Source organism: Streptomyces sp. NPDC002773, from assembly GCF_040295605.1.
GTDB lineage: Bacteria > Actinomycetota > Actinomycetes > Streptomycetales > Streptomycetaceae > Streptomyces.
Genome location: NZ_JBEOVO010000002.1, coordinates 167,288 through 224,539 on the forward strand (window position 1 = coordinate 167,288; position 57,252 = coordinate 224,539).

The following is a 57,252-nucleotide window of genomic DNA, read 5'->3' on the forward strand; positions in this document are numbered from 1 at the left end:
CGGTCTCCGCGATCGGCCTCCAGATCGCGTTCTACTACGGCCTCGCGGGCATCGCCGCGGTCGTCGCGTACAAGTCGGTCCTCTTCCGCTCCGTACGGAACCTGGTCCTCGGCGGCCTCTGGCCGCTGCTCGGCTCCGCGTTCATGCTCTGGGCCTTCGTCGAATCGCTCGGCGAACTCTCCACGACGGCCCTCACCATCGGCCTCGGCGGCCTGCTCGTCGGTGTCGTACCCCTGCTCGTGTACTGGCGGAAGGGCAGCGACTACTACCGCCCGGCCCGCCTGGACGCGGCCCGCGCGATGGCCGCGGCGGAGGACTGGGGCCCGGCCACGCACGCGCGTACCGGAACCAGGGACAAGAGCTACGCGACGGACTTCTGAGCGACCCGGAAGTCCTCAGTGCACGCACCCCCGTCCCCGGAGACCGAAGGAGGCCCCCCGATGGCCGTACGCCGTCGTTCCACGCGCTCGGCGCGTGCGGAGCGTTTCGTGCCCGACTTCGACCCGGACTTCGGGGACCGCGCGCTGACCGAGGCGCGCCACGACATCGTCATCGGCCGCTGGCAGGGCGTACGGGACCTGCTCGCCGCCACGGGCGACCACTGGGCCCGCCGCACCCACCGGCTGCGGCTCCTCTCGCACGCCGCCGCCGGCAGCTCCACCGTGGAGACCTGGCGGGCCGCCGAACCGGGCAACCCCGACGCGGCCGTCCTCCGTGCGGCGACCGAGGTGGTACGGGTATTCGACGCGGCCATCGCGGCCGGCCGGGGCGCCGCCGTGGAACGGGGCCGGATCGACGCCGCCGTCGACGCCTGCCGGAGCGCGGCGGACGCGGCGCCCGCCGACCCCATGCCGTGGGTGGCGCTGCTCTCGGTGGCGAGGCTGTACGAGGGCGGGGTGCCGCGCCGGGAACTGCGGCACTGGTTCGACGAGCTGCGGCGCCGGGACCCGTACAACACGGAGGGGCACATCCAGGTGCTCCGCTACTGGTCGGCGCGGTGGCACGGCACGCACGGCAGCATGTACGACTTCGCCCGCGACGCGGCGGGCGTGGCGCCGCCCGGCTCGCCGCTGCCGGTCCTGGTGCAGGTGGCGCGGGTCGAGGAGTACCGGTACATCGCGGACGGCGCGCTCGGCCGCGGCCCGGTGCGGGGCTTCGACCAGCACTGGAAGCACGAGCTCGCGGTCACGGAACTGCGGCGCACGCACGCGCGGTGGATCGGCGGCCGGGACCCGGGGACGCCGGTGGCACCGGAGGAGGTCGGGGACCTCAACTTCCTCGCGCACGCCGCCTGCTACGCGGGCCAGGTGGAGATCGCGCGGGAACTGCTCGGGATGCTGGGCAGGCGGGCGGCGTGGGTGCCGTGGGCGTACACGGGGGAGCCGGAGGAGCAGTTCGTACGGTTCAGGGAGGGCCTGGGGGTGGAGTGAGGGCCTGGGGGTGGAGTGAGGCGCTCCCCACCCCCGGCCCTCACGGTGCTCACACGCCGATGTCGCGGCCGTCCGTGCGCCAGACGGAGACGACCGACGGGCGGACGAGCTTGCCGGGTCCGTCGGGCCACTCCGACTTCGGGTTCTCGACGGAGGCGCCGTCGAGCTCGCCCGGGTGCTGCACGGCCACCAGGACGCGGCGGTCCTGGATGATCGGGCCGCAGGTCTCGGCGCCCTTCGGCACGGTCAGGAACTGCTTCAGCTCACCGCGCCGCTCGCCGCGCGTGGCGACGCCGAACAGGCCGTCGTGCGAGCCGAGCTGGTTGCCGTCGGTGGAGATCCACAGGTTGCCGTGCGGGTCGAAGGCCACGTTGTCGGGGCAGGAGATCGGGGAGACCTTCTCCTTCGGGTAGCCGGCGAAGTAGGTGGCCGGGTCGTTCGGGTCGCCCGCGACGAGGAAGAGACGCCAGGCGAAGCCGTCGGCGGCGGGGTCGTCCCAGTGCTCGGCCAGTTCGAGGATCTGGCCGTGCTTGTTGAGGTTGCGCGGGTTGGCCTCGTCGGCGCCCGGGTTGGTGCCCTTGCCGCGGTTGGTGTTGTTGGTGAGGGCGACGTAGACGCGGCCGCTGCGCGGGGACGGCTCGACGTCCTCGGGGCGGTCCATCTTCGTCGCGCCGACCTTGTCGCCGGCGAGGCGGGTGAAGACGTACACCTCGTCGGCGGTCATGCCGGGGACGTGCGAGACGTCGCCGGTGGCGAGCGGGATCCACTGGCCGGAACCGTCGAACTCGCCGTCGTTCGGCAACTTGCCCGTGCCGTCGATCTCGGCGGCCGGCGAGTCGCCGGTGAGCTTGGCGACGTACAGGGTGCCCTCGTCGAGGAGGGTGAGGTTGTGCTCGCGGGCGGCCCGCGAGTTCCCCTTCTTCATCCGCTTCGACGAGACGAACTTGTAGAAGTAGTCGAACCGCTCGTCGTCACCCATGTAGACGACGGGACGGCCGTCCTCGGTGAGGCGGGGCTGCGCGGCCTCGTGCTTGAAGCGGCCGAGGGCGGTGCGCTTGCGGGGCGTGGAGTCGGGGTCGTACGGGTCGAGCTCGACGACCCAGCCCTGGCGGTGGACCTCGTTGGGCTCCTGGCGCAGGTCGAAGCGCTTGTCGAACCGCTCCCACTTGCGCTCGGAGGCGCCGGTGCCGACGCCGTACCGCTTGTCGGTGGTGCTCGACCCGTACGCGAAGTACTGGTTGAAGTTCTCCTCGCCGTGGAGGGTGGTGCCCCACGGGGTGGTGCCGCCGGCGCAGTTGTTGAGGGTGCCGAGGACGGTACGGCCCTCGGGGTCGGCGGACGTCTTCAGCAGGTCGCTGCCGGCGGCGGGGCCGGTCAGCTCGAACTCGCTGGTGGTGTGGAGCCGCCGGTTGAGGTGGTGGCGGGTGACCGGGGTGAGCTTGCCGGTGCGGTGCTCCTCCTGGACGACGACGACCGAGAGGCCGTGCGCGGCCCAGGCGATCTCGACCTGCTCGCGGGTCGGGTTCTCGGAGTCGTACCCACGGAACATCAACACCTCGTCGGTGTACTCGTGGTTGGCGACGAGTACCTGACGGTGGTGCTCCCCGCGCAGCGGCAGCAGGGAGAGGAAGTCGTTGTTGTAGCCGAACTGGCCGGCCTGGGCCTTCGCCGACTGCTTCTCGCCGTCGAAGGCGGGGGCGCCGCGGAGGATGGGCTCGCCCCAGCGGATGACGATGTTCTGCGCGTAGCCGGCGGGGACGGTGACCTTGTCGGCGGTGTTGGGCGCGACGGGGGCGAAGCGGAGGCCGCGGGCGCCGTCGGTGGGGGCGGGCTTGCCGGGGTGGCCGGGGTGGCCGGGGTGGCCGGGCTTGGCGACGGCCTCGGGGGCGTTGCCGAGGACGACGGCGCCGCCGGCGGCGGAGGCGACGGTCACGACGGCGGCGGCGCGGAGAGCGGAACGGCGCGAGAGCGCACCGGCTATGACGTCACCGACGTACTCGTTGTCGCTGGTGTTGGGCACCTCGTGGAAACAGGCGTCGCCGCAGCGGAAGCGGCAGGTGAGAGCGGAACGGCCGCCTCCGTGGGGGTTGGTGCTCAGCAGCGGCAGCAGTTTGCGCACTTCGTCCTCCTACGGCGCAACGCTGCGCCGACATGGTGTCGGGATTCCTTCGGCGGCGACGCTATGTGCGTAGATCTGCACAGGCGCGGCGACGGAGTGAACGCCGAATGAATGCACGGCAACCGGGGGCGACCGGGTCGCGGAGGAGGGAGGGGGTGGCCGCTAACCTTACGTGTCCGCCCTGGCCAGGGATGAAAGTCCCGAAACGCCCAGTACGGACATTCACACGCACCCCACTCATGCGAAAGGGTTCGCCCATGGGTATTCGGAGCATGCTGCGCAAGGTGTTCGGCCGGGACCGCGAGGAATCCCCGGCAACCTCCGTCCCGCCCCAGACGCGTGAGACCCCGACCCCCGACACCCCGGACGCCTCGGGCACCCCGGATGCCTCGGGCGCCTCGGACGACGCGGCCCGCCGAGCGGCGGACGATCTGGTGGCGGCGTCCTTCGACAACCCGCGGGTCCCCAGGGCCCGGGCGAAGACGCCTGCGGCGGGGGCGGCGAGCAGCGGGGATCGGGATTCGGACGTGGCCGCGGAGGCGGAGGCGGAGGCGGCGCCTGAGGCCAAGTTGACGGCTGACGCCGAGGTGGCGGCGGACACGGCGGCGGAGAAGTCGGCTGACGCCGAGGTGACGGCTGACGCAACGGAAGCCGAGGGGTCGGCTGATGCCGACACGGCGGCGGCGGAGACGGCTGAGCCCGTGGCTGACGAGTCGGTGGAGCCGACCGAGCCGGTCACCGAAGAGCCGGCCGCCGCGACGGCGGAGGCAGAGCCCGAGTCCGGCCCGGCGGTTACGGATTCCGAGCCCGAGCCCGTCACGGCGGACGTGGAGCCGGAGACCGAGCCCGAGCCCGCCCAGGCGGAGGCGGAGACCGAACCCGCCCCGGCAGACGCGGATGCCGATGCGACTGCCGACGCGGCGGAGGCCGAGACGGAGGCCACCGCTGACGCGGTGGAGGCCGAGACGGAGGCGACCGCCGACGCCGATGGGCCTGAACTCGCTCCCGCGCAGGCGGAGGAGTCGACGGCGGAGCAGGCCGAGGCGACCGCCCCTGCGGAGCCGGTGGCAGCTGCCGACGCGGACGCCGACGCCGAGCAGCAGGCGGAGACGGAGGCCGACACGGCATCCGACGAGCCGCAGGCCGAAGCCACCGCCCCGGCGGAGCCGGAGCCGGCCGCCGACGCGGACGACGACGCGGACGACCTCGCGGCGGAGCCCGCCGCCACAGCCGCCGAACCGGCGGAGGAGGACACGGCCGTCGCCGACGACGAGCCGCAGGCCGAGGCCACCCACCCGGCGGAGCCGGAGGCGCAGGCCGCCGACGCCGCCACCGCCACCGCTCCCGAGCCGCAGGAGGCCCCGGCCGCCGACGCCGAAGCCGCCCGCGCCCCGCAGGGCCCCGCCCTCGCCCTCGCCGAGGTCAAGGCCGCCGCCCCGCACCTCGCGGACGCGTACAAGGCCGCCGGGGCCCAGCTCAAGAAGCAGGGGCTCACGACCGCCCGCGCCGCCGTGTACCTCGTGGTGGACCGGTCCGGTTCGATGCGCGGGTACTTCAAGGACGGTTCCGTGCAGCGGCTCGCCGAACAGGTCACCGCGCTCGCGGCGCACCTCGACGAGACCGCCACCGTCACGACCGTGTTCTTCTCCACGGACATCGACGGCACCGTCGCCCTCACCCCCGCCGACCTCACCCCCACCCGCGTGGAGGAGATCAACGGCACCCTCGGCCGCCTGGGCCGTACCAACTACCACCGCGCCGTGGAGGAGGTCCTCGCCCACCACGGCAAGGCGGACCCGACCCGCCCGGCCCTGGTGGTCTTCCAGACCGACGGCGCCCCGGAGTCGAAGACGGCTGCCACCCAGGCGCTCGCCGAAGCGGCCGACCGCCCGCTGCACTGGCGGTTCGTGGCCTGGGGCGAGGAGGACAACAAGGCCTTCGACTTCCTCCGGAAGCTCGACGGGCCGGACGGCGCTCCCCGTACCGCCGTGTACTTCCCGGGCGCGACCCCGGTCGAGACCGCGCACCCCGCCTTCTACCGCGGGCTGCTCGAAGGCCTGGAGCTCTAGGAAGCAAAAACAGGGCTCGTGGTGACGGTGACCGGCAAGGTCACCGTCACCACGAGCCCGCCGCCCTCCTCCGCGCCCCGCGCGACCGCCCGGGCGCTCCCCCCGTGCGCCGTCGCGATCGACCGCACGATGGACAGTCCGAGCCCCGCGCCCGGCCCCATCCGGTCCCGCCCCGCGCCGCGCCGGAAGGGCTCGAAGAGCCCGTCGACCTCGCCGACGGGGACGACCGGCCCGGTGTTGGTGACGGTCAGGACCCCGCCCTCGACCCGTACGTCCACCACGCCGCCACCCCCCGGCACGTTGTAGGCGACCGCGTTCGCGACAAGGTTCCGTACGAGCTGCCCGAGCAGCACCCGGCTCCCCCGTACGACACCGCCCCCGCCGGCCGCCACGCACGCGCCCGCGTACTCCTCCTCGACGACCTCGCCGAGGACCACGTCCTCGCGTTCCGCGAGCCCCCGCTCGCTGCGGGCGAGGAGCAGCAGCCCGTCGATGAGCCGTTCGCTGCGCCGGTTGGCGTCGAGCAGCACCTGCCGTACGTCGCAGTCGTCGTCGAGCCCGACCTGGATGGCGGCGCGCTGGGTGGCGAGCGGGGTGCGCAGTTCGTGGGAGGCGTTGGCGATGAACCGCCGCTGGCTGTCGAAGGCGGTCTCCAGGCGTCCGAGCAGCGCGTCGATCGTGTCGCCGAGTTCCTTGAGCTCGTCGTCGGGCCCGCTGACCGCGATCCGGTCGTGCAGGTTGCGTTCGGAGAGCCGCCGCGCGCGGGCGGTCATCTCGTGCACGGGCCGCAGGACGCGCCCGGCGGTCCACCATCCGACCACGACGGCACAGCAGGCGATCACGACCAGGGCCATGCCGGACCACATGAGCATCTGCTCGCCGGCGGCCCGGCTGATGTCGTCGCCGAGCCGGTACGCCTCGACGACGGCGACATCGCCGGCGAGGTCGCCGGTACGCGCCACGATGGCATCGGCTTCCTCATCCGTACCGGCTCTGACCAGCAGGTTCACCACGAGCAGCAGCACCGCCCCGAGGACGAGGAAGACACCTCCGTAGACGATCGCGATCCGGGCGCGGATGGTGGACCCGGCGCCCAGGTATCCGTCGGGGGACGGGCTCACAGCACGTACCCCACGCCCTGCACGGTCCGGATGAGCCCCGGTTCGCCGAGCTTGGCGCGCAGCTTGCTCATGCAGACCCGTACGGCTCCGGTGAAGGGGTCGGCGTGGGCGTCCCAGGCGCGTTCGAGGAGCTCCTCGGCGGAGACGGCGGCGCCGTCGGCCTCCAGGAGGATCTGGAGGACGGAGAACTCCTTGGGGGAGAGGTCGAGGTCCCGCCCGTCGCGGTCGGCGGTCCGCCGGACGGTGTCCACGCGGAGCCCGTACCGCTCCAGGAGAGGCGGGAGCGCGGGCCGGGCGGACCGCCGCCGCAGCGCCCGGACGCGGGAGACCAGCTCGGGGAACTCGAAGGGCTTGCCGAGGTAGTCGTCGGCGCCGAGGTCGAGGCCTTCGACGCGGTCGTCGAGGGTGGTGGCGGCGGTCAGCATGAGGACGCGGGTGGGAGAGCCGGCGGCGAGGAGCCGCCGGGCCACGTCGTCGCCGTGGACGCGGGGCAGGTCGCGATCGAGGACGAGGACGTCGTACGGGCAGGGGCCGAGCGACTGGCTCTGGACGGGGGCGCCTCCGTACGGTCCGAGCGGGGGCTCCGGGGACTCCAGGGCCTCGTCGCCGCCCCCGTACAGTCCGAGCCGCTCCAAGGCCTCGCCCCCGTCGTGGACCGTGTCGACGGCGAAACCGGCCCGCCGCAGGCCGGTGGCGACGAGTGCGGCGAGGTCCCGCTCGTCCTCGGCAACGAGTACACGCATGCGTCCCATCTTCCTCACGGCGCACGCGCCGCCCGCCCCGGGGTTTATCGATGTGAGTGGATCTTCGTCCGACCGTTAGGATTTCGACCATGGCGGCCACTGGATCCGAGAAGCAGGGGGCGAAGGCGTTCTACGTCACGACCCCCATTTACTACGTCAACGACGCTCCTCACCTGGGCCACGCCTACACGACCGTCGCAGGCGACGTGCTCACGCGCTGGCACCGTCAGCGCGGCGAGAAGGTGTGGTACCTCACCGGCACGGACGAGCACGGTCAGAAGATCATGCGCACGGCCGAGGCGAACGACGTCACGCCCCAGGCCTGGTGCGACAAGCTCGTGGAGGAGGCGTGGAAGCCGCTCTGGGAGCACCTGAACATCGCGAACGACGACTTCATCCGCACCACGCAGAAGCGTCACACCGACCGCGTGCAGGAGTTCGTGCAGGACCTGTACGACAAGGGCGAGATCTACAAGGGCGGGTACGAAGGCCCGTACTGCGTGGGCTGTGAGGAGTACAAGCTCCCGGGCGATCTCATCGAGGCGGAGGACGGCACGAAGCTGTGCGCCGTCCACAAGAAGCCGGTGGAGATCCTCAAGGAGGAGAACTACTTCTTCAAGCTGAGCGAGTACGGCCCGAAGCTCCTGGAGTTCTACGAGTCGAACCCGGGCTTCGTGCAGCCGGAGTCGGCCCGCAACGAGGTCCTGAACTTCGTCAAGCAGGGCCTGGAGGACCTCTCCATCTCGCGTTCGACGTTCGACTGGGGCATCCCGGTCCCGTGGGACGAGAAGCACGTCATCTACGTGTGGATCGACGCGCTCCTGAACTACGCGACGGCCGTGGGCTACGGCGCCGACCAGGAGAAGTTCGACGAGACCTTCCCGGCGAACGTGCACCTCATCGGCAAGGACATCCTCCGCTTCCACGCGATCATCTGGCCCGCGATGCTGATGGCGCAGGGCCTGCCGGTGCCGGGGCGCGTGGCCGCGAACGGCTGGCTGATGGTCGGCGGCGAGAAGATGTCGAAGTCGAACCTGACCGGCATCAAGCCGCAGGACCTGACCTCGCACTTCGGCGTGGACGCGTACCGCTGGTACTTCCTGCGGGCGATCGCGTTCGGGCAGGACGGCTCGTTCTCGTGGGAGGACTTCTCCGCCCGCTACACGAGCGAGCTGGCGAACGACTACGGCAACCTCGCCTCGCGCGTGGCGGCGATGGTCGGCAAGTACTTCGGCGGCGCGCTGCCGGCCTCGGCGGCCGACGGCGAGGCGGAGAAGGCGATCCAGGACGGCCTGGCGAAGGCGGTTGCGACGGCCGACCAGAAGATCGGCGAGGAGCTGGACTTCCAGGCCGGCATCCTGGCGATCTTCGACTTCGTGAAGCAGGTCAACGGCTACATCACGGAGCAGGAGCCGTGGAAGGTCGCGAAGGACGAGTCGGAGGAGGGCCGGGCCCGCCTGGCGACGATCCTCTACACGGCCGCCGAGTCGCTCCGCGCCGTCGCGGTCCTGCTGAACCCGATCATGCCGGAGACCTCGCAGGCGCTGTGGGACTCGCTGGGCGCCGAGGCGTCCCTGGGCGCGCTGGCCTCGCAGCCGGTGCAGTCCTCCGCCACGTGGGGGCAGCTCCCGGCGGGTGCGACGGTGACGAAGGGCGCGGTGCTGTTCCCGCGCCTGGAGGAGAAGAAGGACTGACGTCCCGGCGTACGTACGCCGAAGGCCGCCGCCCCCTGACCGAAGGGGACGGCGGCCTTCGCCGTGTCCGGCCTAGACGAGCGCGAGGACGGCGACGGCGGGCGCCATGTAGACCAGCGGAAAGGCCACGTGCCCGTACGAGCGGGCGCGGAGGACGGTGACGACGGCCCCGGTGAAGTACAGGACGAGCCCGACGGCGGCGAGGGTCCCGATCACGGGCACGAAGAACCCGACGAGAAGCCCGAGGGCACCGGCGACCTTGGCGGCGCCGAGCCAGTTCCACCACGTCCGGGGGACCCCGTACTGGGCGAGCGGCTCGACGACGAACGCGGCCCTGACGAAGATCGCGCCCCCGGAGAACCCGGCCATGAACGCGGCGACGGCGGTGACGACGACGGCGGTGGTGGACATCTCGGCGAACATGTCGGCTCCTTGGGCCTCTCCCGTATCCGCCTCGACCGAGCCGGACACTGCACTGACGGAGCCCGGAGCGGATGTGTGACAGCCGACGCGAAAAAGTTCAGTGGACCCAGTTCTTCAACGGTGTCGTGTCCAGCTCCATCCCCACCGGCTCGGGCAGCGTCACGCTCTTCCCGAAGGGCACCGTCACGACCATCTCGTACCGCTCTCCATCGGGCTGGGAGTGAACCTTGACCTCCCCGGCGGTCCTGTCGATCAGCAGGTAGACGGGGATCCCGGTCTCGGCATAGGCGTGCGGCTTCTCCACCCGATCCCGCCGCCCGGTGTCCGAGTCGCCGGATGTGACCTCGACGGTCATGAGGACCCCGTCGGGACTGGCCCACTCCCCCTGCCCCACGAAGGCATCGAGCGGCACGAGGCAACCATCGGGGCGGGCGTTGCCCTTGCGGTCCTTCTCGACTCTGAGCCCTTGGTCGGGGTAGAGCCACCATCCGGCGTCGGCCTGAAGGCACAGGCGCGTGAGCCACTCGATGATCCGCCCGTGGCTCCCGTCGGACGGCGTCTTCTCCTCGATCTTCCCCTTGAGGAATTCAAGGCGCAGGGACTCGTCCACGTGTGCGCCGAGACGGGCGAGTTCCTCGAACCCGTCCTGAGTCAGAACGCTCATGGTCAGCTCCTGCGGGCTCGGTGGTGCCGACACCATGGCATATGCCAAGAGCCCGGGATCGAGGGATCCGGGCTCTTCACACGTGTGGGTTACGGAGGCGGGTGGCGGGGTCAGCCGGTCGTCGCGTACGAGACGAAGCCCGCCCACGCGCCGGGCCCGACCGCCAGTCGGGGACCGTCGAGGACCTTGGAGTCACGGATGTGGACGGTGCCGGGGGTGGTGGCGACCTCGATGCAGGAGTCGCCTTCAGTGCCGCTGCTGTAGCTGCTCTTGAACCACATCAGGTCAGAGACATCCCCGGTGGAGGTGTGATGCGTCATGTCTCTCCTAGCAGTCCACGGATGGCGTTGGTGGTCTCACTGGGCGTGAGCGCCTGAGTCCGGAGGATGCCATAGCGCAGTTCCAGGATGCGGAGCCGGCGCAGGTCGGTCACCGGCCTTCCGCCGACCACGGCAGGCGACCGTCCGACCGCCGAGCCGTCCTCGAACTTCAGCACTTCGATGGCGCCCGACAAACCCACGTGCTCCACCTGCGCCATCGGCATCATCTGGAGTTCCACCTGGCGCACTCAGCCACGTGCAGCAGGTGTTCCAGTTGGCGCCGCAGCACATCCCTCCCACCCAGCGGGCGGCGGAGCGTCCATTCCTCCAGGACGAAACTAAGCTCGGGCGCAGGGCTGCGCTCGAACACCGCTTTACGAGCCACGCGCGCCGCCATGTACCGCTCCACCTCGTCCTGCGTGTACACAGGGCGCCGCATCAGGAACAGCCCGCTCGCGTACTCGGGTGTCTGAAGCAGACCATGGATGTTGAGCGGCTCGTAGAGCTGCATTTCGACCGCCCGGGCTTCCAACTTCGCCAAGGCCCGCTCCTTCTTCGGGTACCGGACCTTCGCCACGTCGTCCTTCATCGCCGACAGCAGTCCACCCGCGCCGAGAACCTCGTCCGACTTGTCCAGGTACTCCGGGCGCGGGATCCGCTTCCCACCCTCGATCTTGTAGATCAAATCCTCGCCGTAACCGACGGCGACCGCGAACTCGGCGACCCGGATGCCCGCTGCCTCACGACGCAGTCTCAACTGCCGTCCCACGGTGGCGATGACGGCGACACCCCAGTCGTCGTCCGGGTCGACCTCCCAGCTGGGTTCCTCCACCGACATGCCTCGCACCCCTCCGTCTGTCCTGTTCGACCTCGACGCCCCTACCCGTCACGGGGATTCGGACAGACCGGACAGCGGTGGACAAGCTCCGGACAGTCACCCTACGTACCGGTGGAGTCACTGTGCACGGTAGCCAGCGGCGGCCACGCTCGGTGACATGAACCAGAAGAACGCCGCCCAAGTACCCACCCGCACCAGCGACTTCCGCCTCCTGCTGTCGTCCACTCCGCGTGGCGCCCGGCTCGCCCGGATGCTCGCTGTCGAGTGGCTGCGGGAGGGCGAACTGCCGTACGCCACGGCCGAGGCTGCCGCTCAGGTCGTCGCCGAGCTCGCGGCGAACGCGGTGACCCACGGCAGGGTCGGCGGCCGGGACTTCCGCCTCGTGCTGCGCCGTTCGGCGACCGTGCTCAGGATCGAGGTGACGGACACCCGGGCCGACGCCCTTCCCCGCCTCCGGCCGGCGTCACCGGACGGCGGCGGGGGCGGCGGGCGCGGGTTGGTTCTGGTGGAGGCGCTCGCCGACCGGTGGGGCGTCGGGCTGGGACCCGTACCGCAGAAGACCGTATGGGCCGAACTCGCTCTACCGCACCCCTGACCTGGGCAAACGACTCAGCCACCGAAATCCAGAAACGTGGTTTTCGGTGAGGCGGACGATCTCCCAAGACAACAACCAGAGAGAAAGAAACCCACCAAGCCCCACCCCTCCCCCCGCTCAGGCAGGCACTCACTCACTCGGGTGAAAAACACCAACACAGCTGGCTTTGGGGTGGGTTGCCTGTCTTACGCTCTGCCCCACTGGCATATGACCGCCAACCTCAGACATGCGTCGGCCCTCGCCGGGACTAGCGATCCGCGGCGAGGGCCTGACCACCAAGGAAGTAAGAGGCTTCCCGATGGGTACCCAGCACACTAGCGCGCAGCCCCACTCCCAGTCTCGTAACGACGGGAAGAATCCCTCTCCGCGCACCCGTACGGCCACGCGTCGCGGCGGCGTCACGCACGACAACGCCCGTCACACCACCCACTTCACGGTGATCGGCAACCACCTCGCCCAGCACGCCGAGCTGTCGCTGACGGCCATCGGCCTGGCCGCGCACATCCAGTCGCTGCCCAGCGGCGCGGCCATCGACATCAGGAGCCTCGCCGCCCGCTTCCCGGAGGGGACGACGCGGATCGCCGGGGCCCTGCGCGAGCTGGAGGCCCACGGGTACCTGCGCCGTACCCGCGAGCGTACGAAGGACGGATTCATCGTCACCCGGACGGTGTCCTGCAACCAGCCGGGCCGGACCGGCACCACGGAGGAGCCGAAGCCCAAGCGCCCCGCGCAGCGGGAGAAGAAGCCCAAGCGCCGGGCTCTGCCCGCCGTGCCGCAGCCCGCGTACCCCGCCCCCGACCTGCTCGCGACCGCCCTCGGGGTCCTCTCAGGGCTCCGCCGTACCGACCCCCGGCTCCTGATCTCCGTGACGGACGCCGAACACCTCGTCCCGGGCGTCGCCGCCTGGCTGGAGCGGGACCTCACTCCCGAGGCCGTGCACAACGCCCTGACCGCCGACCTCCCGGCGGAACCCCTGTACCGCCCGGCCGCCCTCCTGGCCCACCGCCTGACGGACCGGCTCCCGCCCCTGCCGCCGTACCGCGCACCCGAGAACCCGGCCGCCCGCCACCCCCTCCAGAACTGCGACACCTGCGACCGCGCCTACCGCGCCCCCGAACCCGGCACCTGCGGCGCCTGCCGCACCTGACCGCCCTCCGGCCCACACCCCTAGGGAACCCCGTGGTCAACCCATCGCACGAAGCAATGCACCACCCCTTCCGGCACGACCTCCACCTGTTCAACCGCCTGAAGGACGTCCTTGAACTCCCCCTCCCGGAGGCCGTCGACGTGGTCGTCCTGCCCAACGACCTCACCGAGACGCGGCCGGTCGAGCGCCGCGTCGACGGCCTCCCGCGGCTCGGCAGCGCCCAGGGCGGCTCTCTCCTCCTCGCGATCGAGGCCCAGGGCAAGAAGGACGAATAGGACCGGCGGGAGTACGGAAGGGGCCCGGGGACGACGGCCGTCCCCGGGCCCCTCTGGTCGCGGGCCGGACCCGTGAATCGCAGCGCGAGGCGAATGCGTGCCAGCCGGGAAACACTGGGGGAGCCTATGAACGTGCCAGAGGCCGACGAGCTCCAGATCTACCGCGTGGTCGAACACGGCCCCGACGGCGGTATCTGTGTCGTCCGCTGCGTCGGGGGTGTCCTCCGGCCCGGGCAGGTCTACACCGCGAGGGGTCTGACGGGGACGGTGAGGCTGGACCGGGTCGAGAAGTACGGACGTCCCGTGGAGTTCATCGACCCACCCCACAGCGCACTGATCCACCTCTCCGGCGGCGTTCTCGACCAACTCCGCTACGGGGACGTCCTCGTGGCCCTGCCGGACGGCGCCGCTCCCGCCCGGGGCCCTGAGGTCGGAGGTCGACCGGCCTGACGAAGGCTTCCCGGCCGACATGACGAGATCGAGCCCTTGTTCGTTGCTCGTGTGAACGGACGCATGGCAGCATGCCTGGGTGCATGACAACGGGGATGGCATACCGGAGCCTCGACGGGTTTCGAGGCTGGCGGACTTGGCGGGGGAATCGGTTCCGGAGGCACCGCCGGAACCGGAAGCGGCCCCGGTGACCGCTGCCGCGCGGGCCGTGTCGGAGCCCGGACCCGAGCCTGGGGCCGGGGACGAAGTGGCAGTGGCTCGGCGTGAGTTTGCGCGTTTGCTGGGGGAGTTCCGGCGTACCGCCGTGCTCGTGCCCTTCGACGACCACGAGAGCCTCTGGACCGCCGACTTCAACGGCGTCCGGTGGATCTGCGCGTTCTCGGACGAGGCGGCGCTGGCGCGGTTCGCGGGCGCGCGGGGAGAGGCCGGGCGCGAGTGGTCGTACCGGACGATTCTGGGCGCACGGCTGCTTGATGTGATGGTGCCGATGCTGCCCGGTCCCGGCGGGGTCGCGCTGGACGCGGGCAGTGCGGACGGGACTCTGTTTCCGCCGGTGGCGGGGATCGTCCCGGACGAGGTGGCGGTGGATCTCGGGGACACGGGGACCGGGGCCGGGAGTCCGATGGGTACGGGGGCGGGGACGCGATGAGTGGGAACGATCCTGACCTCGCGGCGCCAGCGGCGGCGCTCGCGGAGATAGCGAAGGGCATCGACCTGGCCCATGCCGAGCTGAAGGAGCTCGGCATGATCGGCGAGGCGTCGACAGGTCGCGGGTTCTCCGACCTCGCCCTGTCGGGGATTGAGTTGGGGCATGGCGGGCTGACGTCGGAGTTCGAGACGTTCTGCGAGCGGTGGGAGTGGGGCGTACGCACCCTGACCCTGCGGGGGAACGGGTTCGCGCAGGCGGTCGGCCTGTCGGCGGGGTCGTTCGCAGAGCAGGAGCAGTACATCAAGGACTCGATCAAGATCGGCGTGAATTCCCTCAACGGCAACCCGCACCTGTCCGAGGACGACGTCAAGAAGATGAGCTGGGAGACCGTCCGCGACCAGCGCACCTTCGACAACGCCGACTACAGCCTGAAGTCGTTCACCGACGCGCACCAAGAGGTGAAGCAGACCTGGCAGAACACCGGCTACGACGTCATGGACGCGAAGCTGGACTCGATGGAGCGTTCCGGACTGATCGACCCGGCGGTGCGCGACCGCATGGACGAGCAGATCAAGGACGGCCTCGACCCCGACCGGGCCACCGTCGAACAGGCCGAACAGCCGCGGTGGGGGGAGAGCCGCTGATGGTGGACTGGAGCGGCCTCGCCGACAAGGTCGGTGACGGCATCGACAAAGGCATCGACAAGATCGGTGACGGCATCGACAAGGGCAAGGAAATCGTCGGGCAAGGCATCGACCACGCCACCGACAAGGTCGGTCAGGGCCTGGACAAGGTCGGCGCGCACGACTGGGCGGACTCGGTCGAGGACTGGGGCGACGAGACCGCCTCGTCCCTCGGCGCGCAGGTCGGGGAGCAGCAGCTCGGGCAGACCGAGGAGGCCGACGAGCTGATCCACGGCAAGCCGGAGAAGATCGCCGCGACCGTGAAGAACCTGCGGGACTTCCAGCGTGCGTTCGACCTGGTCGGCGGCGGGATGAAGAAGCTGGACTCCGGCCACTGGAAGGGCGAGGCGGCCGACGCGTTCCGGGAGAAGTTCCAGGCCCTGCCGACGGACTGGCTGCGCGCGGCGGACGCGATGGAGAGCGCGGCCAAAGCCCTGGAGTCGTACTCCAAGGCGATCGTGAGCGCGCAGGGCAAGGCGCGTGAGGCGATCGCCCTGTACAAGGAGGGCGACAGCGACTCCAAGGCGGCCGTCGACACGTACAACAAGAAGGTCGACGCCTACAACGCGGCGCGCACCGGGGACAGTCCGCTGCCGGACCCCGGGGCGTTCACCGACCCGGGCAAGGCCAAGCGGCAGCGCGCCCAGGAGATCCTGAACGACGCGCGGAAGGCGCGCAACGAAGCCGGGGAGACGGCGCGGACGGCGGTCCGCGCGGCGCTCGCGCACGCGCCCGCCGAGCCGACGGGCCGCGATCGGGTCCAGCTGGAGCTGATGGACTACAGCCTGGGCCAGAGCTTCGAGCTGGCTCACTTCGGCGGTGGCATCGTCAAGGGATCGGCCGGCCTGGTCAACTTCGTCCGTTCGGTCACCCCGTTGGACCCGTACAACATCACCCACCCGGCGGAGTACTACAAGGGCGTCAACATGACGCTCGCCGGCCTGGTGTCCTCGGCGGCGAACCCCGACAGGGCGCTGAAGAACGCCTGGGACGCGGCGAAGGGCGACCCGGCGGAGTTCCTGGGAAGGCTGGTGCCCGAACTGATCGGGACGAAGGGCGCGGGGCTCGCGCGCACTGGCCTGAGGGTCGGGCTGAACGGCACCAAGGGCCTGCCGGACGGGACGAAGCCGGACGGCACGACGCCGGACGGGAAGAAGCCGGACAGCAGCCGCGCGGACCAGGAGAAGGACCCGGCCACCACCTGCAAGAAGGAGAGCGAGACGGCGTGCAAGCAGGACCCCGTCGACATCGCCGCAGGCCGGGTGCTGCTGCCGCAGACCGACATATCCCTGCCCGGCTCGCTCCCCCTCGTCTTCCGGCGCACCTTCGACTCCTCGCGCCGTTCGGGACGCTGGTTCGGCCCGACGTGGTCGAGCACGGTGGACCAGAGGCTGGAGATCGACTCGGAAGGCGTCGTCTTCAGCTGCGACGAGGGCAGCCTCCTCGCCTACCCGCATCCGGCCCCCGGCGTCCCCGTCATGCCCACCCACGGCCGGCAGTGGCCGCTCGACCGGATCGAGGACGGCTACACCCTCACCGATCCCGCCACCGGCACGGTCCGTCACTTCGTCGACCACGGCGACGGCCTCGCGCTCCTGGCGCAGATCGACGACCGCAACGGCCGCTGGATCACCTTCGAACACGACGAGACGGGAGCCCCGACGGCGCTCGTCCACCACGGCGGCTACCACCTGAAGCTCACGACGAGCGAAGGGCGCATAACCGCCCTCCATCTGGCGGGAGCGGCCGCGGACGGATCCGACCAGGAGATCCTGCGCTACGGCTACACGGACGGCCACCTGACCGAGGTCGTCAACTCCTCCGGCCGCCCCCTGCGCTTCGGCTGCGACGAACACGGCCGGATCACCTCGTGGACCGACACGAACGACAGCCGCTTCGACTACGTCTACGACGACCAGGACCGCTGCACCTACCAGTCGGGCACGAACGGCCACCTCGAAACGACCTTCACGTGGGACGGCGTCGACCTGGCGACGGGCCTGCGCGTGACCACCCTCACCGACGGTCAGGGGCACATCCAGCGTCATCTGATCAACGACCGGGCGCAGGTCGTCGCCGAGATCGACGCCCTGGGAGCGGTCACCCGCTTCGAGTACGACCGCCACAACCGGCTCCTGTCCCGGACGGATCCGCTGGGCCACGTCAGCCGCTCCACGTACGACGACCAGGGCCGCGTGACGGCGGTGGAACGCCCGGACGGACGGCAGGCGAGGGCCGAGTACGACGAGGCCGGTTTCCCGATCCGGATCGTCGGCACCGACGGCAACGTCACCCATCAGACCTTCGACGAACGCGGCAACCGCACGTCGGTGACGGACCCGTCCGGCGCCCGAACGGAGTTCGCGTACGACGAGGCAGGCCGCCTCACGTCGGTGACAGACCCGCTCGGTGCCACCACCCGGCTGGCCCTGGACGCCCGGGGCCTCCCGCTCGCGATCACGAACCCGCTGGGCGCCACGACCCGGTACGCGTACGACGCCTTCGGCCGTACGGTCCGGGTCACCGACCCCCTCGGGGCAGTCACCCGGCTGGAGTGGACGGTCGAGGGCCGTCCGTCCCGGCGCACCGCGCCCGACGGGACGGTAGAGACCTGGACGTACGACGGCGAGGGCAACTGCCTCAGCCACACGGACGCGATGGGCGCCACGACCCGCTTCACGTACACCGACTTCGACCTGCTGACGTCCCGCACGGGCCCGGACGGTGTCCGCTACGAGTTCAACCACGACACGAACCTGCGACTGACGCGGGTGACGAACCCGCAGGGTCTGACCTGGAACTACGCCTACGACCCGGCGGGCCGACTGGCCACGGAGACGGACTTCGACGACCGGACGCTGAGCTACGACCACGATGCGGCGGGCCGTCTGGCCTCCCGCGCGAACGGCCTCGGCCAGACGATCCGCTTCGACCGCGACAGCCTCGGCCGGATCGTCCGCAAGGACGCCGAGGGGGCGGTCAGCGCCTACGAGTACGACGTCTTCGACCAGCTGTCGGCGGCGACCGGCCCCGACGCGACGCTGCAACGCCTCAGGGACCGGTACGGCCGTCTGGTCTCCGAGACGGTGAACGGCCGAACGCTCTCGTTCACGCACGACGCCGTGGGGCGGCGGACGGGCCGGACGACCCCGGGCGGTTCGACGAGCACGTGGTCGTACGACGCGGCGGGCCGCCGTACGGAACTGACGTCCTCGGGCCGGACGCTGACCTTCACCCACGACGCGGTGGGCCGCGAGACGACCCGCCACATCGCCGACTTCGCCACCCTGGCCTCGTCGTACGACCCGATGGGCCGCCTGGAGACGCAGCAGGTGACGGGTGGCTCGGGCCACCAGCTCCAGCACCGGGCGTACACGTATCGCGCGGATGGAGGCCTCGTCGGCGTCACGGACGGACTCGGGGGCACCCGCAGCTTCGACCTGGACACGGCGGGCCGCGTCACGGCGGTCCACGCCCGTGACTGGACAGAACGGTACGCATACGACGAGGCGGGCAACCAGACGGAGGCGTCCTGGCCGTCCACGCACCCGTCCCAGGCCGCGACGGGCAGGCGCGCCTACGAGGGCACCCGTATCACCGGCGCGGGCGCTGTCCGCTACGAACACGACGCCCAGGGCCGGATCGTTCTGCGCCAGAAGACCCGTCTCTCCCGCAAGCCGGACACCTGGCGGTACGAGTGGGACGCGGAGGACCGCCTGACGTCGGTGACGACACCGGACGGGACGGTCTGGCGGTACGCGTACGACCCCCTGGGCCGCCGCATATCGAAGCAATCACTGCTGGAAACGGTCCACTTCACCTGGGACGGGGCCACACTCTGCGAGCAGACGACGTCCGGCGTGACCCTCACCTGGGACCATGCGGGCCTACGCCCCCTGGCCCAGACGGAACGCCGCACGGACCAGGACTCCACCGACGACCGCTTCTTCGCAATAGTCACCGACCTGATCGGCACGCCGACGGAGTTGGTCGACGAATCAGGCGAACTGGCCTGGCGCACCCGAACCACCCTCTGGGGCACGACGACCTGGAACAGATCGGCCTCCGCGTACATCCCCCTCCGTTTCCCGGGCCAGTACTTCGACCCCGAATCGGGCCTCCACTACAACCACTTCCGCTACTACGACCCGGAATCGGCCCGCTACCTCAGCCAGGATCCTCTCGGTCTCGCCCCGGCGGACAACCCAACGGTCTACGTCCACAACCCGCACACGTGGGCTGACCCGCTCGGGCTGGCACCCGATGGTTGTCCGGACGAGGAGAAGACCCAGCCGCCTGGCGGCAACGTACCGAACGACCCACGCGGATACAGCAAACCGTCCATCGGCCGCTACGACTACTCCTGGTCCAACTACGACGAGGCCGTGAATGCGGCTCGCGAGCATGCCGGCGGACCCATGGGGCCGGATTCGATCAAGATGTACGACCGGAACCCACACCTGAACGAAGGCACCGGAACCCTCATCGGCGAACAGACGCCCGATCGCATCCGGGGGTGGCGCATCGACGGCGCGGACGGCCACGTGAACTTCTGGGACTGGTCGAACGGCAAGAAGGGCAAGGGCGGAGTGTACGGTCACGACTGGTTTCCCGCAGACCCCACCACCCCAGGATCCCGATACATCGGCTGGGCCCCGTGGCAGGACAACGATGGAAACATCCTGGAAGGCAACTGAGGGGACACACGCACATGCCACCTGGGCTCACCTCCACGCTCGCGGCCATCGGCGTGGGTACGGATTCCACGCTTCTCGACGAAGTCGTCAGGGCCGTCGGCGGCTCGTGGTCGGAGTTGAACCACCTGCGACGGACAGCCGACTCCACGGTCGATGTCTCGGAGATGACTGACGACGAGGTTCGCGCTGCTCTCGCGACACAGCTGCAAGACCCCCAAACGGACGTGACGGTCGCATGGCCCGCAGATCGAGTCGCGGCAAAGATGACTGTGTCGCAGCTGCTCACAGCGATCGACGACCTCTGGTATCCCGCCATGGACGATGTGGTCATCGTGCAGGCAGAGAGCGCTGGCACCACGGTGGTGGTCCTCGACCACGAGGAACAGTTGACCGCCACACGGCTCACCGCATGACGGAAGGACCGTGGTTGACCGAGGCATGCAATGTCCTGGAAGACGGTGCCGCGCTGGAGCGGGTCAGCCGATTTCTCGATCTCGGCGGTGATCTGGCGTATCTCTGAACACGGGCGGTCACTACCGCGCCGTGGAATTCAGTCGACTCCCACTCTTTTCAGCACTGTCGACATATCGGAGAACTGGCCGTGACCGGCGTTGAATTCCTCGCCTCTTTCGTCACCACCGGAGAGCTGCATGGCCTCCGCATCGGCGCGACACTCGACGAGATCGACCGGGCGTTTCGTCATCCCTTCGTCGCTGTCGTCGGCGACGAAGGGCAGTGGTTGCGGCGGGACTACGGGCTCGTCGAGTTCGCCTTCAACCCGGGGCCGGAGTGGGTCATGGCCACCGCGTCGGTCCAGTTGCACCGCCTCGCGTCGGGCGACGGCCTGGCTCGGGCCTGGGCGCGGAGCATGGGCGTCGGGTTTCCCCGGTACACCTCCTGGAAGGAGGCGGGCGACGCGCTCTCTCGTACAGGAGGCGTCCCGGAGCTGAAGGTCACCGACCAGGGCGGATTCCTCCAGTACCGGGCCGCGTCGTCGAACGTATCGGTCCTCGTCGTGGACGGTGAGGGCGAGGAGCGCGGTTACCGCGTCGGCAACGGCGACGTGTGGAGTCTCGAGCTGTGGGCGCCGTTCCGGAACGCATGAGTTCCGCCGGATCGGTGCGGCGTAGGCGAAGGGCCCGGGATCCGAGTGGATTCCGGCCCCTTCGCGTGAGCGGCCGCTGCGCAGGCGCCGCCCGTCATGGACGGGTTCGGCATCGACATCCACATCATGGGCTACCTATTATAAAGAAATGGCGCTGGCCATGGACACGCTCCAATTGAGACAACTCGTCGAAGCGGCCGTTCAGTCGGGAGTCTGCTCACCAGCAGTGCAGGAATCGCTGCGAGGTCAGTTCTCCCTCGACGACGGCGAGGTCTCACGCAGCAGCATGCTGCGCATTTACGAGCGCCGCCTCTCCAGGGTCCCGGAAGGAAGCGAACTGCACGGGGACACCAGGCGCCTCGTCGAATTCCTGAGGAATTCTCCGCTCGATTCATTGAGGATGATCGGCGTCAGGTCCGAAAAGGGCGGGTTTCAGCTTCTCCTGGCGGATCCCGAGGGGACAGCCGTCCTCTTCTGGATGAAGATGTTCTCGCGGCCCTGAAGAGCCTGTGACACACGCTGAAGGGGCCAGAACCGTCCCCGGTTCCGGCCCCTTCTGCGCAGTCGGCGGGTTTACCGCGCCGCGTCCGGGTGGACCGCTTCCGTCACCGAGCGGTCCGCGGCAGCCGGATTCTCCACCGGCTTCCGCAGCTGGATGCTCAGCTCGCGCAGGCGGGCCCTCGCCGGCACGCCGACGGAACTCGTCGACGAGTCGGGCGAACTGGCCTGGCGCACCCGCACGACGCTCTGGGGCACGACAACCTGGAACAAGTCGGCCACCGCCTACACCCCCCTCCGCTTCGCGGGCCAGTACCTCGACCCCGAATCGGGCCTCCACTACAACCACTTCCGCTAATACGACCCGGAATCGGCCCGCTACCTCTCCCCGGACCCCTTGGTTCTCGCCCCGGCCCCGAACCCGGCGACCTATATTTTCAACCCGCTTACCTGGGCCGACCCACTGGGGCTGGGGCCGTGCCCGATCGGCGGGCCCGAGAAACACCTTCGCCTGGATGCCGATCGAGGCGATGTCCACTTCCCCGACCACGAATCTGCCTGGCAGGAAGTCAAGAGCCGCTGTGGGATCGAGGACGATTCCTACGTCTTGAGAACCAATCAGTGGGGAACGACCCGAATCTGAAAGGACCGAAGGGAGAGCCCTGGGAATCGATAGAGGCGCTGGACGGAAAAAATAATGTGATCGAATTCCACCATCACGCCAATGGCCACTACTTCAAGAACAAGGATCCCGACCTGGAGCAGTGGTCATTGCCTCACTATCACGGCCCCAAGGGAGAGCACATATACTATGGCGACATGAACTCCGCTTGGGGAATGAGAGGAGCAGCACGCAATGCAGAGTAAGCGGTACACTGCTGGAATAATTCCGCGCTGGACACCTGAAGGAATTGGATCCAGAGTTTCATCCCTGGAAAGCGATCTGCCCGAACTGAGCGCCGCGTGGGTACTGTGTGAACGGAACGACGAGACGCATACGTGGGCGAGCTTTCTGACAAAGGCACCCCAGAAGGATGTGTTCCTTTGGGGCGCCGCATTGCGCCCACAACCCGAAGCAGCCCCTCCCGCAACGAACGACCGCCACACCATTTCAAGCCGAACCCTGGAGCGCGTACGCACAGACCGCTTCCCGATGCTCCCATATTTCGAATCCACTTTCGAAAGAGCGAAAAACAGCAAGGAGACGGTAGGGGAGTTCATCGAAAATCTCTCCGTCCGCGGGACAGGGTTCGCGTTCGCTCTCGGGCACGAGGCGGCTGATCCGGGGGAATGGCTGCAGGCGAGCTCGCTCATGGAGTCCCACTTTTCACTCTACCGAGATTTCAACAATTCTCCGACACTGGAATCCATTCGCCGGGGAATCACCTCTCTCTATGTTCGACAGTCAGTGGCACTGGGGTTTCTTCCTGTCATCCCGCTGAACAAGCATCCGGATGCAGGATTCGTTCTGTTCTGTGCCACCGACACCCGAACCGAGATTGTCGACTGGCTGACCGAGGCATGCGACGTCCTGGAAGGCGATGCCGCGCTGGAACGGGTGAGCCGATTCCTCGATCTCGGCGGTGATCTGGCGTATCTCTGACCACGGGCGGTCACTACCGCGCCGTGGAATGCAGTCGGCTCCCACTCTTTTCAGCACTGTCGACATATCGGAGAACTGGCCGTGACCGCCGTTGAATTCCTCGCCTCTTTAGTCACCACCGGAGAGCTGCATGGCCTCCGCATCGGCGCGACACTCGACGAGGTCGACCGGGCGTTTCGTCATCCCTTCGTCGATGTCGTCGGCGACGAAGGGCAGTGGTTGCGGCGGGACTACGGGCTCGTCGAGTTCGCCTTCAACCCGGGGCCGGAGTGGGTCATGGCCACCGCGTCGGTCCAGTTGCACCGCCTCGCGTCGGACGACGGCCTGGCTCGGGCCTGGGCGCGGAGCATGGGCGTCGGGTTCCCCGGTACACCTCCTGGGAGGAGGCGCGCGACGCGCTCTCCCGTACAGGAGGCGTCCCGGAGCTGAAGGTCACCGACCAGGGCGGATTTCTCCAGTACCGGGCCGCGTCCTCGAACGTCTCGGTCCTCGTCGTGGACGGTGAGGGCGAGGAGCGCGGTTACCGCGTCGGCAACGGCGACGTGTGGAGTCTCGAGCTGTGGGCGCCGTTCCGGGCGGGCTGATGAGCGCCGTACGCAACGCATGAGTTCCGCCCGATCGGTGCGGCGTAGGCGAAGGGCCCGGGATCCGAGTGGATTCCGGGCCCTTCGTGCGGGCAACTACCGCGCCGCGTCCGGGTGGACCGCGTCCGTCACCGGGCGGTCTTCCGCGGCCTTCTTCTCCACCGGCTTGCGGAGCTGGATGTTCAGTTCGCGCAGGCGGGACTCGTCGAGTTCCGTCGGGGCGCCCATCAGGAGGTCCTGGGCGTTGCCGTTCAGGGGGAAGGCGATCGTCTCGCGGATGTTCGGCTCGTCCGCGAGGAGCATCACGATGCGGTCGACGCCCGGGGCGATGCCGCCGTGCGGCGGGGCGCCGTACTCGAAGGCGCGGAGCATGCCCGCGAACTCGTGCTCCACCGTCTCGCGCGAGTAGCCCGCGATCTCGAAGGCCTTGAACATGATCTCGGGCTCGTGGTTCCGGATCGCGCCCGAGGAGAGCTCGATGCCGTTGCAGACGATGTCGTACTGCCAGCCGAGGACGTCCAGCGGGTCCTGGGTCTCCAGGGCCTCAAGGCCGCCCTGCGGCATCGAGAAGGGGTTGTGCGAGAAGTCGATCTTGCCGGTCTCCTCGTCCTTCTCGTACATCGGGAAGTCGACGATCCACGCGAAGCGGAAGACGTTCTCCTCGAACTGGCCGGCGCGCTTGGCGGCCTCGACCCGGACCGGGCCCATGATCTTGGAGACCTCGTCGAACTCGCCCGCACCGAAGAAGATCGCGTGGCCGGGCTCGAGGCCGAGGCGCTCGGTGAGGACCTTGACGTTCTCCTCGGTGAGGAACTTGGCGATCGGGCCGGTCAGGGCGTTGCCCTCGCCGACGCGGACCCAGGCCAGGCCCTTCGCGCCCAGCGAGACCGCGAAGTCGCCCAGCTGGTCGAAGAACTTGCGCGGCTGGTCGCCCGTGTTCGGCACGGCGAGCGCGCGGACGTGCTTGCCGGCGAAGGCCTTGAACTCGGAGGCCTCGAAGACGTCGGAGATGTCGACGAGTTCGAGGGCGGTGCGGAGGTCCGGCTTGTCGTTGCCGTACTTCAGCATCGACTCGCGGAAGGGGATACGGGGGAAGGGGGACGTGACGTGGCGCCCGCCGCCGAACTCCTCGAAGAGCTCCGTCATGAGCTTTTCGATGGGCTGGAAGACGTCTTCCTGCTCCACGAAGCTCATCTCGACGTCGAGCTGGTAGAACTCGCCCGGCGAACGGTCCGCGCGCGCGTCCTCGTCGCGGAAGCAGGGCGCGATCTGGAAGTACCGGTCGAAGCCCGAGATCATGAGCAGCTGCTTGAACTGCTGCGGCGCCTGCGGCAGCGCGTAGAACTTGCCCGGGTTCAGGCGGGACGGGACGACGAAGTCGCGGGCGCCCTCGGGGGAGGTCGCGGCGAGGATCGGGGTCGCCATCTCGTTGAAGCCGAGGGCCACCATCTTGGAGCGGATGGAGGCGATGACGGCGGAGCGCAGCATGATGTTGCGGTGCATGCGCTCGCGGCGCAGGTCGAGGAAGCGGTACTCCAGGCGCCGCTCCTCGTTCACGCCGTCGTCGGCGTTGATCGTGAAGGGGATCTGCTTCGCCGCGCCCAGGACCTCGACCGTGGCGGCCTCGATCTCGATGTCGCCGGTCGACAGCTCCGGGTTGACGTTCTCCGCGCCACGGGAGACGACCTTGCCGTCCACGCGGACGACGGTCTCCTTGGTCAGCTTGTCGAGGACCTCGGCCGCGGCGGTGCCGGGGCGGGCGACGAGCTGCGTGATGCCGTAGTGGTCGCGCAGATCGATGAAGAGGATGCCGCCCAGGTCGCGCCGATTGTGCAGCCAGCCGCTCAGCCGGACGTCGGTGCCGACGTCAGAGGCGCGGAGCTCGCCGCAGGTGTGGGACCTGTACCGATGCATCGTCGTTCATCCAGTCTTCGGGATTCGTGGGTCGTGGGCCGCCGCCCCGTGGCCCCTGTCACGGATGTCACAGGACACGCGGGCAGACCCACCCAGAGTACCGGCCGGGCCGTGATCGCTTTTCGAATACTCTCGGTGGCGACCTGGTGTCCGATATTCATAAAGTAGGGCAATGCGCACCGAGGACGTCCTGGCCGCGATCGCGACCGGCCTGTGGCGCTGGGACAACGCGTCCGGGATCGTCTCGCTCGACGCCGAGGCCGCCCGGCTGCTCGGGTTGCCCGCCGAGCCCGTACGGCTCAGCGAGGCGGCCGTACGCTCCCGGTTTCATCCGGTCGACTGGAACGAGATCGACGGGGTCGTCAACCTCGCCGTCGCCGAAGGCACCCTCGCCGAGGCCCGGATGCGGATCATGGACGGCCACGGCCGGGTGATCCGTACCGTACGGAGCAGATCCAAGCCGCTCATCGAGGGGGACGACTACCAGCTCGTCGGCACCCTCCAGGAGGTCGCCGAGCAGTTGCCGGGGACCGCCGCCCGTACCCCCGTCACCGGTGACTGGCGCCGCTCCCGCGAGGCGTTCCTGCTCGACGCGGGGCGGGCGCTCGCCGAGGCGCGGTCGACGGCCGAGGTGCTGCGGGTGGCCGCCTCGCTCTCGATGCCCGGTTTCTCGCCGGACGGGCTCGCCGTCTTCGGAGTGGCGGGCGAACGGCTGACGATCATCGGCCACCACGGGCACAGCGACGGCGACGAGGGCCCCTTCTCGTCGATGTCGCTCGACACCGACTATCCGGCGGCGGAGGTCGTACGGACGGGCCGCGCGATCTATCTGCCGAGCCCGGACGAGTACCTGCGCCGCTTCCCCGTGACCTGGCCGCTCGCGCAGCGCTTCGGGCGCCGTTCCTGGGCCTTCGTGCCGCTGATCGTCGCCGGGCGCACGATGGGCGCCTGGATGGCGGCCTTCAAGCACCCGGTGGCGTTCACGCCCGACGAGCGTTCGGTGCTCACGACGGTGGCGCGGATGCTCGCGCAGGCCCTCGCACGCGCGGGCGTGGCCGAGTCCGAGCGGGAACTGTCGCTCGGCCTCCAGCGGACGATGATGCCGGTCCTCGGGCCGGGGATCCCCGGCATCCAGGTCGCCGCCCGGTACGTGCCGACCGGCGGCGGGCTCCAGGTCGGCGGCGACTGGTACGACATGATCCGGCTCCCCGGCGGCACCTCCCGCACTGGCGGGCGCGGCCCCGGCCGTATCGCCCTCGTCATCGGCGACGTCCAGGGCCACGACGTGCGGGCGGCCGGCCTGATGGGGCAGCTGCGGATCGCCCTGCGCGCGTACGCCTCCGAGGGCCACCGCCCGGACGCGGTCCTCTCGCGCGCCTCGCGCTTCCTGTACGGGATCACCGACGGGGACGACGGGGAGGATGGGGTCGATGGGGACGGTGGGCATGGAGGCGGCAGCGGGGGCGGTGGTCTGAAGGTCGCGGGCGGGCCGCGGTTCGCGACCTGCCTCTACCTGGAGGTCGACCTGGAGACGGGCACGGTCGACATCGCGCGGGCCGGGCATCCGGACCCGGCGGTGCGGATGAACGACGGAACGGTTCTGCTCAGACCCACCGCCGGCGGCCTCCCCCTCGGCATCGACCCCGACACCGACTACCCCACCACCCGGCTCACCCTGGAACCCGGCGAGACCCTCATGATCTGCACCGACGGCCTCCTGGAGACCGGCGGGCACGACCTGGACACCGGCTGGGAGCGGGTGAGGAAGCTCCTGGAGTCCCACGACGGCGAGGACCTGGAGCAGCTCGCCGACACGCTCGTGGAGGCCGTCCACGGCCCCGGCTCCCACCACACGACCGGGCCGCTCGCCGACCGCCGCGAGGACGACATCGCGGTCCTGCTGCTCTCCCGCCGCCCCGCCGGCGCGCTGCCGCAGGCCCCGCGCCGCACGCTCATGACGATCGCCCAGGCGGAACCGGAACGGATCGCCGAGGCACGCGAGCAGATACGGCAGCTGCTGCACGACTGGACGGACGGGGACCAGCTCGACTCGGCGGTCCTCATGGTCTCCGAGATGGTCACCAACGTCCTCGTCCACACGGACGGCGACGCGCTCCTGGTCGCCGAGGTCGCCTGCACCGAGACGTGCCGGCGGCTGCGCGTCGAGGTCTCCGACACCAGCGACGAACTGCCGCACAAGCGCCACCCGGGCGAGATGGCATCGAGCGGCCGCGGCCTGGTCCTGATGGAGATGCTGGCGGACGCGTGGGGCGTCGACCCGCGGGGCGAGGGCAAGTCGATCTGGTTCGAGCTGAACGAGTCGACGACGGGGGAGGGGTGCTGCGCGTAGGCGCCCGGACCGTGGGGCCTGGCGCGTAGGCGCCCGGGCCGTGGGGCCTGGCGCGTAGGCGCCCGGGCCGTGGGGCCTGGCGCGTAGGCGCCCGGGCCGTGGGGCCTGGCGCGTAGGCGCCCGGGCCGTGGGCCCTGCCGCGTAGGCGACCGAGCCGTGGGCCCTGCCGCGTAGGCGCTCGAACCGGGGCCCTGCCGCGTAGGCGCCCGGGCCGGGGGCCCTGCCGCGTAGGCGCCCGAACCGGGGCCCTGCCGCGCGCCCGCCCTCCCTCCGGCGCAGACTGGTGTCGTACGCCGCCGGGGGGCCCACGTCGGGGGGACCACGGAGCTTGCCATGGACACCCACAAGGTCGGGAGCGACACCACCGTCCTGGCCGACAGCCTCGAAGTGCCCGGGATCGGGCACATCCCCGCCAACGCCTACGTCCTCACCGCCGCCGAACCCGTCGTCGTCGACACGGGGCTCTCCCTCGCCGACCGGAACTTCGTCAACACGCTCGGCTCGGTCGTCGACCCCGCCGACATCCTCTGGATCTGGCTCACCCACCCCGACCGCGACCACACGGGCGGCATCTTCGACCTGCTCGTGGCCGCGCCCCGGGCGAAGGTCGTCACCACCTTCATCGGCGCCGGGATCCTGAGCACGGAACGGCCGCTGCCGATGGACCGCGTGTACTTCCTCAACCCCGGCCAGTCCCTCGACGTCGGCGACCGCATGCTGCGCGCGTTCAGGCCCCCGCTCTTCGACAACCCGGCCACGGTCGGCTTCTACGACGAGAAGACCCGGATCTGCTTCAGCTCCGACTGCTTCGGCGGGCCGATGCCCACGCAGGAGCTCGCGGAGAGCGGGCACGCGAACGACCTCAAGCCCGAGGAGCTGCGGCAGGCCCAGCTGCTCTGGGCGTCCGTGGACAGCCCGTGGGTGCACGTCGTGGACCCGGTCAAGTACCGGGCGACGATCGACCCGCTGCGGGAGATGGCCCCGGAGATCGTGCTGTCGACGCATCTGCCGCCCGCCGTGCGGATGACGACGTCGATGATCGACACGATCACGACGGCCCCGGACGTGGATCCGTTCGTCGGTCCCGACCAGGCGGCCCTCGAGCAGATGCTGGGGACCTTCGAACCGGGCGGCCAGCCTGCGGCGACCTGAGCGGCGGCCTGTGGCTGGGACCTGAGCGGCCGCGGCCTCACTCCCCGGCCGCCCTGGGCTTCGGCGGTGGTGGCGTCCCGTACCGCGTCCGCAGCTCGCCGAGTACCCCCGTCACCGCGGCCGTCAGCGGTACGGCGAGCAGCATGCCCAGGATGCCCGCGACGGACGCCCCGGCCGTGATCGCCAGCATGACCGCGGCCGGGTGCATCTGCACGGTCCGGCTCTGCACCATCGGCTGGAGCACGTTCCCCTCGATGACCTGGACGGCCAGGACGACGCCCAGGACCCACAGGGCGATGACGAAACCCCGGTCGGCGAGGGCGACGAGGACGGCGACCGCGCCGGAGAGGAAGGCGCCGAGGTACGGGATGTAGGCGGTGACGAAGACGAGCGCGGCGAGTCCGATCGCGCCGGGCACGTCGAGGACGACGAGGCCGACACCGATGAGGACGGCGTCGACGAGGGCGACCAGGGTCGTACCGCGCATGAAGCCCTCGACGGCCTCGAAGGCGCGGCGCGCCATGGCCTCGACGGTGTCGCCGGTGGTGGCCGGGACGAGGGAGCGCAGGGCGCCGGCGGCCCGGTCGGAGTCGCGCAGGAAGAAGAAGATGAGGAGGAGGGCGAGGACGGCGGTGGCGATCATCTCGCCGACGACGCTGAGTCCGGTGATGACCCCGGAGGCGGCGGTCCCGCCGAACTTCGTCAGAAGGTCCTTGGCGTTCAGGGCGAGGTCGTCGAGGGAGGTCCCGGCGGCGCCGAAGTGCTTCGCGATGTCGGCAGCGGCCTGCCGCAGCGAGGCGATGATCTGGTCGCCGGTCTCGATGAGGGCGGCGACGACGATGTACGTGGCTCCGCCGACGACCGTGAGGACGGCGACGACGGTCAGCCCGGCGGCGAGCGACTTCCGGACCTTCATCCGGAGCAGGCGCCGGTAGAGGGGCCCGAGCAGGGCGGTGCCGAGGATCGCGAGCAGGACGGGGGTGACGGCGGTCTTGAAGACGACGCACAGCCAGATCCCGACGGCGGTGACCCCGGCGACGAGCAGCAGGACGCCGCACCAGGCGGCTACCCGGCGGGCGGGTTCGGGAAGGAGCGCGGGCGTCGTCTGCACCCGACCACCGGACCACGCCCACCGGCGCGCCGTCGCGCGCTGACGGCCCGTACGGGTGACGACTCGTCAGCGACGCGCGGCGGGAGGCGGGGGTACGGGGGCGGGGCCCGTACTCCGGCGGGAGGCGGGGGTACGGGGGCAGGGCCCGTACCCCCGCCCGAACCCGGCCCCGTACCCCCCGCCCGAACCCGGCCCCGTACCCCCTCCGTACCCGCTCCTACTCCCCCATCCCGTGCACCGCCGGGATCGTCCCGAGCCGGCCCGCCTGGAAGTCCTCGAAGGCCTGGCGGAGTTCGGCCTGGGTGTTCATGACGAACGGGCCGTAGTGGGCCACGGGCTCGCGGATCGGCTGCCCGCCGAGGAGGACGACCTCCAGGTCCGGGGTGTTCCCGTCCTGCTTCTCGTCGGCGCGGACGGTCAGGGCGCCGCCCTTGCCGAAGACGGCGGTCTGGCCCATGTGGACCGGGCGCCGTTCGGCGCCGACGGTGCCGCGGCCGGCGAGGACGTACGCGAGGCCGTTGAAGTCCTCGCGCCACGGGAGGCTGATCTCCGCGCCGGGGCGCAGGGTGGCGTGGATCATCGTGATCGGGGTGTGGGTGATGCCCGGCCCGTCGTGCCCGTCGAGCTCGCCCGCGATGACGCGGAGCAGCGCGCCGCCGTCGGGGGAGGTGAGGAGCTGGACCTGGCCGCCGCGGATGTCCTGGTAGCGGGGGGCCATCATCTTGTCGGCCGCGGGCAGGTTGACCCACAGCTGGAGGCCGTGGAAGAGGCCGCCGCTGACGACGAGGGCCTCCGGCGGGGCCTCGATGTGGAGGAGGCCGGCGCCCGCGGTCATCCACTGGGTGTCGCCGTTGGTGATGGTGCCGCCGCCGCCGTTGGAGTCCTGGTGGTCGAAGATCCCGTCGATGATGTAGGTGACGGTCTCGAAGCCGCGGTGGGGGTGCCAGGGCGTGCCCTTGGGCTCTCCGGGCGCGTACTCCACCTCACCCATCTGGTCCATCATGATGAACGGGTCAAGGTACTGCTGGTTGATCCCGGCGAACGCGCGGCGCACCGGGAAGCCCTCGCCCTCGAAGCCCGTCGGGGCCGTGGTCACGGCGAGCACGGGGCGGGAGACGGCGTCGGCGGGGGCGGCGACGCGCGGCAGGGTGAGCGGGTTCTCGACGGTCACTGCGGGCATGACGGACCTCCTGGGTGCGGCCTCGACCGGATGCGGCCTCGGCGGCCTGTACGACCACTTTAGTTGAACGATGAACTTTCTGCCACCAGGAACGCGGAACGCCCGGGAGGAATTCCTCCCGGGCGCCCCCGTGCGTTCAGGATCGGTCAGCCGTACATGCGCCGCATCGCGAAGTCGACCATCTGCTCCACGGCCTTCGCGTCGAAGACCATCCGGTGGTCGCCCTCCATGTCGAGGACGAAGCCGTACCCCGTCGGCAGCAGGTCGATCACCTCGGCGCCGGTGATCACGAAGTACTTCGACTCCTTGCCCGCGTACCGCCGCAGCTCCTTGAGCGAGGTGAACATCGGGATGACCGGCTGCTGGGTGTTGTGCAGGGCGAGGAAGCCCGGGTTGTCACCGCGCGGGCAGTAGACCTTGGAGGTCGCGAAGATCTGCTGGAAGTCCTCGGGCGCGAGGGTGCCGGTCGTGAAGGCGCGTACGGCGTCGGCGAGGGAGGGCGGCGAGGGCTCCGGGTAGAGCGGGGCCTGCTGCTGCCCGTACCCGCCGGGCTGCATGCCGGGCTGCATGCCGGCCTGCGGGTCGTACTGCTGCTGGGGCGGCACGTACTGCTGCTGGGCACCCGGATTCTGCTGCTCGTAGCCGTACATGGGCCCCAGCCTATCGAGCGGGCGACCGGGCGGGGGCCGCCCGGCCGGGCCCTTCGTCCGTGCGGCTCGGGTCACATCTGCCGGTTCGAGGGTTGCTTATATTACCGATGGGTAGCATCATCGGAGAGAGCGTTTTGCTACTCGCTGGTACGTGTACGAGGAACCTCCCCTCCCCGAGCCTTAACGGAGCCGTCGCCATGGGGCACTACAAGTCGAATCTCCGCGACATCGAGTTCAACCTCTTCGAGGTCCTCGGCCGCGACAAGGTGTACGGCTCCGGGCCGTTCGAGGAGATGGACGTCGAGACCGCCAAGAGCATCCTCGACGAGATCCGCCGCCTCGCCGAGAACGAGCTCGCGGAGTCCTTCGCCGATGCGGACCGCAACCCGCCGGTCTTCGACCCCGAGACCAACACCGCCCCGGTCCCGGCCACCTTCAAGAAGTCGTACAACGCCTTCATGGAGTCCGAGTACTGGCGCCTCGGCATCCCGGAGGAGATCGGCGGCACGGTCTCCCCGCGCTCCCTGATCTGGGCCTACGCGGAGCTGCTCCTCGGCTCGAACCCGGCCATCTGGATGTACTCCTCCGGCCCCGCCTTCGCCGGCATCCTCTACACCGAGGGCAACGAGCAGCAGAAGAAGGCCGCGCAGATCGCCGTCGACCGCCGCTGGGGCTCCACCATGGTCCTCACCGAGCCCGACGCGGGCTCGGACGTCGGCGCGGGCCGCACGAAGGCCACGCAGCAGGAGGACGGCTCCTGGCACATCGAGGGCGTCAAGCGCTTCATCACGTCCGGTGAGCACGACATGGAGGAGAACATCCTCCACTACGTCCTCGCCCGCCCCGAGGGCGCCGGCCCCGGCACCAAGGGCCTCTCCCTCTTCCTCGTCCCGAAGTTCGAGTTCGACTGGGAGACCGGCGAGCTGGGCGAGCGCAACGGCGTCTACGCCACCAACGTCGAGCACAAGATGGGCCTCAAGGCCTCCAACACGTGCGAGATGACCTTCGGTGACCAGCACCCCGCCAAGGGCTGGCTCATCGGCGACAAGCACGACGGCATCCGCCAGATGTTCCTCATCATCGAGTTCGCCCGCATGATGGTCGGCACGAAGGCGATCTCCACCCTCTCCACGGGCTACCTCAACGCCCTGGAGTACGCCAAGGAGCGCGTCCAGGGCACCGACCTGGCCAACTTCATGGACAAGGCCGCGCCCAAAGTCACCATCACGCACCACCCCGACGTCCGCCGCTCGCTGATGACGCAGAAGGCGTATGCCGAGGGCATGCGCTCCCTCGTCCTCTACACGGCCTCCGTGCAGGACGAGATCGCGATCAAGGAAGCGGCCGGCGAGGACGCGAAGGCACTCCACGGCCTGAACGACCTGCTGCTCCCGATCGTCAAGGGTTACGGCTCCGAGAAGGGCTACGAGCAGCTCGCGCAGTCGCTCCAGACCTTCGGCGGCTCCGGCTTCCTCCAGGAGTACCCGATCGAGCAGTACATCCGGGACGCCAAGATCGACACCCTCTACGAGGGCACCACCGCCATCCAGGGCCAGGACTTCTTCTTCCGGAAGATCGTCCGTGACCAGGGCGCCAGCCTGAACGCGCTGTCCGAGGAGATCAAGAAGTTCCTCGCCGTCGGCACCGGCGGCGACGACCTGGCCGGCGCCCGCGACGCGCTCGCCAAGGCCGCCGTCGACCTCGAAGGCATCGTCGGCACGATGATCACCGACCTCACCGCCACCGGCGAGGACGTCAAGAACATCTACAAGGTCGGCCTCAACACCACCCGCCTGCTGCTCGCCTCCGGCGACGTCGTCGTCGGCTACCTGCTGCTGCGCGGTGCCGCCGTCGCCGCGGAGAAGCTGGCCGCGGGCGCCACCGGCAAGGACGTCGCGTTCTACCAGGGCAAGATCGCGGCCGCGAAGTTCTTCGCCGCCAACGTCCTGCCCGGCGTCACCGCCGAGCGCGCCCTCGCCGAGGCCGTCGACGGCTCGCTGATGGACCTGGACGAGGCCGCGTTCTAACCGACGCCTCTCGTCCATACAGGAACGGCCCGTCCCCGGGGAGGGGGGCGGGCCGTTCTGTATTTTTTTGGGGCTCACTCGCCGGTCCTAGGGGTGGGCGTGAGGAGGCCCGGGCGTGCCTGTCCGAGTGCACGTGGGTCCTACGTGCAAGCTCCCTCCCCACCCGCCCCGCGCAAGCCCCGACGGATCTCGGCCACGGGCTGCTCAGGTGAGCGGTCCCGGGCGGATCTGCGGTCCTCGTGCTGCGTAAGGTGGCGCCATGAGCAGCGCAGCTTCCCGTCCCACCGCCGGCCCCTTCGACCGCGGCCACACCGACGACCTCATGGCCTTCCTGACGGCCTCGCCCTCGCCGTACCACGCGGTCGCGAGCGCCGCCTCACGCCTTGAGAAGGCCGGTTTCCGGCAGGTCGAGGAGACCGCGGCCTGGGACGGAACCAGCGGCGGGAAGTACGTGGTCCGCGGCGGCGCGATCATCGCCTGGTACGTGCCGGAGGGCGCCGCCGCCCACACCCCGTACCGCATCGTCGGCGCCCACACCGACTCCCCCAACCTGCGCGTCAAGCCGCAGCCCGACATGGGCGCGCACGGCTGGCGGCAGGTCGCCGTCGAGATCTACGGCGGCACCCTCCTCAACACCTGGCTGGACCGCGACCTCGGCCTCGCCGGACGCCTCACCCTCCGCGACGGCAGCCACCACCTCGTCAACGTCGACCGGCCCCTGCTGCGCGTCCCGCAGCTCGCCATCCACCTCGACCGGGGGGTCAACGACGGCCTCAAGCTGGAGCGCCAGCGCCACATGCAGCCCATCTGGGGCATCGGCGACGTCCACGAGGGCGACCTGATCTCCTTCGTCGCCGGCGAGGCGGGCGTCGACGCCGAGGACGTGAGCGGCTGGGACCTGATGGTCCACGCCGTCGAGGCCCCCGCCTACCTCGGCCGCGACCGCGAGCTCCTGGCCGGTCCCCGCATGGACAACCTGCTCTCCGTCCACGCGGCCGTCGCCGCACTCGCCTCGCTCGCGGGCCGCGACGACCTCCCGTACATCCCGGTCCTCGCCGCCTTCGACCACGAGGAGAACGGCTCCGAGGCCGACACCGGCGCCCAGGGCCCCCTCCTCGGCAACGTCCTGGAGCGCTCCGTCTACGCGCGCGGTGGCTCCTACGAGGACCGGGCGCGGGCCTTCGCCGGCACCGTCTGCCTCTCCTCCGACACCGGCCACGCCGTTCACCCCAACTACGCGGAGCGCCACGACCCGACGCACCGCCCGCGCGTCAACGGCGGCCCGATCCTCAAGGTGAACGTCAACCAGCGGTACGCCACCGACGGCGGCGGCCGTGCCGTGTTCGCCGCCGCGTGTGAGCGGGCGGGGGTGCCCTGGCAGTCGTTCGTCTCGAACAACGACATGCCGTGCGGCACCACGATCGGCCCGATCACCGCTGCCCGCCACGGCATCAAGACCGTCGACATCGGCGTCGCGATCCTCTCGATGCACAGCGCCCGCGAACTCTGCGGCGCCGACGACCCCTACCTCCTCGCGAACGCCCTGGTCGCCTTCCTGGAGGGCTGAGGCGCCACCCGGCACCAGCCGGCGGGCGAGCGAAACATCCGCGAAAGGCCCCTCCTGACAGCGTCGTCCCATGCACCGTCATGAGGGGCCGCCCCTGCGCAAGTTCGTTCCGTTCGCCGTCGTCACCGTGCTCGTCGCCCTGACGGGTACGGGGCTGCTCATCGACGCGTACCACGAACGGCCCCCGTGGGGGACGGACATCGCGTACGAGGGCGGGTACGTCCAGGCGAGCCGGATCCGCGGGTACGACGTGGACGGGACGCGGACGAAGGCACTGCTCGACGGCGAGTGCGCCCGCATGGAGCGGGACGGGACGGGCGGCGAGCGGGCCGTCCACGATCCGGCGGCGTGGGTGGCGGGGTGCCTGGACGGGGCCGCGGGGCGCCCGTCCAGGAACCAGGGGATCGTCCGCTGACCAGCTGACCAGCCGACCAGCTGACTGGCTGGCTGGCTGGCTGACTAGGCGTCCATGCCGGCGAGGATCAGGGGGAGGCGGGCCGTGCCCGTCTCCGTGACCTTCAACGGGACGCCCCAGTCCTGCTGGTGGACATGGCAGGCGGGGTACTCGTTGGCCGGGTCGTCGTCGCAGGACGCGGCCATCGCCGAGACGTGCAGGACGCCCTCCGTGACCTCCGGGTTCAGGTCGAGCTCCCGGAAGAGGTCCGTGCCCGTGCCCTCGCCCGCGAGGAGGAGTTCCGGCGGGGTCGAGGAGACCAGGAGGCGGGTCGAGGGGCCGTAACGGTCGTCGAGCTTCTGACCCGTCGGGGCCTGGAAGACGACGTCCAGGCGGAGGCGGCCCGGGGCGACCTCGGTGGCCTCGCGCCGGGTACGGTGCGCCACGGCCTCGACCTGGACGGCCTCCTCGGGGAGCCGCAGCCGGGTCAGCCGGTGCCGGGCGGACTCGACGACGACGATGTCGCCGTCGACGAGGACCGCGCCGCTGGGCTCGCGCAGATCGGTGGCGAGGGTGGTGACCTCGCCGGTGGCGGGGTCGTAGCGGCGCAGGGCGTGGTTGTACGTGTCGCTGACGGCGACCGAGCCGTCGGGCAGGGCCGTCACGCCCAGCGGGTGCTGGAGCAGGGCCTGCCCGGCCTCGCCGTCGCGGTGGCCGAAGTCGAAGAGGCCGGTGCCGACGGCGGTGTGGACGACACCGTCCCGGTCGATCCAGCGCAGGGCGCTCGTCTCGGAGTCGGCGATCCACAGCCGGTCCTCGGTGGCCGAGAGGCCGGAGGGCTGCGCGAACCAGGCCTCGGCGGCCGGCCCGTCGACGAGCCCCTCGTTCGTCGTGCCCGCCGCGACCTCGACGGTCCCGCTCTCCGGGTCGTACGTCCACAGCTGGTGGACACCGGCCATCGCGATCCACACCTTGCCCTGCCACCAGGCCACGTCCCACGGCGAGGACAGGTCGACCTCAAGGGCCGGGCCTGAGGTGGGAGACCCCTGCCACCACTGCTTCCCGGTACCGGCGACGAGCTCGACGGCGCCGCTCTCCGGGTCGAGGACGCGCAGGGAGTGGTTCACGGTGTCCGCCACGACGACCCTCCCGTCGGGCAGCGCCGCGAGACCCTGCGGCTCCCGGAAGACGCCCTCGCCGATGCGCCGTACGACGGTCTCGCCGTCGGCCGCGAGCTCCACGAGCTGGTGCCGGGTGGTGTCGGAGACCAGGAAGTTCCCTGAGGGCAGCAGGATCGCCTTGCCGGGGAACCGCAGGTCGGTGGCGACGGGCTCGGGCGGCACGTACGGCCCGTCGCCGCGCCGCAGCGTCCCCTTGGCCCCGTGCTCGGCCTCCAGCTCCTCGACGAGCGTCCGGATGGCGTTGGCGTGCCCCTCACCGGCGTGCTGGGCGACGACGTACCCCTCGGGGTCGATCACGACGAGCGTCGGCCAGGCCCGCACGGCGTACTGCTTCCAGGTCGCGAGCTCGGGGTCGTCCAGTACGGGATGGTGCACCTCGTACCGCTCGACGGCGTCGACGACGGCCTGGTGCTCGGCCTCGTGCACGAACTTCGGCGAGTGCACCCCGACGATCACGAGCGTGTCGCGGTGCTTCTCCTCCAGCTCACGAAGCTCATCGAGGACGTGCAGGCAGTTCACACAGCAGAAGGTCCAGAAATCGAGCAGAACGATCTTTCCTCGCAGGTCGGCGAGGGTCAGGTCGTCTCCACCCGTGTTCAGCCAGCCACCCTTGCCGATCAGCTCGGGGGCGCGGACACGGGCACGGCGGGGTGCGGTCGCGGGCGCGGAGTCGTTCATGCGTCCAGGGTGCCGTACGGGTGGAAAGAGGGGGCCGGGTGGGGCGGGGGTGCGTGTCCGGGGGCGGGGTGGGGGTGGGGGCTGGTGAGCATGGCGGGCATGGCGGAACGTTTGATCGGATCATCGTATTTTTCCTCCCCTCGGGTGAGCGGTGGGCTCCTGGTGGCGGTTCTGCTCGTCCTGCTCCTCGTCCTGCCCTGCCTGATCCTCCCCGTGACCCTCGCGCGGGCCGGCGGCTCCGGGGACGGGGCCCTGCGGCTCACCGTGACCGTGAACGGCCGCGGCGACAGCGGGGTGCGGCCGCCCGACATCCGGGTCGGCGCGCAGGCCGTGAAGCGGTACCGCCTCGTGAACCACGGTGAGGCGGACCTGTACGGGGTTCGGGTCGTCGACCCCGCGGTCCCGGCCGGGTCCGTGCGCTGCCCCGGGGGCCCCCTGCCCGCGCTCGAGGACCTGGAGTGCGTCGCCAGGTTCCCCGCGGAGCCCGGGCTGCACTGGGGCACCGTCCGCGCGGACGGTGCCGTCCCGTCGCTCCGGCGACGACTCACCGCGACCGCCCGCGCCGGGTACAACGGGGTCGGCGGGGCGGGCGGGGATGGTGGGGTTGGTGGGGTTGGTGGGGGGCCCGGAGCGGGTGGGACGGGTGGAGCGGGTGGAGCCGTCGGGGGGGCTGGAGGGGGCTCCGTAGGGGGCGCTGAGGGAGGGGTTGGGGGAGAGGTTGGGGGAGGGGTTGGTGCGGCGGTGGGTGGGCAGGGGGCGCCGGTGCCCGGGCCTGTGGGGCCTCCCGGGGCTCCCGGGGCTCCCGGGGCTCCCGGGGCTCCCGGGGCTCCGGGGGCTCCCGTACCTCTCGGGCCTCCGGGGGCTGCCGGGGCACCCGTACCTCTCGGGCCTCCCGGGGCTGCCGGGGCACCCGTACCTCTCGGGCCTCCCGGGGCTGCCGGGGCACCCGTACCTCTCGGGCCTCCCGGGGCGCCCAGGGCTCCTGTGCCTTTGGGACCCCCTGGGGCGGCGGCCGCGCCTGGAGCTGCCGCGCCTGGAGCCGGCGGAGCCGGCGCTGTCCCACCCGGCGCCGCCGCCGCACCCGAGGCCGCCCCACCTGCGGCGGCCGCCCCACCCGGAGCTGTCCCACCCGGCGCCGCCGCGCCCGGAGCCCCCGCCCCTCCAGGCGCCGCACCCCCCGGAGCCGTACCCCTAGAACCCGCATCCCCGGTCCTGCCCGTCGGACCGCCCGGCACCGTCCCCGGGGCCGGGGACGCCGCCGGGGTCGGGGCCAGCGCCGGTACCGGGGTCGGCGCCTCCGGCGGTGCCGGGGTCGGCGCCTCCGCCGGGGCCGGGGTCGGGGGCGTCGGGACCGCTGTCGGTCCTCCTGTCGCCCGCCGTGCCGCCACCCTCGACTCCGAGGGTTTCCTGGGGCGGCTGCGGCGGCGGGGGCGGGAGGCGAGTGAGTTCGGCGTCGTGACGATGTTGCTGCTGCTCCTGATCCCGGCGGCCGTCGCCGCCGCCCTCCTCGGCAACCGGAGAAGCTGACCGTGGCCCTGCTCGAAACGCTCGTCGTCGTCCTCGGCGTCGCACTCGCCGCCGCCCTCGCCGTCTTCGCCAAGGCCAGGCTCTTCCCCATCGGGGAGGACGAGGAGCCGCGCGAGGACGTCGCCGAGTACATCGCCATGATGGTGTCGGTGCTCTACGCCGTCGTCCTCGGCCTCTGCCTCGTCTCCGTCTGGGACACCCGCTCCTCCGCCGCCGACCACGTACAGGCCGAGGCGAGCGCCCTCCACCAGATGTACCTGCTCGCGGACGCCCTCCCCGCCGACCGGCGGCAGCCGCTGCGCGAGGCGGCCCGTACGTACGCCGGCCATGTCGTCGACGTCGAGTGGCCGGTGATGGCGGCCCGCGAGCCGCTCGACATGGCCGGCTGGCAGCTCCTCGAACAGCTGCGGCGGGCCGGCGAGGTGGAGGAGAACGCGAAGGTGCCGCAGCAGATCGCCGCCCAGGAGGTCCTCGCCCAGCTCGGTTACGTCGACGACGCCCGGCGCGGCCGGGAGGCGGCCGCGCAGGAGCGGCTCTCGCCCGTGCTGTGGGCGGGCCTGATCATCGGGGGCGCGCTGACGCTGGCCTTCATGTTCCTCTTCGGGATGAGGAGGAGCGTGACCCATGTGGTGATGGTGATGGGCCTCGCGGGCTTCATCGCGTTCACGGTGCTGCTGATCCATCAGCTCGACTCGCCGTTCGGCGCGACGCTCGGGGCGACCCCGGACCCGTTCATCCGCTACTTCAGGTGAGAAGCCCCGACCGTACGGGCAGGCATACCGCCATGAAATATCTCGTACGGGACAAGATCTTCGCGATCGGTGACGACTACTGGATCGAGGACGAGCAGGGCCGCCACGCCTTCCTCGTCGACGGCAAGGCGCTGCGGCTGCGCGACACGCTGGAGCTGAAGGATCCGGACGGGCAGGTCCTGATCACGCTGCGGCAGAAGATGTTCAGCCTGCGGGACGCGATGACCATCGAGCGGGACGAGCGGCCGCTCGCGACCGTCCGCCGCAAACGGCTGTCGCTGCTGCGCAACCACTACCGGGTGACGCTCGTCGAGGGCACCGAACTGGACGTCAGCGGCCGGATCCTGGACCGGGAGTTCACCGTCGAGTACGAGGGTGAACTCCTGGCCCACATCTCCCGGCAGTGGTTCCACGTCCGCGAGACGTACGCGGTGAACGTGGTCCGCGAGGACGCGGACACCGCGCTGCTCGTCGCCGTGGCGGTGTGCGTGATCCGGATGGCCGAGCGCGAGCGGGGGGATGACTAGGCGGCCTTCCGCAGGGCCTGGTCCAGGTCCGTCCACAGGTCCTCGACGTGCTCGATGCCGACCGAGATCCGTACCGTACCGGGGCCGATCCCGGCCGCCGCGAGCGCCGCCGCGTCGAGCTGGTGGTGGGAGGTGGAGGCCGGGTGCATCACCAGGGTCTTCACATCGCCCAGGGAGACGCTGAGGGAGGCGAGCCGTACCGCCTCGACGAACGTACGGCCCGCCTCCCGGCCGCCCGCGAGGTCGACCGAGATCACCCCGCCGCCCCCGCCCGGCAGCAGACGGACGGCGATCTCCCGGTCCGGGTGGCTCGCGAGCGCGGGGTGGCGCACGGCCGCGACCGCCGGGTGCGCGGCGAGCCGGGCCGCGAGGTCGGCGGCGCTCGCGCACTGGCGCTCCATGCGCAGGGACAGGGTCTGCATGCCGCGCAGGGTCAGCCAGGCGGCGAACGGGTCGGTGGAGGCGCCCTGTTCGACGGCGTGGTGGCGGACCCTGCCGTACAGCTCGGCGTCCTTGAAGACGGCGACGCCGCCGAGGACGTCCGCGTGCCCGGAGAGGTACTTGGTGGCCGAGTGGACGACGATGTCGGCGCCGTGGTCGAGGGGGCGGCACAGGAGCGGGGAGGCGAAGGTGTTGTCGACGGCGACCGGGACCCCGGCCCCGGCCGCGACGGCGGCGAGCGCGGGCAGGTCGGAGACGCGGGTGGTGGGGTTGGCGATGGTCTCCAGGTAGAGGAGCCGGGTCTCGGGGCGCAGGGCCGCCCGTACCTCCTCCGGGTCGGTGCCCGATACGTACGTCACGTCGACGCCCCAGCGGGTGGCGAGGTCGGTGAGGACCGCGTACGTACCGCCGTACAGGCAGCTCTGGGCGATGACGTGGTCGCCGGAGGAGAGCAGGCCGAGCAGGACGGCGTTGACGGCGCCCATGCCGGAGGCGAAGGAGAGGCCGGCGGCGCCGCCTTCGAGGCGGGCGACGGCGTCCTCAAGGGTCCGGACGGTGGGGTTGCCGAGGCGGCTGTAGAGGAAGGCGTCCGCGGAGGTGAAGGCGGTGGCGAGGGCGTCGGCGGAGTCGAAGGCGAAGACATGGCCCTGGTGGAGGGGGACGCCGAGGGGCCTACTGCCCTTGATCTCCACGTGCGGCGGGTGGACGGCGAGGGTCTCGGGACGGACCGTCCCGAGGTCGGGGTCGGGGTCGGGGTCGGGGCCGAGGTCGGGGCCGGCCGTAGGTCGGAGGGGCGTCGCTTCGAAGTCGTCGGCGTGGCTCATGCGTTCAGTCTGTGGACCCGCCGCTTGCCTTCCCAGGGCCAATCCCGGCAGATTGGTCCGGCAATGGAGCCAATCGACGCGCCTCTGGACCTGGACCACCTCGTCGCCCGGCTCGGCCGCTGGTCGGCCGGGCGCGGGCCGCTGTACCTGCTGCTCGCGGCTCGGCTGCGGCGGCTGATGGACGAGTCCGCGCTGCCGCCGGGCGCGCTCCTGCCGCCGGACCGGCGGCTCGCGAAGGCCCTCGCCGTGGGCCGTACGACGGTGGTCGCCGCCTACGACACACTGCGCCAGGAGGGGCGGCTCGTACGGCGGCAGGGCAGCGGAACCCGGGTCGCGCGGGCCGCCCTTGCGCCGGAGCCGCGCGGGGTGGCGGGGTCGGCCCGGGTGGCCGGCTCGCCCCGACCGGCGGGGCCGCCCGGCGTGGCAGGGTCGCCCCAGGCGGCAGGTTCGCCCCTGGCGGCAGGGTCGGTCCTGCACGCCTCCGACGTACCCGCCCGCCCGCCCGGTCCCCGCGTGACGGAGACCTCCAACCCCCTCTTCCTGCACCTCCTGGAGGCGCCGGACGACGTGATCCTGCTGAGCTGCGCGGCCCCCGCGCAGCCGCCGCCCGAGTTGGCGGAGGCGTACCGCTCGCTCGTCCTGCCCGACGGCGACCTCGGCTACCACCCGGCCGGCCTCGCGGCGCTGCGCGCTGCGGTCGCCGACCGGTACGCGGCGCGCGGGGTGCCGACCGCGCCGGGGCAGATCCTGGTCACCACCGGTGCGCAGCAGGCGATCTCGCTCCTGACGCGGCTGCTGCTCGCGCCCGGCGACGGGGTCCTTGTGGAGGCGCCGACGTACCCGGGGGCGCTCGACCTGTTCCGGGAGGCGGCCGCCGTACCGCTGCCGGTGGCGGTCGGGCCGTACGGGATCGACGTGGCGGAGGCGGTACGGCTGATGGAACGTCACCGTCCGGCCCTGGCGTACGTCATGGCCCGGTTCCAGAACCCGACGGGCGCGGTGCTACCGCCGCTCGCCGGGCGCCGGCTCGTGGAGGCGGCGAACGCGCTCGGCGTACCGCTCGTGGACGACGAGGTCCTCGCGGACCTGGCGTTCGACACGGCGTCGCCGCCGGAGCGGCCGCTCTCCTCGTACGGCGAGGTGATCGGGGTCGGTTCGCTGAGCAAGATGGTGTGGGGCGGGCTCCGCATCGGCTGGCTGCGCGGTCCAGCGCCCCTGGTCGCCCGCCTCGCCCGGCTCAAGGCCCTCCACGACCTCGGCAGCGACCTGCCGTCCCAACTCGCCGCGGTCCGCCTCCTCGACGACTTCGCCCCGGTCCTCGCGGCCCGCCTGGCGTCGGTGCGCGCGGGCCACGACCACCTCAGGGCCGAGCTCGCCCGCCGTCTGCCGTCCTGGACCTGCGCGCCGTCCACGGGCGGCCAGACGCTGTGGGTACGGCTCCCCCACGGCGACGGCGTCTCCTTCGCGCAACTCGCCCTCCGCCACGGGGTGGCCGTCCTCCCCGGCTCGACGGCCGACGCGCTCGGCGGCAGCCTCCGCCGGCTCAGGCTCCACTTCCTCGCGCCGCCCGAGGTCCTGACGGAGGCGGTACGGAGACTGGCGGCGGCCTGGGCGGAGTACACCCCGGGCCCGGCGCCGGAACGGGCCTCCCTGCATGCGATCGTCGTCTGACGCATCACGGCCGGCCGGGGAGGTCACCATGCACACCACCGTCACACCGTTCACGCTGCGCCCGTGGCGGGAGGGCCAGGGGTACGAGCGGCGGGTCGGCTGGCACGGCGTGTCGGCCCAGTTCGGCGAGATCACCGTGGAGGCCCCGCTGCGGCAGACCGCGCCCGAGCTGGTGATGTCGGAGCTGCGGGGCGGGCTGATACCGACGGCGTCGTACGAGGCCCGGGGCATCCACACGGACCTGCTCCGGCTGCCGAGCCTGAACCGGGCGACCCTCCGCGTCGGCGACGCGATCGTCTACATGACCCGCAACCGGTTCGGCGCGACCGCCCGGCAGCGGGGGCTCGGCCTGCGGTACGGCGGTGACCGCTACCGGCTGTGGGCCGTGAACCGGCGCTCCTGGGTGCTGGCCCGCGACGCGGACGCCGAGGACCCGGGGGTCACCGTGTCGGTGCGCGGTAAGCGGCGGCAGCTCGACGTCACGGTGACGGGCCGGGCGGGCGCGGCCGACCTGTCCCTGGCGCTGATCTTCGCGGGGGTGGACCGCGCGGCGCTCACCCGGGGCGGGGCGGTCCGCGCGGGCTTCTCCCGCGTGACGCAGCTGTGGGCGGAGGCGCAGGCCTGAGGCGCAGGCCTGACGCGGAGGTCTGAGGCGCAGGCCTGACGCGGAGGCGCAGGCCCGAGGCCCAGGCCTCAGGCGTCGCAGGTCTGAAAGGGCGGCGTCCCCGTCAGCCCGGTGCGCGACCCCGCTACCGGCGCGGGCGCGGTGTCGCCACCCCCAGGACCCGGTCCTTCAGGGCCGGGAACTGGTCGCGGGTCCTCGTCACCTTCGCCGGGTCGAGGTCGACCCGCAGGATCTCCTCGTCCGGGCCCGCCTCCGCGAGGACGTCGCCCCAGGGGTCGACGACGATCGAGTGGCCTGCCTGCTCGACGCCCGCGTGGGTGCCCGCCGTACCGCAGGCGAGGACGTAAGCCTGGTTCTCGACGGCACGTGCCTGGGCGAGGAGGGTCCAGTGCGCGCGGCGGCGGGCGGGCCAGCCGGCCGGGACGACGAAGGCCTGGGCGCCGGCGTCGACGAGGCCGCGGAAGAGTTCCGGGAAGCGCAGGTCGTAGCAGGTGCCGACACCGAGGGTGAGGTGCGGCAGGTCGACCGTCACCAGGTCTTCCCCCGCGGCCATCATCACCGCCTCGCCCTTGTCGAAGCCGAAGCGGTGGATCTTCCGGTAGGAGGCGGCGAGTTCGCCGTCGGCGGAGAGGACGAGCGAGGTGTTGTAGAGGGCGCCGCCCTCCGCCTCGACGAAGGAACCGGCGTGCAGCCAGACCCCGGCGTCGCGCGCGGCGGCCGCCATCGCCCGGTGCGTGGGGCCGTTCAGCGGCTCGGACTCGGCGGCGAACATCTCGTACGCGAAGGCGCCCGTGGGCCACAGTTCCGGCAGGACGACGAGGTCGGCGCGGCCGGATTCCTCCCGTACGAGGCGCGCCACGCGGGCGCGACGGGCGTCGACCGGTTCGTCCGGGTCTACCGCGATCTGGATCAGCGAGGCGCGCACACTACCACCGTCCTGGCATTCGAGCCGTCAACACCGGCCTACGATCGTCACACGAAAGCACTGCCGGGGTGCCTTCGGGCAGCGTAACTTAGCGTCCGAGCCTCCCACCCAGTCGTGTTATTCAGCCCGCGCACCGAAGAACCGCCGAGGGGTCCCGTGACCGTCCATCCCAGCCTCCAGAACTACGCCGACGCCTGGACCCATTCCATCGAGGCGATAGCCGAGCTGGTGCAGCCGCTCGTGGAGGGCGAGTGGAACCGGCCGACACCGTGCCCAGGCTGGTCGGTCCGGGACATCGTGTCCCATGTGATCGGCATGGAGACGGAGATGCTCGGCGACCCGCGGCCGATCCACTCCCTGCCGCGCGACCTGTACCACGTACGCAGTGACTTCGCGCGCTACATGGAGGTCCAGGTCGATGTGCGGCGGCACCACACCGCGCCGGAGATGACCTCGGAGCTGGAGTACATCCTGATCCGCCGGGCCCGGCAGCTCCGCAACGAGAACCGCTCCCCCGAGCACCTGATCCGCGCGCCCCTCGGCGCGGAGCAGTCCCTGGAACTGGCGTACCGGATGCGTGCCTTCGACGTGTGGGTGCACGAGCAGGACCTGCGGGCGGCGCTCGGCGCGCCAGGCAACCTGGACTCGGCGGGCGCGCACGTGACGCGGGACGTGCTCCTCGAGGCGCTGCCGAAGGTGGTCGCCAAGGACGCGGGGGCGCCGGCGTCCTCCGCGGTGGTCGTGGACGTGAGCGGTCCGGTCGAGTTCCTGCGGACGGTACGGGTCGACGCGGAGGGCCGGGGTTCGATCGACGGAGCGCCCTCGCTGGGTCCCGCGGTGACGCTCGCGACGGACTGGGAGACGTTCGTACGCCTCGCCTGCGGCCGGGTCCGGCCGGCCGACGTGGCCGACCGGGTCAAGGTGGAGGGCGACGAGGAGCTGGCCCGGGCGATCCTCGACAACTTCGCGGTGACGCCCCGGTAGGTCCTCAGACGGGTACGTGTACGGCTTCCACGCGGCTGGCCACCAGCCGTTCGCGCTCCCTGCGGTGGGTGCGGGCCTTGAGGCGCAGGATCTGGACGACGCCGAGGGCTTCCAGGACGAAGACGGACGAGAACGCGATCCGGTAGTTGTCGCCGGTCGCGTCGAGGAGCACGCCGACGGCGAGCAGCGTCGTCATCGAGGCCACGAACCCGCCCATGTTGACGATGCCGGACGCGGTGCCCTGGCGCTCCGGCGGGTTCGCGGGGCGGGCGAAGTCGAAGCCGATCATCGAGGCCGGTCCGCAGGCGCCGAGGACCAGGCAGAGGGTGACGAGCAGCCACATCGGGGCGTGGTCGCCGGGGTACGCGAGGGTGGCGCCCCACAGCAGGGCGGTGGAGGCGACCGTGCCGAGGGCGAGCGGGGCGCGGGCCCTGTGGTGGCGGGCGATGATCTGCCCGTACGCGAGGCCGACGACCATGTTGGAGAGGACGACCAGGGTGAGCAGTCCCCCGGCGGCCGACCGGGACAGGCCCTGCGCCTCGACGAGGTAGGGCAGTCCCCAGAGCAGCAGGAAGACCATCGCGGGGAACTGGGTGGTGAAGTGCACCCACATGCCGAGGCGGGTGCCGGGTTCCCGCCAGGACTCGGCGATCTGGCGGCGGACGTAGGCCGCGCCGGCGTGGGTGGCGGGCTGGGGCTCGTACCCCTCGGGGTGGTCCTTGAGGAAGAGCAGCAGCAGGACGAGGACGAGGACGCCCGCGAGGGAGCTGCCGACGAAGGTGGTCGTCCAGCCGAGGCCGTGCAGGGCGCGGGCGATGAAGACGGTGGAGACGAGGTTGCCGGCCATCCCGATGAGACCGGCGAGCTGGGCGATCAGCGGGCCGCGGCGGGCGGGGAACCAGCGGGTGCCGAGGCGCAGGACGCTGATGAAGGTCATGGCGTCGCCGCAGCCCAGGAGGACGCGGGCGGCGAGCGCCGTGCCGTACGAGGGGGCGAGCGCGAAGCCCAGCTGGCCGAGGGTGAACAGGACGACGCCGAGGGCGAGGACCTTCTTGGTGCCGAGCCGGTCGACCATGAGGCCGACGGGTATCTGCATGCCCGCGTAGACGAGCAGCTGGAGTATGGAGAAGGTGGAGAGCGCGGAGGCGTTGACGTCGAAGCGGTCGGCGGCGTCGAGTCCGGCGACGCCGAGGGACGTGCGGAAGATGACGGCGACGAAGTAGACGGCGACGCCGACGCCCCAGACGAGGGCGGCGCGGCGGCCGCCGGGCGGGTCGCCGGGGAGGGTGAGGGCGGAGCCGTGCGCGTTCTGGCCGTGGTGGGCCTTCCGGTCGCCGCCGTTGCCGTTGCTCTTCCCGTTGGCGCCGCTCACCGGTTGTCACCCCGGACCAGGACCTTGACCCAGCTGAGGTGCTGGCGGACGCAGAACGCGGCGCCCTCCACGTCACCGGCCTTGATCCGGTCGAGGATCTCGGCGTGCTCGGTGATGTTCTTGGCGACGCGGTCGGGCTGGGACTGCATCACGGCGACGCCCATGCGCAACTGGCGGTCGCGGAGCTGGTCGTAGAGGCGGGACAGTATCTGGTTGCCGGCGTGCCGGACGATCTCGGCGTGGAAGCAGCGGTCGGTGACGGCGACCTCGGCGAGGTCGCCGGCCTGGGCGCGCTGCTTCTGCTCCTCCAGGAGCTCTTCGAGCCGCTCGACGAGCGAGGCGGGCGCCGGCACGGCCCGGCGGACGGCGAACTCCTCGACGAGCAGACGGGTCTCGACGACGTCGGCGATCTCCTGGGCGGAGACGGCGAGGACGAGGGCGCCCTTCTTCGGATAGAGCTTGAGCAGCCCTTCCATCTCCAGCTTGAGAAGCGCCTCACGGACGGGCGTCCGGGACACCCCGACGGCGAGGGCGAGTTCGCCCTCGGTGAGGAGGGTGCCGCCCTCGTAGCGCCGGTCGAGTACGGCCTGCTTGACGTGCATGTAGACGCGGTCGGCTGCGGGGGGAGCGGATGCCATGAACACAGCTTAGATACAACAGAGGTGCAACAGAGAGCCCCGTCCACATCGTGGACGGGGCCTCATGTTTCACGTGAAACGGACGAACCCGCGCGCACTAGGTCCAGGCCGGGGTCAGCTCCAGGTGATCAGACGCTTCGGCTGCTCCAGGATCGCGGCGACGTCCGCCAGGAACTTGGAGCCGAGCTCGCCGTCGACCAGTCGGTGGTCGAAGGAGAGGGCCAGCGTGGTGACCTGACGCGGCTTCACCTTGCCCTTGTGGACCCACGGCTGGAGCTTGATCGCACCGACCGCGAGGATCGCGGACTCGCCGGGGTTGAGGATGGGCGTACCGGTGTCGACGCCGAAGACGCCGACGTTGGTGATGGTGAAGGTGCCGCCCTGCATCGCCGCCGGGGTCGTCTTCCCGTCGCGGGCGGTGGAGATCAGCTCGCTCAGGGACGCCGAGAGCTCGGGCAGGGTCTGCGCGTGCGCGTCCTTGATGTTCGGCACGAGCAGACCGCGCGGGGTGGCCGCGGCGATGCCCAGGTTCACGTAGTGCTTGAGGACGATCTCCTGCGCCGCCTCGTCCCAGGCCGCGTTGATCTCCGGGTTGCGCCGGACCGCGACCAGGACGGCCTTGGCGATGAGGAGCAGCGGGTTGACCCGCAGGCCCGCCATGTCCTTGCCCGCCTTGAGCTCCTCGACCAGCTTCATCGTGCGCGTGATGTCGAAGGTCACGAACTCGGTGACGTGCGGAGCGGTGAAGGCCGAACCGACCATCGCCGCCGCCGTGGCCTTCCGTACGCCCTTGACGGGCACACGGGTCTCCCGGGCGTCGGTCGACACGAGGGCCGGCGCGACGGACGCGGGCGCCGCGACCGGGGCCACGACCGGGGCGGGAGCCGCCACGGGTGCCGGGGCCTCGGCGGCCGGAGCGGGCGCCGGAGCGGCCGCCGCGTGCACGTCCTCACGGGTGATGATGCCGTCCGGGCCGGTCGGGGTGACCGTGGCCAGGTCGACGCCGAGGTCCTTCGCGAGCTTCCGGACCGGCGGCTTGGCCAGCGGCCGGCCACCGGCACCGGCACCGGCCGGCGCGTGCCCGTTGAGCTGCTCCGGTACGGAGACGGCGACGGGTGCGACGGGCGCGGAGACGGCAGGCGCGGAGACGGCAGGCGCGGTGGCGACGGGTGCGGCGGCGGCCGGGGCCGTGCCCGCCGGCGCCTTGCGCGCACGGCGCTTGGTGGAGCTGGCGGCCACGCCGTAGCCGACGAGGACGGGCTGGCGGCCCTTCGGCTGCTCGTCCTCCTCGACCGGCGCGGGCGCGGGTGCGGCGGCTGCCGGGGCGGTCTCGGCCACCGGGGCCTCGGGCGCGGGCGCGGCCCCGCCGCCGACGTTCACCGAGATGATGACCTGGCCGACGTCGACCGTCGTCCCCTCGGGGAAGCACAGCTCGTGGACCGTGCCGTCGAACGGGATCGGCAGCTCGACCGCGGCCTTGGCCGTCTCGACCTCGCACACGACCTGCCCGTCGGTGACCGTGTCGCCGGGCTGCACGTACCACTTGAGGATCTCGGCCTCGGTGAGGCCCTCGCCCACATCGGGCATCTTGAATTCGCGGATCGTCACAGTGCTCTCCTCAGTACGCCAGCGAGCGGTCGACGGCGTCGAGCACACGGTCGAGACCCGGCAGGTACTCCTCCTCCAGGCGCGCCGGCGGATACGGCGCGTGGTAGCCGCCGACCCGCAGGACGGGGGCCTCCAGGTGGTAGAAGCAGCGCTCGGTGATCCGGGCGGCGATCTCCGCGCCGGAGCCGAAGAAGACCGGGGCCTCGTGGACCACGACCAGGCGGCGGGTCTTCTCGACCGAGGCCTGGATGGTGTCGAAGTCGAGCGGGGAGATCGAGCGCAGGTCCACGACCTCGATCGACTTGCCCTCCTCGGCCGCGGCGGAGGCCACCTCGAGGCAGGTCTTCACCATCGGGCCGTAGGCGGCGAGGGTGAGGTCCGTGCCCTCGCGCGCGACACGGGCCTTGTGCAGCTCGCCGGGGAAGGCCTCGGTGTCGACCTCTCCCTTGTCCCAGTAGCGGCGCTTGGGCTCGAAGAAGATGACCGGGTCGTCGCTCTGGATCGCCTGCTGGAGCATCCAGTAGGCGTCGGAGGAGTTCGCCGGGGTGACGACCTTGAGGCCCGCGACGTGCGCGAAGAGCGACTCGGGGGACTCGGAGTGGTGCTCGACCGCACCGATGCCGCCGCCGTACGGGATGCGGATGACGACCGGCATCTTCACCGTGCCGAGCGAACGGGCCCGCATCTTCGCCAGCTGGGTGACGATCTGGTCGTACGCCGGGAAGACGAAGCCGTCGAACTGGATCTCCACGATCGGCCGGTAGCCGCGCAGGGCGAGGCCGATCGCGGTGCCGACGATGCCGGACTCGGCAAGCGGGGTGTCGATGACCCGGTCCTCGCCGAAGTCCTTCTGCAGGCCGTCGGTGATCCGGAAGACACCGCCGAGCTTGCCGACGTCCAGGCCCATGATGACGACCTTGGGGTCGTCGTCCAGGGCCTTGCGCAGCGACTCGTTGAGCGCCTTCGCGAGAGGAAGTTTCTGAACAGCCATGATTACTCGTCCTCTCCGGCCGCGAAGGACGCCTCGTAGGCGGCGAACTGCGCGCGCTCCTCGTCGACGAGCGCGTGCCCGTCCGCGTACGTGTGGTCGAAGATCGCCATGTGCTCCGGGACGGGCATGGCGCGGACGGCCTCGCGGACGCTCTTGCCGAGCGCCTCGCTCTCCGCCTCCAGCTCCTCGAAGAAGGCCGCGTCGGCGTGGCCCTCGTTCTCCAGGTACGTCTTGAGACGCAGGATCGGGTCCTTGGCCTCCCACTCCGCGCGCTCCGCGTCACGGCGGTAGCGCGTCGGGTCGTCGGAGGTGGTGTGGGCGCCCATGCGGTAGGTGAACGCCTCGACGAGGGTCGGGCCCTCGCCGCGGCGAGCGCGCTCGAGGGCCGAACGGGTCACGGCCAGACAGGCCAGGACGTCGTTGCCGTCGACGCGGACACCGGGGAAGCCGAAGCCACTGGCCCGCTGGTAGAGCGGGACGCGCGTCTGCTTCTCGATGGGCTCGGAAATGGCCCACTGGTTGTTCTGGCAGAAGAACACGACGGGGGCGTTGTAGACCGCGGAGAAGACGAACGACTCGTTGACGTCACCCTGGCTGGAAGCGCCGTCACCGAAGTACGCGAGCACGGCGGAATCCGCGCCGTCCTTGGCGATACCCATGGCATAGCCGGTGGCGTGCAGGGTCTGCGAACCGAGAACGATCGTGTACAGATGGAAATTGTTGCTGTTGGGATCCCAGCCACCGTGGTTCACACCACGGAACATTCCCAGCAGATTCGTCGGATCGACCCCGCGGACCCACGCGACACCGTGCTCGCGATAGGTGGGAAAGACGTAGTCGTCGTCCCGGAGGGCCCGGCCGGAACCGATCTGGGCCGCCTCCTGGCCGAGCAGCGAGGCCCACAGGCCCAGCTCGCCCTGGCGCTGCAACGAGGTGGCCTCGGCGTCGAAGCGACGGGTGAGCACCATGTCGCGGTAGAGACCGCGCAGCTCCTCGGCGCTCAGGTCGATGTCGTAATCGGGGTGCTGGACGCGCTCTCCCTCGGGCGTCAGCAGCTGGACGAGCTCGGGCTCCGTCGCTCCCACAGCGGCGCGCGTGCTCGTCTTCTTGGTGGTGCTCGTGCTCGCGCTTGCGGTGCGCTTGGTGCCGCTGCTGCGTCGCGTCGTCTTGCGCGCGGCAGTGCTCTCCACGGTCACGTGCGTGCTCCTCCGTCGGTCCGGCCTCCGGGTTCGCCGGGTGGGCCAGTGCGGCTCCGCCTTGTCCGTACCTTCGCACGGGGTGGGTGCGACGCGGTCGGGGTCAGGCGTGACAGGTGCCCCGACGAACGCCGTCATAGGCACGTTACCCACAGTGCGGCATTCCCGCGAAACCCCACCTGACCTGCGATTTTGCTTGGATTTCCAAGTAAATCGAGAAAAGCGGGGACTCCGCCCTGGTCAGGGCGTGGACAACGGCCCGACACCGTCGTCGGAACAAGCGGCACGTTATCCCGCGCACCCCGGGCGCGGGAAGAGCCAATATGTGAGACTGACCGGGTGCGCGAAGAAGGAAAAATCCGGGTATTTCTGCTGGACGACCATGAAGTGGTCCGGCGCGGCGTCCACGAGTTGCTCTCCGTGGAGGACGACATCGAGGTGGTCGGCGAGGCCGGCACGGCGGCGGATGCCCTGGTCAGGATCCCCGCGACCCGTCCCGACGTGGCCGTGCTCGACGTGCGTCTGCCCGACGGCAGCGGGGTCGAGGTCTGCCGCGAGATCCGTTCGCAGGACGAGGGCATCAAGTGCCTGATGCTGACCTCGTACGCGGACGACGAGGCGCTCTTCGACGCGATCATGGCCGGGGCCTCGGGTTATGTACTCAAGGCCATCCGGGGCAACGAACTGCTCAACGCGGTACGGGACGTGGCGGCCGGCAAGTCGCTGCTCGACCCGGTGGCGACCGCCCGCGTCCTGGAGCGGCTGCGCGACGGGAACAACCCGAAGCGTGACGACAAGCTCGCCAACCTGACCGAGCAGGAGCGCAAGATCCTGGACCTGATCGGCGAGGGCCTGACCAACCGGGTCATCGGCGAACGGCTCCACCTCGCGGAGAAGACCATCAAGAACTACGTCTCCAGCCTGCTGTCGAAGCTGGGCATGGAACGACGCTCGCAGGCCGCGGCCTATGTGGCGCGGCTCCAGGCGGAGCGCCACTGAGCGCCACTGACGGACCGGCGGGCGGCGATTCGGGACTTACGGCCCCCTCGGGGCAGGGCCAGGGGCCCCTTTTCGACACGGCGCCGGTGGCGGAGAGTGGATGCCATGTCCACCGACGAGATCCGCGCCATCGAGATGCTCGGCCGCGTGTCGTACGGCCGGGTGGCGACGAGCATGCGGGCGATGCCGTTCGTCGCCCCCGCCCGGCACATCGTGGCCGACGGCCGTGTCCTGCTCCTGATGCACCAGGGGCTCGGCTACCACCGCGCCTGCAACGGCAGCGTCGTCGCGTACGGCGCGGACAACTTCAACTCCGGCTCCGAGCACCTCTGGTCCGTGCAGTTCACCGGCACCGCCGAGATCGTCGAACCGACCGAGGAGGAGCTCGCGGCCTTCGGCCCCGAACCCGAGCAGGTGGACGGTGAGCCCTTCGCGCCGGTCTACATGCGGATCGAACCGCAGTTCGTGACGGTGCACGCGCTCGACTACGCGAGCGAGACCCCGGCGACCCGCCCCACCCCCGACTCCGTACGGCGACACCTCCACCACGTAGCGTGATCTAACATCTGGCGGGTGCCGCGCTCATCTGAAACACTCCCGGCGCCCGACCCGCCCCTCGGCGCCCTGCTGCGCCGCCATCGGCATGCCGGTGAGCCCCTGGCCTGCGTGCCCGTCGCCGAGGGGCTGCTCAACCGGGGCTTCCGGCTCTCCACCACCCGCGGCACCTACTTCCTCAAGCAGCACCTGGACGCCCCGACCGCCGACCGCGCCACCATCGCCCGCCAGCACCGCGCCACCCAGCGGCTGCACGCCCTCGGCTTGCCCGTCGCCCCGCCGCTGGCCGACGCCACCGGCCGCACGGTCGCCGTCATCGGCGGCCACTGCTACGCCCTGCACCCCTGGATCGACGGCCGCCACCGCGACGGCGCCCAGCTCTCCGCCGGCTGCTCCCGGCGCCTCGGCACCCTTCTCGGGCAGGTCCACACGGCCCTCGACCGGGTGATGGAGCCCCCGGGTCCGGGGCCGGACGGAACGTCCGGGGCCGCGGCAGGGGACGTCTGCGCGAGCGCCGACCTCCAGGACACCTTCCGGGCCATCGACGAACTGATCCGCCTCGCCCGCGCCCACCGCCCCCGCGACAGCTTCGACGCGCTCGCCGAGCACCGGCTCAGGGAGCGGCGCCGGCTGCTCGCCCAGCACGCCCACCACCGACCGCCGCCCGCCGCGGCCGCCGGCTGGGTGCACGGCGACTTCCACCCGCTGAACCTGCTCTACCGCGGCGCGGAGCCCGCCGCGATCGTCGACTGGGACCGGCTCGCGGTCCGCCCCAGGGCCGAGGAGGCGGTCAGGGCCGCCGCCATCTTCTTCGTACGGCCGGGCGGTGAGCTGGCCCTGGAGAAGGTACGGCCGTACGCGCGCGCGTACCGGCGGGCGACGGGCGCCGACCGCGCCGAGCTGGCGGCGGCGGCGCACCGGGTGTGGTGGGAGCGGCTCAACGACTTCTGGACCCTGCGCTGGCGCTACCAGCTGCACGACCGAAGGGCCGACCCGCAGTTTCCCGCGGTGTCGGCCCTGGCGGTCTGGTGGACCCGTGAGTACACGGCGGTCCGCGACGCGTTCACGGCGTGAAACGCGTCGGCGCCACCGGCCGGACGCACCGGCAGGACGCGCCGGCAGGACGCGCCGGCAGTCGCGTCAGCGCGTCTCGGCGTCGGCGTCCGGCGGGGCCGTCGTGCCCGTGTTGCCGTTGCCCCCGGTGGGCTCGCCGCCGCCGGTCGTCTCGCCGCCGGTCGGCTCGCCGCCGCCGGTCGTCTCGCCGCCCGTCGGCGTGCCCGTCGGCGTCGGCGTACCCGCGGTCGTGGTGGGCGGGGTCGTCGTCGGCTCGCCCGTCGGCTCCTGGGACGGCGGCGTGGTCGTGGTGGCCGGCGGGTCGTACGTCGTCTCCGGCGGCCACGGGGCCTGGGTCTGGCCGCCGTCCGAGTTGCCCGGGTCCTGCGTCTGCTCCTCGGTGGTCTCCTGCGAAGGAGTGGGCTCCTTGGAGACCGTCGACGGCGCGGTGCTGACGGTCGGCGTGATGACGCCCTTCTCGCCGCCCTTCCCGCCGGTCTTGTCGAGGGCGAAGACGACTCCGGCGACGACCGCGATCACCGCGAGCGCCGCGAGCAGCCACACCTTGCCGTGCCTGCCGCTCCCGCCGCCCTGCGAGCCGTAGGCCCCGTTCTGGCCGTAGCCGCCGGTGCCGCCCGTACCGCCGTCGTAGCCGTATCCGCCGTCGTCCGGGTTGACCGGCGGCAGGATCGGGCCGTGCGCCGCGGTCTCGCCGTGCATCGGGTGCCCCAGGGCGGTCGTCGCGGCCATGCCGCCGACCGGGGTGTGTCCGCCGTCGTGCGCCTCCACCGGCCCGGTGTTCCACGTGCCGGTGTGGCCGCCCTGCTGCTGGAGCATCTGCAGGCTGTACTGGATGAGGCCGCGCATCTCCTCGGCGCTCTGGAACCGGTCGTCCGGCTCCTTCGCGAGCGAGCGCATCACCAGGCCGTCGAGCTCCGGCGGCACGGACTGCGTGACGTCGGACGGCGGGATCGGCGCGTCCTGGACGTGCTGGTACACGACGGACAGCGGGGTCTCGCCGGTGAACGGGGGCCGCAGCGCGAGGAGCTCGTAGAGGAGGCAGCCGGTCGCGTACAGGTCGGAGCGGTGGTCGACGGCCTTGCCGAGCGCCTGCTCCGGCGAGAGGTACTGCGGGGTGCCCATGACCATGCCGGTCTGGGTCATCGTCGACTGCGCGCCGTGCAGGGCGCGGGCGATGCCGAAGTCCATGACCTTGACGGCGCCGCCGTGGGTGATGATCACGTTCGCCGGCTTGATGTCGCGGTGCACGATGCCGTGCTGGTGCGAGTAGGCCAGCGCCTCCAGGACTCCGGAGACGATGATGAGGGCCTGCTCCGGCCCGGGGGCCTCGGCGCTGAGCAGCAGGTCGCGGATGGTGCGGCCCTCGACCAGCTCCATCACGATGTACGGCACGGGCCGGCCGGCCACGAGGTCCTCGCCGGAGTCGTACACGGCGACGATGGCGTGGTGGTTGAGACCGGCGACGGACTGCGCCTCGCGGGTGAAGCGGGCCTTGGAGACCGGGTCCTCGGCGAGGTCGGCGCGGAGGAGCTTCACGGCGACGGTGCGGCCGAGCCGTACGTCCTCGGCGGCGAACACCTCGGCCATGCCGCCGCGGCCCAGACGGTGGGTCAGGCGGTACCGCCCGTCGCCGACGACTCCGCCGACGCCCCAGGACTCCGCTGACGCGTCCGGCACACCGCCACCTGATCCGGATTCGGGTGCCATCAGTCCTCGCCGTCGTCTGTCGTGCCGTGTCCAGTCGTCACGCTACAGGCTCCGTACGACATCACGGTCCGAGATGGACGGGCCATCCAACCCCCTCCGCGTACACCTGTGCAAATTCGACGCTTTCCTCCGCAGCTTCGGAAACGCTTCCTGTGCGGAGGGTCACGGAACGGGCACCCGGCTTGACGTGTCACTGCCCTCGGGCAGACTTGGCCAGGAAATTCCGGATCAACGCCGCCACGCGCGCGTAGGGGGAAGCACAGATGAGCCAGGACGGCGCACAGGGCCGCTATGCGGGCGGTTCGGTCGCGGGCGGCCGGTACCAGCTGCGCGACCTTCTCGGCGAGGGCGGCATGGCGTCGGTGTACCTGGCCTACGACAGCGCGCTCGACCGGCAGGTCGCCATCAAGACGCTGCACACCGAGCTCGGCCGGGAGCAGTCGTTCCGCGAGCGGTTCCGACGCGAGGCGCAGGCGGTCGCGAAGCTGTCGCACACCAACATCGTGTCGGTCTTCGACACCGGCGAGGACGACCTCGGCGGTGCCGTCATGCCGTACATCGTCATGGAGTACGTGGAGGGGCAGCCGCTCGGCTCGGTCCTCGCCTCGGACGTCCGGCAGTACGGCGCGATGCCGGCCGACAAGGCGCTGAAGGTCACGGCCGACGTGCTGGCCGCCCTCGAGGTCAGCCACGAGATGGGCCTGGTCCACCGCGACATCAAGCCGGGCAACGTGATGACGACCAAGCGCGGCGTGGTCAAGGTCATGGACTTCGGCATCGCGCGGGCCATGCAGTCCGGCGTCACGTCGATGACGCAGACCGGCATGGTCGTCGGCACCCCGCAGTACCTCTCCCCCGAGCAGGCCCTCGGCCGCCCGGTGGACGCCCGCTCCGACCTCTACTCGGTCGGCATCATGCTCTTCCA

The 57,252-nt window shown here is 71.1% G+C and carries 49 protein-coding genes and 2 pseudogenes (2 of these 51 only partly in view); 31 read left to right on the forward strand and 20 right to left on the reverse strand.

Features of this window, described 5'->3' with window-relative positions:
* Together ABT034_RS03390 and ABT034_RS03395 are read left to right on the forward strand one after the other, a co-directional pair.
* Positions 1–380, forward strand: partial view of an APC family permease gene (locus ABT034_RS03390; RefSeq protein WP_351210755.1) — the 3' portion only. 1,096 nt of this gene lie to the left of the window's left edge; 380 of the gene's 1,476 nt are visible here — the last part of the coding sequence; its start codon lies off the left edge, out of view; its stop codon occupies positions 378–380.
* 60 nt (positions 381–440) lie between these two features.
* Positions 441–1,430, forward strand: a complete 990-nt coding sequence (locus ABT034_RS03395) for a hypothetical protein (protein WP_351210757.1) — start codon at positions 441–443, stop codon at positions 1,428–1,430.
* Positions 1,431–1,479: 49 nt separating this feature from the next.
* On the opposite strand, the gene ABT034_RS03400 is transcribed toward ABT034_RS03395, so the two are convergent.
* Positions 1,480–3,549 (reverse strand): PhoX family protein, encoded by a 2,070-nt coding sequence (locus ABT034_RS03400; protein ID WP_351210759.1) that lies wholly within the window; start codon positions 3,547–3,549, stop codon positions 1,480–1,482.
* 257 nt (positions 3,550–3,806) lie between these two features.
* Between ABT034_RS03400 and ABT034_RS03405 the strand changes: the two genes are divergently transcribed.
* Positions 3,807–5,618 (forward strand): VWA domain-containing protein, encoded by a 1,812-nt coding sequence (locus ABT034_RS03405; protein WP_351210761.1) that lies wholly within the window; start codon positions 3,807–3,809, stop codon positions 5,616–5,618.
* On the opposite strand, the gene ABT034_RS03410 is transcribed toward ABT034_RS03405, so the two are convergent.
* Positions 5,615–6,739 carry an ATP-binding protein gene (locus tag ABT034_RS03410; protein ID WP_351210763.1) on the reverse strand — a complete coding sequence of 375 codons (1,125 nt, stop codon included), beginning with the start codon at positions 6,737–6,739 and terminating at the stop codon, positions 5,615–5,617. The genes ABT034_RS03405 and ABT034_RS03410 overlap by 4 nt on opposite strands.
* Positions 6,736–7,482, reverse strand: coding sequence for a response regulator transcription factor (locus ABT034_RS03415; RefSeq protein ID WP_351210765.1), 747 nt, complete (start codon positions 7,480–7,482; stop codon positions 6,736–6,738). Before ABT034_RS03415 ends, ABT034_RS03410 begins: the two co-directional genes overlap by 4 nt.
* A gap of 89 nt (positions 7,483–7,571) precedes the next feature.
* On the opposite strand from ABT034_RS03415, the gene metG reads away from it, so the two are divergent.
* Positions 7,572–9,176, forward strand: coding sequence for a methionine--tRNA ligase (metG, locus tag ABT034_RS03420; RefSeq protein WP_351210767.1), 1,605 nt, complete (start codon positions 7,572–7,574; stop codon positions 9,174–9,176).
* Between the two features lie 72 nt (positions 9,177–9,248).
* On the opposite strand, the gene ABT034_RS03425 is transcribed toward metG, so the two are convergent.
* The 4 genes and pseudogenes from ABT034_RS03425 to ABT034_RS03440 form a co-directional block, all read right to left on the reverse strand.
* On the reverse strand, positions 9,249–9,599 hold the full coding sequence (locus tag ABT034_RS03425) for a DoxX family protein (protein ID WP_351210769.1): 351 nt from the start codon (positions 9,597–9,599) through the stop codon (positions 9,249–9,251).
* A gap of 97 nt (positions 9,600–9,696) precedes the next feature.
* The gene (locus tag ABT034_RS03430; protein WP_351210771.1) at positions 9,697–10,263 is read right to left on the reverse strand and encodes a Uma2 family endonuclease; all 567 of its coding nucleotides are present in this window, start codon (positions 10,261–10,263) and stop codon (positions 9,697–9,699) included.
* A gap of 110 nt (positions 10,264–10,373) precedes the next feature.
* On the reverse strand, positions 10,374–10,583 hold the full coding sequence (locus ABT034_RS03435; protein WP_351210773.1) for a DUF397 domain-containing protein: 210 nt from the start codon (positions 10,581–10,583) through the stop codon (positions 10,374–10,376).
* Positions 10,580–11,421: pseudogene (locus ABT034_RS03440) on the reverse strand (helix-turn-helix domain-containing protein). Before ABT034_RS03440 ends, ABT034_RS03435 begins: the two are co-directional and overlap by 4 nt.
* A gap of 157 nt (positions 11,422–11,578) precedes the next feature.
* Here ABT034_RS03440 and ABT034_RS03445 point away from each other — a divergent pair.
* The 13 genes and pseudogenes from ABT034_RS03445 (at position 11,579) to ABT034_RS03505 (ending at position 23,552) form a co-directional block, all read left to right on the forward strand.
* Positions 11,579–12,016, forward strand: coding sequence for an ATP-binding protein (locus ABT034_RS03445; protein ID WP_351210775.1), 438 nt, complete (start codon positions 11,579–11,581; stop codon positions 12,014–12,016).
* Positions 12,017–12,314: 298 nt separating this feature from the next.
* On the forward strand, positions 12,315–13,163 hold the full coding sequence (locus ABT034_RS03450; RefSeq protein WP_351210777.1) for a helix-turn-helix domain-containing protein: 849 nt from the start codon (positions 12,315–12,317) through the stop codon (positions 13,161–13,163).
* 56 nt (positions 13,164–13,219) lie between these two features.
* Positions 13,220–13,438, forward strand: coding sequence for a hypothetical protein (locus tag ABT034_RS03455; RefSeq protein ID WP_351210779.1), 219 nt, complete (start codon positions 13,220–13,222; stop codon positions 13,436–13,438).
* A gap of 126 nt (positions 13,439–13,564) precedes the next feature.
* Positions 13,565–13,888 (forward strand): hypothetical protein, encoded by a 324-nt coding sequence (locus ABT034_RS03460; RefSeq protein ID WP_351210781.1) that lies wholly within the window; start codon positions 13,565–13,567, stop codon positions 13,886–13,888.
* A 79-nt stretch (positions 13,889–13,967) separates the two neighbouring features.
* On the forward strand, positions 13,968–14,537 hold the full coding sequence (locus ABT034_RS03465; protein ID WP_351210783.1) for an SseB family protein: 570 nt from the start codon (positions 13,968–13,970) through the stop codon (positions 14,535–14,537).
* The gene (locus tag ABT034_RS03470; RefSeq protein ID WP_351210785.1) at positions 14,534–15,181 is read left to right on the forward strand and encodes a hypothetical protein; all 648 of its coding nucleotides are present in this window, start codon (positions 14,534–14,536) and stop codon (positions 15,179–15,181) included. Before ABT034_RS03465 ends, ABT034_RS03470 begins: the two co-directional genes overlap by 4 nt.
* Entirely contained in the window at positions 15,181–19,917 is a 4,737-nt protein-coding gene (locus tag ABT034_RS03475; RefSeq protein WP_351210787.1) for a putative T7SS-secreted protein, read from the forward strand. The genes ABT034_RS03470 and ABT034_RS03475 overlap by 1 nt, the downstream gene beginning before the upstream one ends.
* 14 nt (positions 19,918–19,931) lie before the next feature.
* The gene (locus ABT034_RS03480) at positions 19,932–20,330 is read left to right on the forward strand and encodes a hypothetical protein (RefSeq protein WP_351210789.1); all 399 of its coding nucleotides are present in this window, start codon (positions 19,932–19,934) and stop codon (positions 20,328–20,330) included.
* A gap of 188 nt (positions 20,331–20,518) precedes the next feature.
* Positions 20,519–21,022, forward strand: a complete 504-nt coding sequence (locus ABT034_RS03485) for a hypothetical protein (RefSeq protein WP_351210791.1) — start codon at positions 20,519–20,521, stop codon at positions 21,020–21,022.
* Between the two features lie 148 nt (positions 21,023–21,170).
* Positions 21,171–21,524, forward strand: coding sequence for a hypothetical protein (locus ABT034_RS03490; protein WP_351210793.1), 354 nt, complete (start codon positions 21,171–21,173; stop codon positions 21,522–21,524).
* A gap of 177 nt (positions 21,525–21,701) precedes the next feature.
* Positions 21,702–22,001: pseudogene (locus ABT034_RS03495) on the forward strand (RHS repeat-associated core domain-containing protein); the annotation flags it as partial.
* A gap of 375 nt (positions 22,002–22,376) precedes the next feature.
* Positions 22,377–23,123 carry a hypothetical protein gene (locus tag ABT034_RS03500; RefSeq protein WP_351210795.1) on the forward strand — a complete coding sequence of 249 codons (747 nt, stop codon included), beginning with the start codon at positions 22,377–22,379 and terminating at the stop codon, positions 23,121–23,123.
* Positions 23,124–23,204: 81 nt separating this feature from the next.
* Positions 23,205–23,552, forward strand: coding sequence for a hypothetical protein (locus ABT034_RS03505; protein ID WP_351210797.1), 348 nt, complete (start codon positions 23,205–23,207; stop codon positions 23,550–23,552).
* 251 nt (positions 23,553–23,803) lie between these two features.
* On the opposite strand, the gene aspS is transcribed toward ABT034_RS03505, so the two are convergent.
* Positions 23,804–25,621, reverse strand: coding sequence for an aspartate--tRNA ligase (aspS, locus tag ABT034_RS03510; RefSeq protein WP_351210799.1), 1,818 nt, complete (start codon positions 25,619–25,621; stop codon positions 23,804–23,806).
* Positions 25,622–25,793: 172 nt separating this feature from the next.
* On the opposite strand from aspS, the gene ABT034_RS03515 reads away from it, so the two are divergent.
* Together ABT034_RS03515 and ABT034_RS03520 are read left to right on the forward strand one after the other, a co-directional pair.
* Positions 25,794–27,971 (forward strand): ATP-binding SpoIIE family protein phosphatase, encoded by a 2,178-nt coding sequence (locus ABT034_RS03515; RefSeq protein WP_351210801.1) that lies wholly within the window; start codon positions 25,794–25,796, stop codon positions 27,969–27,971.
* Positions 27,972–28,304: 333 nt separating this feature from the next.
* Positions 28,305–29,123: an oxygen-binding di-iron domain-containing protein gene (locus ABT034_RS03520; protein ID WP_351210803.1), complete on the forward strand. Its 819-nt coding sequence runs from the start codon at positions 28,305–28,307 to the stop codon at positions 29,121–29,123.
* Between the two features lie 37 nt (positions 29,124–29,160).
* On the opposite strand, the gene ABT034_RS03525 is transcribed toward ABT034_RS03520, so the two are convergent.
* The 3 genes from ABT034_RS03525 to ABT034_RS03535 all read right to left on the reverse strand — a co-directional run bounded on the left by ABT034_RS03525 (position 29,161) and on the right by ABT034_RS03535 (position 32,064).
* Positions 29,161–30,234, reverse strand: a complete 1,074-nt coding sequence (locus ABT034_RS03525; RefSeq protein ID WP_351210805.1) for an AI-2E family transporter — start codon at positions 30,232–30,234, stop codon at positions 29,161–29,163.
* A 217-nt stretch (positions 30,235–30,451) separates the two neighbouring features.
* Positions 30,452–31,414 carry a pirin family protein gene (locus ABT034_RS03530; RefSeq protein ID WP_351210807.1) on the reverse strand — a complete coding sequence of 321 codons (963 nt, stop codon included), beginning with the start codon at positions 31,412–31,414 and terminating at the stop codon, positions 30,452–30,454.
* A gap of 146 nt (positions 31,415–31,560) precedes the next feature.
* The gene (locus tag ABT034_RS03535; RefSeq protein ID WP_351210809.1) at positions 31,561–32,064 is read right to left on the reverse strand and encodes an SseB family protein; all 504 of its coding nucleotides are present in this window, start codon (positions 32,062–32,064) and stop codon (positions 31,561–31,563) included.
* Positions 32,065–32,261: 197 nt separating this feature from the next.
* On the opposite strand from ABT034_RS03535, the gene ABT034_RS03540 reads away from it, so the two are divergent.
* The 3 genes from ABT034_RS03540 to ABT034_RS03550 all read left to right on the forward strand — a co-directional run bounded on the left by ABT034_RS03540 (position 32,262) and on the right by ABT034_RS03550 (position 36,073).
* Positions 32,262–34,091 (forward strand): acyl-CoA dehydrogenase, encoded by a 1,830-nt coding sequence (locus ABT034_RS03540; RefSeq protein WP_351210811.1) that lies wholly within the window; start codon positions 32,262–32,264, stop codon positions 34,089–34,091.
* 259 nt (positions 34,092–34,350) lie between these two features.
* The gene (locus ABT034_RS03545) at positions 34,351–35,658 is read left to right on the forward strand and encodes a M18 family aminopeptidase (protein ID WP_351210813.1); all 1,308 of its coding nucleotides are present in this window, start codon (positions 34,351–34,353) and stop codon (positions 35,656–35,658) included.
* Positions 35,659–35,728: 70 nt separating this feature from the next.
* Complete coding sequence (locus ABT034_RS03550) at positions 35,729–36,073, forward strand: hypothetical protein (RefSeq protein WP_351210815.1); 345 nt, start codon at positions 35,729–35,731, stop codon at positions 36,071–36,073.
* A gap of 44 nt (positions 36,074–36,117) precedes the next feature.
* Here ABT034_RS03550 and ABT034_RS03555 read toward each other — a convergent pair whose 3' ends face one another.
* Positions 36,118–37,911: an NHL domain-containing thioredoxin family protein gene (locus ABT034_RS03555; RefSeq protein WP_351210817.1), complete on the reverse strand. Its 1,794-nt coding sequence runs from the start codon at positions 37,909–37,911 to the stop codon at positions 36,118–36,120.
* A gap of 1,529 nt (positions 37,912–39,440) precedes the next feature.
* Between ABT034_RS03555 and ABT034_RS03560 the strand changes: the two genes are divergently transcribed.
* Positions 39,441–40,190, forward strand: a complete 750-nt coding sequence (locus ABT034_RS03560) for a bestrophin-like domain (protein ID WP_351210819.1) — start codon at positions 39,441–39,443, stop codon at positions 40,188–40,190.
* Positions 40,191–40,222: 32 nt separating this feature from the next.
* Positions 40,223–40,717, forward strand: coding sequence for an LURP-one-related/scramblase family protein (locus tag ABT034_RS03565; protein ID WP_351210821.1), 495 nt, complete (start codon positions 40,223–40,225; stop codon positions 40,715–40,717).
* Here the strand turns inward: ABT034_RS03565 and ABT034_RS03570 are convergent.
* On the reverse strand, positions 40,714–41,982 hold the full coding sequence (locus ABT034_RS03570) for a trans-sulfuration enzyme family protein (RefSeq protein ID WP_351210823.1): 1,269 nt from the start codon (positions 41,980–41,982) through the stop codon (positions 40,714–40,716). The genes ABT034_RS03565 and ABT034_RS03570 overlap by 4 nt on opposite strands.
* Positions 41,983–42,045: 63 nt before the next feature.
* Between ABT034_RS03570 and ABT034_RS03575 the strand changes: the two genes are divergently transcribed.
* Together ABT034_RS03575 and ABT034_RS03580 are read left to right on the forward strand one after the other, a co-directional pair.
* The gene (locus ABT034_RS03575; protein ID WP_351210825.1) at positions 42,046–43,653 is read left to right on the forward strand and encodes an aminotransferase-like domain-containing protein; all 1,608 of its coding nucleotides are present in this window, start codon (positions 42,046–42,048) and stop codon (positions 43,651–43,653) included.
* 28 nt (positions 43,654–43,681) lie between these two features.
* A complete protein-coding gene (locus tag ABT034_RS03580) occupies positions 43,682–44,278 on the forward strand; it encodes a hypothetical protein (protein ID WP_351210827.1) in 597 nt (198 codons plus the stop codon).
* 124 nt (positions 44,279–44,402) lie between these two features.
* On the opposite strand, the gene ABT034_RS03585 is transcribed toward ABT034_RS03580, so the two are convergent.
* Complete coding sequence (locus tag ABT034_RS03585) at positions 44,403–45,203, reverse strand: carbon-nitrogen family hydrolase (protein WP_351210829.1); 801 nt, start codon at positions 45,201–45,203, stop codon at positions 44,403–44,405.
* Between the two features lie 156 nt (positions 45,204–45,359).
* Here ABT034_RS03585 and ABT034_RS03590 point away from each other — a divergent pair, with 156 nt between their 5' ends.
* Positions 45,360–46,187: a maleylpyruvate isomerase family mycothiol-dependent enzyme gene (locus ABT034_RS03590; protein WP_351210831.1), complete on the forward strand. Its 828-nt coding sequence runs from the start codon at positions 45,360–45,362 to the stop codon at positions 46,185–46,187.
* A gap of 4 nt (positions 46,188–46,191) precedes the next feature.
* On the opposite strand, the gene ABT034_RS03595 is transcribed toward ABT034_RS03590, so the two are convergent.
* The 5 genes from ABT034_RS03595 to pdhA form a co-directional block, all read right to left on the reverse strand.
* Entirely contained in the window at positions 46,192–47,559 is a 1,368-nt protein-coding gene (locus tag ABT034_RS03595; RefSeq protein ID WP_351210833.1) for an MFS transporter, read from the reverse strand.
* A complete protein-coding gene (locus tag ABT034_RS03600; RefSeq protein WP_351210835.1) occupies positions 47,556–48,197 on the reverse strand; it encodes a GntR family transcriptional regulator in 642 nt (213 codons plus the stop codon). The genes ABT034_RS03595 and ABT034_RS03600 overlap by 4 nt, the downstream gene beginning before the upstream one ends.
* 114 nt (positions 48,198–48,311) lie before the next feature.
* Positions 48,312–49,784, reverse strand: a complete 1,473-nt coding sequence (locus ABT034_RS03605; RefSeq protein ID WP_351211386.1) for a dihydrolipoamide acetyltransferase family protein — start codon at positions 49,782–49,784, stop codon at positions 48,312–48,314.
* Positions 49,785–49,815: 31 nt separating this feature from the next.
* Positions 49,816–50,796: an alpha-ketoacid dehydrogenase subunit beta gene (locus tag ABT034_RS03610; protein WP_351210837.1), complete on the reverse strand. Its 981-nt coding sequence runs from the start codon at positions 50,794–50,796 to the stop codon at positions 49,816–49,818.
* A 2-nt stretch (positions 50,797–50,798) separates the two neighbouring features.
* Positions 50,799–51,992 (reverse strand): pyruvate dehydrogenase (acetyl-transferring) E1 component subunit alpha, encoded by a 1,194-nt coding sequence (gene pdhA / locus ABT034_RS03615; RefSeq protein ID WP_351210839.1) that lies wholly within the window; start codon positions 51,990–51,992, stop codon positions 50,799–50,801.
* A 339-nt stretch (positions 51,993–52,331) separates the two neighbouring features.
* On the opposite strand from pdhA, the gene ABT034_RS03620 reads away from it, so the two are divergent.
* From ABT034_RS03620 to ABT034_RS03630, 3 genes are all read left to right on the forward strand, one after another.
* Complete coding sequence (locus ABT034_RS03620) at positions 52,332–52,991, forward strand: response regulator (protein ID WP_319315517.1); 660 nt, start codon at positions 52,332–52,334, stop codon at positions 52,989–52,991.
* 105 nt (positions 52,992–53,096) lie between these two features.
* Complete coding sequence (locus tag ABT034_RS03625) at positions 53,097–53,549, forward strand: pyridoxamine 5'-phosphate oxidase family protein (protein ID WP_351210841.1); 453 nt, start codon at positions 53,097–53,099, stop codon at positions 53,547–53,549.
* A 15-nt stretch (positions 53,550–53,564) separates the two neighbouring features.
* On the forward strand, positions 53,565–54,620 hold the full coding sequence (locus tag ABT034_RS03630; protein WP_351210843.1) for a phosphotransferase: 1,056 nt from the start codon (positions 53,565–53,567) through the stop codon (positions 54,618–54,620).
* Positions 54,621–54,686: 66 nt separating this feature from the next.
* On the opposite strand, the gene ABT034_RS03635 is transcribed toward ABT034_RS03630, so the two are convergent.
* The gene (locus tag ABT034_RS03635) at positions 54,687–56,327 is read right to left on the reverse strand and encodes a protein kinase domain-containing protein (protein WP_351210845.1); all 1,641 of its coding nucleotides are present in this window, start codon (positions 56,325–56,327) and stop codon (positions 54,687–54,689) included.
* 263 nt (positions 56,328–56,590) lie between these two features.
* On the opposite strand from ABT034_RS03635, the gene ABT034_RS03640 reads away from it, so the two are divergent.
* Positions 56,591–57,252 carry the beginning of a protein kinase domain-containing protein gene (locus ABT034_RS03640; protein WP_351210847.1) on the forward strand. It continues 997 nt past the right edge of the window, so the window shows 662 of its 1,659 coding nt (coding positions 1–662); it begins with the start codon at positions 56,591–56,593; the stop codon falls past the right edge of the window.

Excerpts from the sequence above, each read along its gene's own strand:
- ABT034_RS03575 (WP_351210825.1), top strand. The coding sequence starts at position 42,046 with ATGGAGCCAATCGACGCGCCTCTGGACCTGGACCACCTCGTCGCCCGG.
- ABT034_RS03610 (WP_351210837.1), bottom strand. The coding sequence starts at position 50,796 with ATGGCTGTTCAGAAACTTCCTCTCGCGAAGGCGCTCAACGAGTCGCTG.
- ABT034_RS03535 (WP_351210809.1), bottom strand. The coding sequence starts at position 32,064 with ATGTACGGCTACGAGCAGCAGAATCCGGGTGCCCAGCAGCAGTACGTG.
- ABT034_RS03540 (WP_351210811.1), top strand. The coding sequence starts at position 32,262 with ATGGGGCACTACAAGTCGAATCTCCGCGACATCGAGTTCAACCTCTTC.
- ABT034_RS03445 (WP_351210775.1), top strand. The coding sequence starts at position 11,579 with ATGAACCAGAAGAACGCCGCCCAAGTACCCACCCGCACCAGCGACTTC.
- ABT034_RS03625 (WP_351210841.1), top strand. The coding sequence starts at position 53,097 with ATGTCCACCGACGAGATCCGCGCCATCGAGATGCTCGGCCGCGTGTCG.
- aspS (WP_351210799.1), bottom strand. The coding sequence starts at position 25,621 with ATGCATCGGTACAGGTCCCACACCTGCGGCGAGCTCCGCGCCTCTGAC.
- ABT034_RS03565 (WP_351210821.1), top strand. The coding sequence starts at position 40,223 with ATGAAATATCTCGTACGGGACAAGATCTTCGCGATCGGTGACGACTAC.
- ABT034_RS03580 (WP_351210827.1), top strand. The coding sequence starts at position 43,682 with ATGCACACCACCGTCACACCGTTCACGCTGCGCCCGTGGCGGGAGGGC.
- ABT034_RS03550 (WP_351210815.1), top strand. The coding sequence starts at position 35,729 with ATGCACCGTCATGAGGGGCCGCCCCTGCGCAAGTTCGTTCCGTTCGCC.
- ABT034_RS03490 (WP_351210793.1), top strand. The coding sequence starts at position 21,171 with ATGGCGCTGGCCATGGACACGCTCCAATTGAGACAACTCGTCGAAGCG.
- ABT034_RS03480 (WP_351210789.1), top strand. The coding sequence starts at position 19,932 with ATGCCACCTGGGCTCACCTCCACGCTCGCGGCCATCGGCGTGGGTACG.
- ABT034_RS03515 (WP_351210801.1), top strand. The coding sequence starts at position 25,794 with ATGCGCACCGAGGACGTCCTGGCCGCGATCGCGACCGGCCTGTGGCGC.
- ABT034_RS03635 (WP_351210845.1), bottom strand. The coding sequence starts at position 56,327 with ATGGCACCCGAATCCGGATCAGGTGGCGGTGTGCCGGACGCGTCAGCG.
- ABT034_RS03475 (WP_351210787.1), top strand. The coding sequence starts at position 15,181 with ATGGTGGACTGGAGCGGCCTCGCCGACAAGGTCGGTGACGGCATCGAC.
- ABT034_RS03405 (WP_351210761.1), top strand. The coding sequence starts at position 3,807 with ATGGGTATTCGGAGCATGCTGCGCAAGGTGTTCGGCCGGGACCGCGAG.
- ABT034_RS03455 (WP_351210779.1), top strand. The coding sequence starts at position 13,220 with ATGCACCACCCCTTCCGGCACGACCTCCACCTGTTCAACCGCCTGAAG.
- ABT034_RS03600 (WP_351210835.1), bottom strand. The coding sequence starts at position 48,197 with ATGGCATCCGCTCCCCCCGCAGCCGACCGCGTCTACATGCACGTCAAG.
- ABT034_RS03555 (WP_351210817.1), bottom strand. The coding sequence starts at position 37,911 with ATGAACGACTCCGCGCCCGCGACCGCACCCCGCCGTGCCCGTGTCCGC.
- ABT034_RS03520 (WP_351210803.1), top strand. The coding sequence starts at position 28,305 with ATGGACACCCACAAGGTCGGGAGCGACACCACCGTCCTGGCCGACAGC.
- ABT034_RS03545 (WP_351210813.1), top strand. The coding sequence starts at position 34,351 with ATGAGCAGCGCAGCTTCCCGTCCCACCGCCGGCCCCTTCGACCGCGGC.
- metG (WP_351210767.1), top strand. The coding sequence starts at position 7,572 with ATGGCGGCCACTGGATCCGAGAAGCAGGGGGCGAAGGCGTTCTACGTC.
- ABT034_RS03415 (WP_351210765.1), bottom strand. The coding sequence starts at position 7,482 with ATGCGTGTACTCGTTGCCGAGGACGAGCGGGACCTCGCCGCACTCGTC.
- ABT034_RS03500 (WP_351210795.1), top strand. The coding sequence starts at position 22,377 with ATGCAGAGTAAGCGGTACACTGCTGGAATAATTCCGCGCTGGACACCT.
- ABT034_RS03435 (WP_351210773.1), bottom strand. The coding sequence starts at position 10,583 with ATGACGCATCACACCTCCACCGGGGATGTCTCTGACCTGATGTGGTTC.
- ABT034_RS03425 (WP_351210769.1), bottom strand. The coding sequence starts at position 9,599 with ATGTTCGCCGAGATGTCCACCACCGCCGTCGTCGTCACCGCCGTCGCC.
- ABT034_RS03470 (WP_351210785.1), top strand. The coding sequence starts at position 14,534 with ATGAGTGGGAACGATCCTGACCTCGCGGCGCCAGCGGCGGCGCTCGCG.
- ABT034_RS03605 (WP_351211386.1), bottom strand. The coding sequence starts at position 49,784 with ATGCCCGATGTGGGCGAGGGCCTCACCGAGGCCGAGATCCTCAAGTGG.
- ABT034_RS03430 (WP_351210771.1), bottom strand. The coding sequence starts at position 10,263 with ATGAGCGTTCTGACTCAGGACGGGTTCGAGGAACTCGCCCGTCTCGGC.
- ABT034_RS03395 (WP_351210757.1), top strand. The coding sequence starts at position 441 with ATGGCCGTACGCCGTCGTTCCACGCGCTCGGCGCGTGCGGAGCGTTTC.
- ABT034_RS03530 (WP_351210807.1), bottom strand. The coding sequence starts at position 31,414 with ATGCCCGCAGTGACCGTCGAGAACCCGCTCACCCTGCCGCGCGTCGCC.
- ABT034_RS03460 (WP_351210781.1), top strand. The coding sequence starts at position 13,565 with ATGAACGTGCCAGAGGCCGACGAGCTCCAGATCTACCGCGTGGTCGAA.
- ABT034_RS03450 (WP_351210777.1), top strand. The coding sequence starts at position 12,315 with ATGGGTACCCAGCACACTAGCGCGCAGCCCCACTCCCAGTCTCGTAAC.
- ABT034_RS03570 (WP_351210823.1), bottom strand. The coding sequence starts at position 41,982 with ATGAGCCACGCCGACGACTTCGAAGCGACGCCCCTCCGACCTACGGCC.